Source organism: Arthrobacter sp. BE255 (genome assembly GCF_031457335.1).
Lineage (GTDB): Bacteria > Actinomycetota > Actinomycetes > Actinomycetales > Micrococcaceae > Arthrobacter.
Genome location: NZ_JAVDWK010000010.1, coordinates 1 through 56182, shown reverse-complemented (window position 1 = coordinate 56182; position 56182 = coordinate 1). Strand labels below are relative to the sequence as shown.

Sequence of the window (56182 nt, the reverse complement as noted above, 5' to 3'; positions counted from 1 at the left end):
CGGCATCGGCCGGATGGAGGCCCGCGGACGGCTCGTCCAGCACGTAGATCACGCCGAACAGCCCGGAGCGGAGCTGGGTGGCGATCCTCAGCCGCTGCATTTCGCCAGGGGAGAGGGTGGGCGTGGCGCGGCCCAGCGCCAGGTATCCCAGCCCCAGGTCCAGGAGCACGGTGATGCGGTGCAGGAGGTCCGCGGTGATGGCCACGGCCACCTCGTTGTCCTCGCCGGAGGACTGCCGGCGTGATGCGGTGCCGGCCTCCTTCAGGCCCGCGGTGGGGCGGATGATCTCGGCCAGCTCCACCATCGGCGCGGCGTTGAGGTCGGCGATGGTCCGGCCGGCAAAGGACACGGCGAGGGCTTCGGGCCGCAGTCCCGTGCCGCCGCAGCGCGGACACGGACCGGACTCCATGAACGCCAGGACGCGCTCGCGCATGGCCGCGCTCTGGGAGTCCGCCAGGGTGTGCAGGACATAGCTTTTGGCGCTCCAGAACCGGCCCTTGTACGGCTTGGCCACACGGTCGCGTTCGGGCGTGACTTCGACGACGGGCTGCTCGTCGGTGAACAGGATCCAGTCGCGCTGCTTCCGGGGCAGCTTCCGCCACGGCACGTCCACGTCGTAGCCCAGGTGGCTGAGGATGTCGCGGAGGTTCTTGCCCTGCCAGGCGCCCGGCCACGCCGCGACGGCACCTTCCCGGATGGTGAGGGCCGGGTCGGGGACCAGGGATTCCTCGCTCACGGTGTGCGCGACTCCCAGGCCGTGGCATTCGGGGCAGGCGCCGGCCGCGGTGTTCGGCGAAAACGCGTCGGAGTCCAGCTGTTTGGCACCGGCCGGGTAGGTCCCCGCACGGGAAAACAGCATCCGGAGCGAGTTGGAGAGCGTAGTCACCGTGCCCACGGTGGAACGGCTGCTGGGTGCGCCGCGGCGTTGTTGAAGGGCGACGGCGGGTGGCAGCCCGGAGATCATCTCCACCTTGGGGTTGTGGCCCTGCTGGATGAGGCGGCGCGCGTAGGGGGCTACGGATTCAAAGTAGCGGCGCTGGGCTTCGGCGTAGATAGTGCCGAAGGCGAGTGAGGACTTCCCCGAGCCGGACACGCCCGTGAACGCCACGATCGAGTCGCGCGGCACATCCACATCCACATTCCGCAGGTTGTTCTCCCGCGCGCCCCGGACCCGGACATAACCGTCCGCCAGATGGCCGGGAGTGGGAAGTGAAAGATCGTCAGCCTGCTTAGGGTTCCGCATTGATCCGACTCTAGCCGCGAACAGGCCGACGGGCGATATCCTGACCCGATGGACAATTACCGGGACACTGCCGCCGATCCGCTTCCAGAGACGGAACTTCCTGCGACGGAACTTCCGGGGGCGGAACTTCCGGGGGCGGAAGTTCGCGGGACGGAACCTTCAGAAGCACAAGCTCCCGAGACTGAAGCGGCGGTGAGGATCCTCCCCGTCGCCGAGCTGCACCTGCACATCGAGGGCACCCTGCAGCCGGAGCTGATCTTCGAACTGGCGGAGCGCAACGGCATCACCCTCCCGTACTCGGGCCTTGACGAACTTCGTGGACTGTACGAGTTCACTGACCTGCAGTCCTTCCTGGACCTCTACTACGCCAACATGGCCGTGCTCCAGACCGAACAGGACTTCGCGGATATGACCCGGGCGTACCTTGCCCGGGCCGCCGCCGCCGGTGTCCGGCACGCGGAGATCATGATGGACCCGCAGGCGCACCTGTCCCGCGGCGTCAGCTTGGAGACCTGCGTCAACGGAGTGGCATCTGCCCTGGCGACGTCGGTGAAGGACTTCGGCATCTCCACCATGCTTATTGCCGCGTTCCTGCGGGATCTGTCGGAGGAGTCTGCACTGGAGGTCCTGGACGGACTGCTGGCCATGAACGCCCCGATCGGTGCGATCGGCCTGGACTCGGCCGAGGTGGGCAATCCGCCGTCGAAGTTTGAACGCCTGTTCGCCAAGGCCCGGGAAGCGGGCCTGCGGCTGACCGCCCACGCGGGCGAGGAGGGACCGGCGTCGTACATCATTGAAGCGCTGGACGTCCTGGGAGTGGAGCGGATCGACCACGGCATCCGCTGCATGGAGGACCCCGACCTGGTGGAGCGGCTCGTGGCAGACCGTATTCCGCTGACCGTCTGCCCGCTGTCCAACGTCCGGCTCCGCGCCGTGGACACCCTGGCAGACCACCCGCTTCCGGCCATGCTCGCCGCCGGGCTCAACGTCTCCGTAAACTCCGATGATCCGGCGTACTTCGGCGGCTACGTCGACGACAACTTCACGCAGCTGGAGGCCGCCTTCGGGCTTTCCGAGTTTGACCGGGCCCGGCTCGCGGCCAACTCCATCCACTCATCGTTCGCGTCCGAAGAACGGAAAGCCGAGTTGGTGGACGAGCTGAACCGCGCTTAGCCCCAACGCCGGCGACGCGGCCGGTGCCGCCTGCCGCTACACTGGTGCCGCAAGCGTGTCCGGGCAGGGACCGGCGGAGCCCGTTTCAGCGCCCCGGGGTTGAGTAAACAGCCCCAGACCCGAGACTCCCGCCTCACTTCCGGTGTAACTCGCGTCATAGTCGGTCACGACACGCAGAGTTAACCAATTCAAGTCGTGCGATTTAACAGGCTGTTGGCAAGATGCCTAGAGACCGATCGCTTTACAAAGGGGAATCATGGCCAAGTCCGCCACAGAAAACACCAACCTTCGACTCAAATCCGTGCTGGATGTCCTGACGGAAGGCACGTGGACCGGCGATGCGCTGAACGCAGGAGGCGTGCTCGCCGAGGCCACTGTCCGCGTGCCATTCAGCCCGCACGAGGCCGAACTGCTCAGCGGCGGGATTCCCCGCGGCCACAAGACCCTCACCTCCGCCACGGCCAAGCTGGTCAAGGCCGGCTGGCTGGTCAAGGGCCGTTCCGGGTGGACCATCACCGAGGACGGGATGCGGGCCACGGTTGCCTTCGCCGATGCCGACGCTTTTGCCGCAGCGCTCGACGCCGGAACCCCCGTTCCGGCCAACACCCCGGTTCCGGTGGCGCCCATTGCCGCTCCCGCCAAGGTTGCCGCGGCCCGGACCACGCGCAAGTCCGCCGTGGTCAAGAACGCCGAGGCCGCTGACGAAACCGTGACGAAGGCCCCCGCCAAGAAGGCTCCAGCGAAGAAGGCGCCCGCCAAGAAGGCCGCCGAGGCCGTTGGCAAGGCCGCCAAGATCATCGAAGAGGCCGTGGAGCCGGTGGTCAAGGCTGTCCGTTCGCGCAAAGCAGCCCCCAAGACGAAGTCTGAAGCCGTTGTCGCCGCGTCGCTTGAAGGCCCGGACGTGGAGACCTTCCCCCAGCCTGAGGCGGTGGCAGTTGCCGGCGACTTCAACACGCTCCTGGGCGCCCCCGAGAACTGGGCTCCGCAGTATGACGAAGCCCAGATGGCGTTCGACTTCGTCGCACAGCAGTGGAAGATCGACGCGGAACTGCCCGCCGGCTACTACACGTTCAAGATCGCGCTGAACCGTTCCTGGGAAGAGAACTACGGCGCGTTCGGCACGTTCGATGGCCCCAACCACGAACTGCACCACAACGGTGGCGCTGTCACCATCCGCTACGACCACCGCACGCGGGACATCACCATCAACTGAGTCCGCCAGGGGAGTTTTTGTCCAGATAGGGGCCGCACCGGGACAGGTCGACCGCCCCTATCTGGACAAAAACTGCGGAGTGACGCACTGTGGGTTTTGGTCGCTGTGACCGGTTTCCACCCACTTAGGAGATGCGGAAAATGACTCTTCCCTCAGGAATCACGCCGGGCGTCTGGACGCTGGACATGTCCCACAGCGAGATCGGCTTCACGGTCCGCCACGCGGGCATCAGCAAGGTCCGCGGCCGCTTCACGGATGCCAGTGCCGAGGCCCGGATCGGCGGATCGCTGGCCGAGGCCTCGCTGCACGCCACAGTGAAGACCGCCAGTTTCGATTCCGGCGACGCCAACCGGGACGGCCACGTCAAGGGCCCGGATTTCTTCGACGTGGAGACCTTCCCCGAGATGACCTTCCGCGCCACCTCAGTTGAGGGCGACGGCGAGGACTACACCCTCACCGGCGACCTCACCATCCGCGGCATCACCAAACCCATCGAACTCGAAGTCGAATTCACCGGGGTGGCCGTTGACCCGTTCGGAGCCACCCGTGCAGGCTTCTCCGCGGAGGCTGAGATCAGCCGCAAGGAGTTCGGCCTGACCTGGAACGCGGCGCTGGAAGCCGGCGGCCTGCTGGTCAGCGACAAGGTGAAGATCAACGTCGAAGCGGCGCTGGTCAAGCAGTCCTGACGCCATGGCACCTCCGGCAGGACGGCACTCCGCAGGACAGGACGACGTACGGCCGGGCCCCGCAGGACAGGGCTCGGCAGGACGGGACTCTACACCACAGGACGACGGCGACATCCGGCTTTCTGCCCGCGTCTTCGGCGTGGTGCAGGGTGTCGGATTCCGTTTCTGGACGATGGGCAAGGCCGAGGAACTGGGCCTGACGGGGCTGGTGAAAAACCTCGACGACGGTTCCGTGTCGGTGATTGCCGAAGGGCCGCAACACCGGATCCAGGAGCTGCTGGACTGGCTGAATTCGGACAACACCCCCGGCCGGGTGGAACGGGTTGAAGATACCCTGTCCGCGGCCGAGGGTGCCTTCCGCGGCTTCAGGGCCCGCTGACCGGGGCCTTCGGAATGCCCTCGGGGCATATCCTCAGCCGGTCCGCGGGCTCAGGCCGATGAACGCCCCGAGCTGCTCCAGCACCTCGGGTTTCCGCGGCATGTAGCTGGTGAGTTCTGGGGAGCGGACAATCACCGCCCGCCATTGGCCCCGGGACACTGCGACGTTGATCCGGTTCCGGTTCAGCAGGAATTCCGCGCCGCGGGGAGCCTCGGCAACAGCCGAACACGCCATGGACACCAGAACCACGGGTGCCTCCTGGCCCTGGAACTTGTCCACGGTTCCCACCCTCACGCCGTCAAGCCCGGCCTGGACGAGGGCGTGGCGGATCAGCTGGACCTGGGCGTTGTAGGCCGCCACCACCAGGACGTCCTCAGCTGTCAGGGGCCGGGCAGGCTGGTCGCCGCCGGCAGTCCACTTCAGCCCGATGTGACGCCGGGCCTGCCTGACCACTTCGGCGGCCTCCTCGGTGGAGGACGTGGTGTTGCTGGCGTGTTCAACGAACACCGTTTCCACCCCGGGTGGCAGTTCGGCCAGGCTGCGGAGTGAAGCCGCCGGCGCCGATTCGAGTTTGCCGTCATAACTCAGGACGGACACGGCGCGGCACAGTTCGGGGTGCATCCGCCAACTGTCCGCCAGGAAATAGCCCAGTTCCGCGGGCAGCGTGGCGTGCCCGGCGGCGAGCCATCCCAGCGCTGACTCGTCCACCGGTTCGGGGTGGGCGCCCTGCGTGACCTGCGGCAGTTGCTGCGGGTCGCCCAGGAGCAGGAGGCGTTTGGCTGAACGTGCCACGGCCAGGGTGTTGGCCAGCGAGAACTGCCCGGCTTCGTCGATGACCAGCAGGTCCAGGGACCCGGCAAGGACCGACTTGCCGGTCATGGTCCACGCCGTGCCGCCCACCAGGCAGCCGCCGCGGGACTCCAGCAGCGCAGCGACGTCGTCGTCGGACGTGCGCCGCCACAGGACCTGGTGCGGTGTGGACAGCTTCTTGGCCACGCGTTCCGGATCCACTCCAGCGGTTTTAATGGCGGTGCACAGCATGTTCTCCACCACGGCGTGGGACTGGCCCACGACGCCGATCTTCCAGCCCTCCCCGATCAGCCGGGCAATCACATGGGAGCCGACGTAGGTCTTGCCGGTGCCCGGAGGTCCCTGGACGGCGAGGTAGGAACGGTCAACGTCCAGCAGGGACGTCGTGATGGCCGTGACGTAGTCCGCCGCGCCGGAGCCGTCCTTGCCGACGGCGGCAGGACCGGACAGCGAACGGAACCGCGGCGCAGCCTTGCGGAGGATGTCCACACCCGGGTGTTCCGGGAGCCGCGGAACCGATGCGCCCACGGACTGGGCAAGTTCGGTGAGAGCGGCCTCGATGCTGGCCGTGCGGACCGGCTGGTCCTCTGTCAGGGCGATGGGGATGTGCGGGTACGCCGGGACCTTTCCGGTTTCCTTTTCTTCAATGGTGATGATGGTCTTGCCCGGCGTGTCCGGGTGGTCCTCGACGGCGGTGACCAGGGTGCCGAACGTGAAGCCGCGCGCGAGCAGGTTTCCCTGCGCGTCCTCCAGCCCGTCCGGCACGGGTGAATCGTAGAGCCGGCACCAGGTGCTTCCCGGCTTGAAGTCCGAGCCTTCGCTCATGGTTCCGCTGAGCCGCAGGACCCGGGTGCGCATCCGGACCGTGGGCTTGGCCAGCACCCAGTCCGTGACCACCTCAGCGGAGTCCACCACAAACACGTTGCGGTGGTCCGACCAGTGGTCGATCTCGGACTCGGTGCGGTCGAAGTGCTCCCACCAGAACTGCTTCCGCTCGCGGCGGTGGTAGCCGGTGGCGGCGGCCACCATGGCGATGGCACGCTCGTCGGGGGTCCACGGCCGCGTGTCCGGGAGGCCGGCCAGATACTCGCGGAGGCTCAGTTCCTCCGGCGTCGGTTCCGCTTCCGGTGTGTCCGGCGGGACGTCAGGCACCAGCGGCGCCTGGGTGCCGGCGACGTGCCCTCCTTCGTCAGGGCCGCCGGCAGGTGCCGTGGAGCCGGACGCCGAGCCGCGGAGCCCCAGCAGCCAGTCGCGGAGGCGGAGGGTGGAAAGGCAGTCGTACTCGTTGTAGTCGGAGATTGAGGCCAGGATCTCCGCGGCTGTAGCGTCATCGCCGTCGTCGCGGGCTGCGCAATAGGCGGCGTAGGCCACCACCGAGGCCCCGGCGTCCTTGACGTCGCCGGAGCGGAGGTTGTCACCCATGTAGAGCGGCTCGAGCTTCTTGATGGAGTAGGACGGTTCGGAGATCCGGAGGGAGTGGCGGGCTGTGGCGTAGAGGTCCACGAGCACGCCTTCGCGGAGCCAGTTGTCCACGATGTCCTCGCCCGCGAGGTGAGTGACGGACAGGTTCCGGAGCGCCGATTTTTCGTACGCGGCGTAGTGGTAGACGTGCATGTCGGGGTACCGCGAGCGGCGTTCTTCGACATAGGCGAGGAAGTCCAGGAAGGCCTGCCGTTCCCCGGAGCGGGAATGCGCCCAGAACGGACGGAACACCGGCTTGCCGGCCGCCAGGGCGGCAGCATCCGGCGCCTCGATCACGCCGAACAGGTACTCCAGCCCCCACTGGCTGGTGGCCGGGTCCTGCCAGAGCGGGTCGCCTTCGAAGTCGAAGAAGATATCGCCGGGACTGGGCGCAGGGATACTGCTGAGGGCGTTCCGGGGCAGCACCTTGAACGTGACAGTGTGGTCTTCGCCGTCCTTGGTGAAGGTCCGTGATCCGTCCGGAGTATCGCGGCCCAGCTGCATCCGGGCCTGGTCGCGGAGCCTGGCCAGCGAACCGGTGGCCCTGTCCGGCGGAAGGTCGGCCAGGGCATCGATGGTGGTGACGCCGTCGGCAATGAGCTTCTTCCGGCGGAGGGTGGACATCCCGCCGACCATCAGGAGGTCACGGTGGGCCTGGACCTGTTCCGCGCAATAATTGCAGCGCCCGCAACAGGTGATTCCAGGCTGCAGCCACTGCACCGAGGAACCGCGCTCCCGGTGGGCAGCGGTCAGGGCGCGGAAGTGGTCGCGGCGCTCGCGGAAAACCGGCAACAGGTCCGGCAGGGAGTGGTGGCTGCGGACGTAGTCGCCGTCGACCACGGCGCCCAGCACCAGCGTGACCCGGGGCGATGGTTCCAGGCCCATGCCGATGAGCTGGTCGCCGTAGGCGGCCAGCTGCAGGAGTGCACCCACCTTCGCGTGCCGGGCCAGCTTGGTGTCCCAGACTTCGTACCGTCCCGGGGTGCCGGTGCCTGCGGCCTCGTTGACGATGAAGTCGGCGTAGCCCAGGAACTCGCCGTCGAAGAAGGTTGCCTGGAACACCACGTCCGCCCCGGCCCGGAGCGCCAGTTCCGTTTCGGCCTGCTTGGCCACCAGGTCTGCCCGGACGTTCTGGCCCCGCTCGATCGTGAACACACCGGCGCCACGGCTGGCGTCCCAGGCGCCGTACTGCGCGGTCAGGCCAGCCAGGACCTTGGCCTCGTGCTTGTCGCCCAAGGCGCCGGCGCGGCGCTGCATCTCGTCGTCGGGGAACTCGGCCTTGGGCGAGCGGCCCAGCTTCTCGTCCAGGATCCGGAGCGTGCGGTACTCACACTCGCTGGCGGCCACGAGGTCGCTGGCGGAAAACACCAGGTCCGGGGCCGCACCGCGGCCGGGACCATCGCTGGCAGGATCGAGCAGGAACACGGGGGCCTCCCCATTGACTGGCCTTGGCCGGAGGACGGTTCCCCTGGCCTTGGTTTGAATCTAGCAACAGGCACTGACAACGCGGGGCCACTTAAGGCCCTTCCGCGACGTCCAGAGGGGCCTTATGTGACCCCGCGTTGCACTATTCCTGCGCCGCCCGCACTTGGGCTTTATCGTGCTCGGCATGGGCACTGCGGAGCAGCTGCAGGAATTCGGTCTCGTTGCGGATGAGCCGCTTGTACTTCTCGGGAAGCTTCCGGATCTGGTCCTCCTCGCGGACCATCCGGGCGAAGATCTTGTCCCGCTCCGCCATGTCCGTCTCGTAGTTGAGGTCCAGGTAGTCGGTGGCGTGGCGCTTGGCGCCGGACACAGCGTTCTTCGCCTTGCCCTTGGGGCTGAAGATGGACGCCAGGACGGTGACCACCAGGACGCCGAGGATCACGGTGAGGGACACGCCGGTGCTGACTTCCACCACGTTGACGTGCTGGCCGTCGTTGACGAACGGCAGGTTGTTTTCATGCAGCGCGTGCAGGATGAGCTTCACGCCGATGAAGCCCAGGATCGCTGCGAGCCCGTAGGAGAGGAAGATCAGGCGGTCCAGCAGTCCGTCGATGAGGAAGAACAGCTGGCGCAGGCCCATCAGCGAGAACGCCGTGGCCGTGAACACGATGTACACGTTCTGCGTCAGGCCAAAGATCGCGGGGATGGAGTCCAGGGCGAAGAGGATGTCAGTGCCGCCGATGGCCACCATCACCAGGAGCATCGGGGTGAGGACGCGTTTGCCGTTCTCCATGGTGAAGAGTTTGTCGCCGTCGTAGTGTTCTGACGCCGGCAGGAACTTCTTGGCGAGCCGGACCACCAGGCCTTCGGATTCTTCGTCGTGGTTGTCTGGTTTGAGCAGGTTGCCCGCGGTGATCAGCAGGATCAGGCCGAAGATATAGAACACCCAGGCGAAGCTGTTGATCAGGGCCGCGCCGAGGAAGATGAACGCGGTGCGGGCAATGAGCGAGAAGACGATGCCGAACAGCAGGACCTTCTGCTGGTCCGCCCGGGGCACCCGGAAGCTGGCCATGATGATGAGGAAAACAAAAAGGTTGTCCACGGACAGTGCCTTCTCGGTGACATAGCCCGCGAAGTATTCGGTGCCCATGGTGCTGCCGCCGAGCATCAGCACGCCAAGTCCGAAGAGGAGCGCGATCCCCACGTAGATGGAGGACCAGATGGCCGACTCCTTTAGCGACGGCGTGTGGGCTTTCCGCACATGGAAGAAGAAATCGAAGGCCAGCAAGCCAACAATTCCCGCGATGGTCAGGGTCCAGACAATGGAGGAAACTTCCACGTTGGGGGCCTTTCGTCGGAGTCCCCTCCAGCCTACCTAAGCGTGCGGCCCCACTCCTTGACTTACACCCTCCCCTGAACAACTGTGGAAAGTGACCGATCCGCCGGTGAAGCCGGCGCGTTGTCGGTATCCGCAGGAACAAGGAGAATGCAGCGTGACGCGCAAGAACCCGAAAGTGGAAGAGGCCGACGAGTCCGGCATCGAAGTCAGCGGCCATCCCAAGACGTGGGCGGCGGGCGTCCCGGGTGTGTACCACTCCATGCAGCCGGCCCTGAAGCACATGGGCGTGGGCCGGGCGGGGAAAACGTTGCTTGCGCTGAACCAGAAGGACGGCTTCGACTGCATGAGCTGCGCCTGGCCGGACCCCGGCCACCGCAAGACCTTCGAGTTCTGCGAAAACGGCGCCAAGGCGGTCACGTGGGAAGCGACTCCGGTGGTGATCGGGTCCGGCTTCTGGGCCGAGCACCCGGTCAGTGAGTTGCGTGAGAGGTCCGAATACTGGCTTGGGATGCAGGGGCGCCTCACCGAGCCCGTGTACAAGCCGGCGGGGGAGGACCACTACCGCCCCGTCAGCTGGGAGCAGGCCTTCACCCTTGCCGCGGACAGGCTCAAGGGCCTCGCCAGTCCGGACCAGGCCACGTTCTACACCAGCGGCCGTACCTCCAACGAGGCCGCGTTCCTCTACCAGCTGTTCGTCCGCGCGTATGGGACCAACAACCTGCCGGACTGTTCCAACATGTGCCACGAATCCTCGGGCTGGGCGATGGGGCAGACCATCGGGATCGGCAAGGCCACCATTTCCTACGATGACTTCGCCAAGGCGGACCTGATCATCATCATGGGCCAGAACCCGGGCACCAACCACCCCAGGATGCTGACCGCGCTGGAGGAAGCCAAGGAGGCCGGCGCCAGCATTGTGGCGGTGAACCCGCTGCCGGAGGCCGGGCTGATGCGTTACAAGAACCCGCAGAAGGTCAAGGGGATCATCGGGCACGGAACGGACCTGGCGGACCAGTTCATCCAGGTACGGATCGGCGGCGACATGGCGCTCCTGCAGGCTGTTTCCAAACGCGTCCTGGACGCGGAGGCTGCGGCCCCGGGAACTGTCCTCGACCACGCCTTCCTCGAGGAGCACTGCGAAGGGCTGGAGGAACTGAAGGCGCACCTTGCCGGCCTGGATGATGCCGCCGTCCTCGCGGCCACCGGACTGCGGGCCGAGGAGATCGACGAGCTCGCCGACCGGTACCTGCGGGCCGACAAGGTGATCATCACCTGGGCCATGGGCATCACGCAGCACAAAAAAGGTGTGGCCACCATCAAGGAGATCATCAACCTGCTGCTGCTCCGCGGCAACATCGGCAAGCCCGGCGCCGGCGCCTCGCCCATCCGCGGCCACAGCAACGTCCAGGGCGACCGGACAATGGGCATCTGGGAACAGATGCCGCCGGCCTTCCTGGACTCGCTGGGCAAGGAGTTCAGCTTCGATCCGCCGCGCGAACACGGCGTGGACGCCGTGGAAACCGTCCGGCAAATGCGCGACGGCGGCATCCGGGTTTTTGTGGGACTCGGCGGCAACTTCGCGGGAGCCATTTCGGACACCCACGCCGCCTTCGCGGCCATGGAGAATACGGCGCTTTCGGTGCAGATTTCCACCAAGCTCAACCGCTCGCACACGGTCACCGGCGCCGAAGCGCTGATCCTGCCCACCCTGGGCCGCACCGAAATCGACCTGCAGGAGACTGGGCCGCAGTTCGTTTCGGTGGAGGACACCGTCTGCGCCGTGCACGCCTCACACGGGACCGTGGACCCTGTAGCGCCGGGACTGCTGTCCGAAGTTGCCATCGTCAGCAGGCTGGCCCGGCACGTACTGGGGGACTCCGTCAACGCCGACTGGGCGGGTTTCGAAAAGGACTACGACCTCGTCCGTGAGCACATCTCCCATGTGGTGGCGGGCTGCGAGGACTACAACCGGAAGATCCGACAGGACGGCGGCTTTGTGCTGCCGAACGGCCCGCGGGATTCGCGGACCTTCAACACCCCCACCGGCAAAGCGATGCTGACGGTCAATGACCTGGAGCACGTGGAGCGGCCCGCGGGGACCCTGATCCTGCAGAGCATGCGCTCGCACGACCAGTTCAACACCACCATCTACGGCCACAACGACCGCTACCGGGGCATCAGGAAGGGCCGGGACGTCGTATTCGTCAGCCCCGAGGACCTGGCGGAACTGGGCCTGACCGACGGGCAGCACGTGGATGTCCACGGCGTGTACGCGGACAACGTGGAACGGGTGCTGCCCAACTTCCGCCTGGTGTCCTACCCGACGGCCCGCGGCTGTGCGGCGGCTTATTATCCCGAAGCCAACGTCCTGGTGCCCCTGGACAGTGTGGCCGAGGGCAGCCAGACGCCCGTGTCCAAGGCCGTGATCGTTCGGCTGGAGCCGGTTTTGGCGTTCGTGGACGAGCCGACCGCCGCAGGCTAGCTCAGGCTCCTGCCGGCATGAGCGGCTCTGGCCCGCTTGAGCGGTGCGGCCCAGCACCGTCCAAGCGGGGCCGGACCGCTGATGGTGACCCGGAGTCGCTACTGCGCGGTGTCCGCCCACCCAGTGGCTGCAGGGCCGCCGTCGTGCCCGTCCTGGCACAGCCGGAACGCGACGTCGGCCGCCTGCGAAATTGCCGCCGAAGACGCCTCCTTCGACCCGGCACTGCCGTTGCCGGCGGCGAGCCCGGCCGCGTAGCCCACCAGGAACGTGGTCACCGGAGCCGCCGCGTGGATCACCGAGCCGGCGGACTTCCGTGCCAGGTCAAGGAGCAACTCCTGGTCCACTTCCAGGTCCAGGATCTGCAGCGCCTGTGTCAGCCGCTGGGTCCACTGGTCCAGGATCTGTGCTTCGTCGTCGTTGACGGCCATCTTCTCTCCTTGGTTGCTGGTTCGCTGGTGTCAGGCGGCAGGGACGCGTTGCCCCGTGCCCACGACACTACAAGGGCCGGCGGCCGAAGTCACCGGGCTGCCGCTGGTCCTTGACACCCCTTGCGGCCTTGAGGAATATCGGAGGTGCCGGTGCTGCTGGCGGGTCTCTCGGGAGTCCAGTTGCTGACCGGCCCCTTGAAGGGACATGGGATGCACGCAGCCGTTAGTGGTTTCAGCTCCTTCCGCCTCGCGGCCGCTCTCGCCGCGGCTGTGCTGGTGGTTTCGGTCGCTGGCTGCACCAGCGCCCCGGACCCGCCTGACCAGCAGACTCCCACCGTCCAGTCGCCCACGGCCACCACGTCGGAACGGGCGGTGCCGGCCTTCGCCGCAGTGCTGGAAAAGTACAGCGCGGAAATTCGCGCCGGCGGAGCGACCGCCGTCATCATCCAGGTCAAGTCCCGGGTGGGCGAATGGGCCTCGGCAGAGGGGGTCCGGAACCTTGATACCAAAGAAACGGTGCAACTGACCGACCAGACCCAGGTTGGCGACATCACGATGTCCATGGTGGCGGTGTCCGTCATGAAGCTTGTGGAGGAAGGGAAAATCCAGCTGGACGACCCCATCCAGGAGTACATGCCGGACTTCGAGAGCATCATCAAGCCGCCCGGACCCATCACCATCCGCAGCCTGCTCAGCCACCGCTCCGGGATGCCCCATTATTGGGACGCACTGTATGCGATGGGCAACGCAGGGGACCAGCACATGAGCCATAAAGAGCGGCTGGCCGCAGCCGCCACTGTCCGATGGACCGGCGGCTCTGGAAGCCTTTACAACTATTCCAACACCAATTATTCGGCGCTGGCGCTCCTTGTGGAGAAGCTGCGGGGCAAGGACATCGGGGCGGTCATTCACGATGACACGGTGCTGCCCCTGGCCCTGAAGGACACCCTGATGACGGGGGATGAACCGGGCCCGCAGCGGATGGTCCACGGCTACACAAAGTCTGAAACCGGGGTTCTGGAGGACAACACCCTGGTTCCCTTCCACAAGGGTTCCCCCGACACAGGGATGGTTTCCACTGTCCCCGAACTCAACGCCTTTTTCGCTGCCCTGCAGAAGGGCAGCCTGCTTTCCCGCCAAAGCGTGGAGGAGATGCACCACCCGAAGTTCGAACAGTACGGCCTCGGTGTTGTCAGGCAGTATGACTCGTGCTCAAACAACGACTACTTCGGCAATGTCGGCGTAGTGCGTGGCTACGCTGCGCTTGCGTTGATCAGCGCCGACGGATCCCGGCAGATCGCCATGGCTGTGGCCCGTGCGCCCAGGCCGGACCTGATCGGTTTCGGGGATCCGCAATCGCTCGAAATGACCCAGGCGGCCGTGGATGCGCTGAACCTGGCCTGCTAGCCGTCGACGAAATAAGCCCGGGGGTTCCGAGGTTAGGCTGTACCAGAAGCCGAACTGAGGAGACCTTCGATGAATGACGTCACCATCCGCCACAACCCCGACCGCGAGCGTTTTGAAGTGCTGGTGGCCGGCAATGTGATCGGCAAGGCGGTGTACAAGGATTACGACGGCGGCACGTCGCCGCAGCGGATTTTCTACCACACGGTGATCAATGAGGAATACGGCGGGCAGGGCCTTGCGGGCAGGCTCGCCGCCGTGGCGCTGGACGAGACCGTCGACGCAGGCTTCCGGATTGTGCCGGTGTGCCCGTTCATCAAGAAGTACATCACCAAGAACCCTGACTACGCCGGTGACACCGCTCCCATTGCTCCCGCGCACTTGGAATTCCTGAACGACGCACTGGCGCCGCGCGCCCGCGCTTAGTCCGGTAGCAGGGTCAGTGTGTCCCGGCCTATGTAGCTGGCGATTCCAGCAGCCAGGACATGGCATCGTCCCTGTCGGTGAAGAAACGGGTAGGGCAGGGCGGGACGTGCAGGCTGAGGAAGAAGTTGGCGAGCACCCGGTCAACCGGGCTGGAGCCCAGCAGGGCAATCCGCGAGGCCGCGCAGGGGATGGAGAAAACAGCCCGGGCCTGGCGGCTCACGGACTCGGTGGTGGCCATGTCAACGAGCATCGGATACTCGCCGCCATCGGCAACAACGTTGACTGCTGCCATGGCCTCCTGGGCATCCACTTCCTCGATCCGGACACTGCGGTTCCACACCAGATGGATGTACCTGCCGTTGTCCAGGTCAACCGTGCCTTTGCCGCCTTTAACCGTGATCGGTTCCACTGCTGCCCCCAGGAGTCTCAGTTGAGCACATACTAGCCCTCAGCGCGGCAACGGTCACAAAAATCGCAGATTGAAAGGCCGGTGCGCCAGACTGTTTCCGTGAGCAACAAAACCCGGACCGGTCTGGCCGTGGCAGGCCTGAGCCTCGGCACCGCGCTGAACCCGCTGAATTCCTCGATGATCGCCGTTGCACTGGTGGTCCTGCGCGCGGACTTCGGGCTCGACGTCGCCACCGTCACCTGGGTGATCACATCCTTCTACCTCGCGTCCGCGGCCGGCCAGCCCCTGATGGGCAGGCTGGCGGACCGCTTCGGGCCCCGGCGGATGTTCATGCTGGGCATGGGCACCGTGGCCGTCACGTGCGCGCTCGCTCCGTTCTCGCCCAATTTCGCGCTGCTTTGCGTTGCCCGTGCCGTGATGGCACTGGGTACCGCCACGGCCTACCCCAGCGCGGTGGTGATGATCGGGGCGATCACCCAGCGGGCCGGCACGGAATCCTCGCGGCCGCTCGGCCGGATCCAGATGGCAAACACCTCCGCCGCTGCGGTGGGGCCCGTAGCCGGCGGCCTGCTGGTGGGCCAGGTGGGCTGGGAGGCACTGTTCCTGGTCAACGTCCCGCTGGCGCTCGCAGCACTCTTCATCGTGCGGAAGGTGGCGCCGGCGGACGGCGTCAGGGAACGGGGAAGCCTGGCCCAGCTGGTCAAGGATTCGGACATTCCCGGGATTGCGGGCTTCGTGAGTTCGCTCCTGCTGGTCATGATGGCGCTTCTGGACGTAGCCCCGGGCTACCGCTGGTGGATGCTCGGCGCCGGGACTGCCATCGCGGCGCTGTTTGTGTGGCGTGAACTTCGCTTCAGCCCGCCGTTCCTGGACCTGCGGCTGCTCGGCCGGAACCGGGCCCTGATGCTGATCTACCTGGGGTTCGCAGTGTTCAGCAGCGTGTACTACTTTGTGTTTTTCGGCCTGCCGCAGCTGCTGCAGGAAGCCGGCGGCTATGACCCGGCGCTGGTGGGGCTGCTGATGCTGCCCCTGGCCGCGACGTCCGTGCTGGCCACTCCGTGGGCTGTCCGGGCCATGGGCAAATTCGGCGTCCGGCGCGTGCTGATTGCCGGCGTCGTGCTTCTCACCTTGGTGGCCGCACTGATGTGGATGCTCACCGGATCGCTGGCCATTCCGCTGGTCCTGGCGCTCACCACCCTGATGGGCATCCCGTACGGGACGGTGGGGATCGCGTCCAACCAGGGCATGTTCCTCTCCGTCAGGCCGCAGGAGCGCGGGGTGGCGGCCGGGATCTACCAGACCTGCCGCTACGTGGGCGCCATTACCGCAACCGTGCTCATCGGCGTATTCGCCGGCGGCGGGGTGGACCAGGCCAGCTGGGGACTCATGGTGATTGCCATGCTGGTGCTCAGCGCCGTCGCCTTTGGCGTGACCCTGCTGTGGCGGCAGCGGGCCGCCTAGGCCGTCAACGCTGGCCGCCTGGCAACCCAAAGCGTCATCAGCGCAACGGTGATCCGGCCACCATGAAACGGTTCCCACCCATCACCCCTGTGAGCAGGGGCATCGCTTCCTGGATGGCGGCGCGGACACTGGCCAGCTGAAGGGATCCGCGATGGGCGTCCTGCGACTCCCAGAGTTCGCACACGTAGACCGTGTCCGGCGACTCGTCGTTGATACCGACCTCATACAACAGGCAGCCTGCGTCCCGGAGTTCCGGGTTGGCTTTTACCAGGACCGCAACCACGTCATCCCGACGCCCAGGCTTCACTTCAAGGGTTCCCACATTCGCGAAAGTCATGCGCACAGTCTGGCACGGCGTCCTTGATGGCGAGTCGGGTCCGGCGCTCCGCACGGCCAGGCTTGAGCGCCGTGCTGGCGCTGAGAGCGGCCGGGCCGACCAACCCCTAAGGCGTGCTCCCGGATCGGTATGACCTGGGATAGGGTCGTGCGTTATGGCGCTGCGACTCGTTCAGGTGAATTTCAAGGCTCGGGATGACTCGGCCCTCGGCCGGTTTTGGGCGGAGGCGCTCGGCTGGGGTGTTTCCAGCGAGGGTCCCGGTGTGACCAATGTTGAGCCCTTGGGCTTCACCTGGCCGGACCCTTCCGCCGTCTGCGTCGATGTGGTCGCCGTCCCGGACCCCGAGACGGTGAAGTACCGTTCGCACCTCGATCTCGCCACCACATCTGCGGCCCATCATGCGGAGCTGGTCGCGCGCCTGCTGGAGCTGGGCGCCACGCCCGCAGACGTGGGCCAGGGCGATGTGCCGTGGACGGTCCTGGCCGACCCCGAGGGCAACGTGTTCTGTGTGCTGGAGCCCCGGGAGATCTACCGGGACACCGGGCCGATTGCCACGGTGGTGGTCAACTGCTCGGATCCGCGGGCCATGGCCCGGTTCTGGAGTGAGGCAACGGACTGGACCCTGCACGAGGTGAATGACGATCACGCGAGGCTGCGTTCGGCCAAAGGGGTGGGGCCTTATCTGGAGTTGCTTCGTACCTCCGGCCCGGAGACCGTGCGGAACCGTGTCCATCTCGACCTGATGCCATATCCCGGTGACGACCAAGCAGCCGAGGTGGCCCGGTTGCGGTCTTTGGGCGCCACTGACGCCGACGTCGGCCAGGGCGACGTGCCATGGGTGTGCCTCGCCGACCCGGAGGGCAACGAGTTCTGCGTCCTCAGCCCGGGCTGACACAGGACCCGGATCCTGTCACTTCGGCAGTCCGGCGAGGTGCGCGCACGCGTCCCAGAGCCTCTGCCGGGCTTCCGGGTCCGAGCCCATGCCCGGCGTCGGCAGTTCCTTGCGCTTTGTCCAGAGCTTTCCGGAGACCTCCGCTGTTTCGCTCGCGGTCGCGAGCCAGAGCGCGGTGTCCACGGCCTTTTCAGCGGGGGCGCCGAACGTGTTTGTGACCCAGCGGAACGGGCCACCCACGTCCGTCAACAGCGCCGTGTCCTTCACCAGGCCGGGGTGGACGGCATTCGCCACCACGCCCGAGCCGCGCAGCCGCTCAGCGAACTCCTGGGTGAGCAGGACCCGGGCCAGCATCGTGGGCGGCGTGGAGCGAAGGTAACTGTACTTGCCGTTCGCCGTCTGGAGGTCGTCGAAGTTGAGCCTGGTGTTGCCGTATCTGGACGCGATGTTCACGATACGGGAGGTCCTCGGACCCGCTGCCGGCCGGTCCGCAGTCCCCGCGCTGACCCGCCCAGCCGCGGCGCCGTGCCTGAGCGCATCCAGGAGCAGGTTGGTCAGCAGGAAGTAGGCCATCACGTTCGTGGCGAAGGTCAGCTCGAGCCCGTCCGGAGTTACGTGGCGCTCCTTCCGGAACACGCCCGCCGTGTTGACGAGGACGTCGAGCCGGTCATGGCGGGACAGGAAGTCAGTGGCCGCGGAACGGATCGATGCCTGGACTGAGAGGTCACACACCAGCGGCTCCAGCTGGGCGGCCGGTACGCGTGAGCGGATACCCTTCATCGCCTGTTCGGCCCGGGCTTCGGACCGCCCCACCACCACAACCACGGCGCCCTCGCGGGCGAGGCCGGCCGCGACGGCGTTTCCCAGACCTCCTGCCGCGCCCGTCACCAGCGCCACGGTTCCCTCCATGGATGCCATCGCCTCCGCCTCCTGACGCTGGTGGGTCCTGCCGATGCGGTCGCGCTCATGCGTGCGCGCTTTCAGGCTAAGCCCCTGGTGGGCAAAATCCCAGCACCCGCCGACATGCTCAGGGCTGGGCGTCAGGTATACATCAGCGAACCCGGTGTGGTGAGTTTCTCCCCGGTCTCGAGCCAGGTCTTGAGGCCGGAGAGGATCATCGGCCAGCCGCCGTACAGCTGGTCGTTGGCGCCTTCGCGGAGGTCGCTGTGGGTGACTGTGAGGTGGCAGGAATCGCCTACCGGTTCGATTTCCCAGGTGATGGTGGACCAGCCCTCGGCCTTGACGTCCTCGCCCCAGAGAGCACGCATGGTCTGGACCAGCTTCCGGGGCGGGTCCACTTCCTTGTTCTCGCCTTCGCCCAGCGGCTCATCGGCCTTGACGTTGCGCATTTCGAAGCGCCCGCCGGGCGTCCAGTCCGACTCGATGGTGTTCCCGAACTGGTATCTGCTCCTGATCTCGCTGTTGGTGATGGCTTCCCAGAGCCGTTCCGGGGTGGTCTTGATGTAGATTTCGAAGATTTTTTCCATGGGACTTTCCAATCTGGATTTGAGGTCGCTGAGCGCAGCGGCCCATGGTTCGGCATATTTGCTCACCCAGCGGTCGTGGATGAGCCGGATGGGCACCGGATTCAGGAAGTGCAGTTTCTGGCGGCCCCGACGGCGGGTGACCACCAGTCCGGCGTCCTCCAGCAGCCTGAGGTGCTTGGCGATCCCGAAACGGGACATCTCGAAGCGGGACTCAAGCGCACCCAGCGATTGCCCGTCCTCGCGGAAGAGCTCATCGAGCAGGTCCCTGCGGGTGGGGTCGGAGAGTGCCTTGAAGACGGCGTCCATACAACCCAGAATAGGTGACCATATGGTCACCTATCAAGGGTTGCAGGGTGTTAAATTAGCGGCTTTGAGCCGGGCCCAGGAATTCAGCGGACCCCAGGTTCCCCTGTGCTATCCAGCCGCAGTAAGCCGTGCGTCCAGCAGTCCGGCCGCGACTGCCGGAGCAAGCCCGGGTGCCAGTGGAAGGCGCGGAACCACCAGGCAGTGCCAGAGGTGGTAGATGTCTGCCTTGCCGGACCACACGGTCGAGGTGACATTGCCGTTCTCGTCGAGTTCCTGCTTCCAGGACCCGTGCTCGTAGTCGATGAACCAGTCGCGGGCGTGGTCCCAGATTCGCTCGTACCAGTCCGCATACTTCTGCTCGCCGGTGGCGATGTAGAGGGCGGCAGCGCCCCCGATTGCCTCGGCGGGAACCCAGCGGATGCGCGTGGTGACAACCGGCTTGCCTTCCCAGTCGACGGTGTAGACAAATCCCGGATGACCGTCCGGTTCCCAGGCGTCGCGGATTGCGGCGTCGAACAGGCCGCGTGAGTCCTCCAGCAGCCAGGCTGGGACGTCCATGCCGCGGGCTTCGAGCCCGGCCCGGACGTGCAGGAGCAGGCGTGCCCACTCAACCCAGTGGCCGGGGGTTCCGCCGTACGCGCGGAACTGGCTGGCCCGGTCATCGGTGTTGTACTCCGGCATGGGGTTCCACTCCGGATCGAAGTGTTCGAACACCCGGTAGTTGTTGTTGCGCGCAAAGTCGTGGATGAGCACCTCGGCGATATGGAGGGCCCGTTCGAGCCAGCGGTTCTCCCCGGTCACATCGGCGACGATGAGGTACGCCTCGACGGAGTGCATGCTCGCATTCCCGCCACGGTAGGCTTCGGTTTCCGTGAAGTCCCGGTTCCACGAGTCGAAGCACATGCCGGCGTCGTGGTCCCAGAACCTCGTGTCAGCGATGCGCAGGGCCTCGTCGAGCAATTCCCGGGCGCCCGGGCGTTTGGCCGCAACGGCGCTGGCGGCCGCGAGGAGCACGAAGGAGTGCTGATAGCCGGACTTGGTGTCGTTTACCGGGCCGTTTTCGTCCACCTCGGCGTACCAGCCGCCGAACTCATCATCGTGGAAGACCCCATTAAGCGCAGCGATGCCGTGGTCGACAAGCGTCGCAGCACCCGGCCGTCCCATCAGGGCGGCGACGGCGAAACTGTGGACCATCCGCGCGGTAATCCAGAGGTGGGTCGGCTTGTCGGTGAATACCACGCCGTTGTTGTCGAGCCAGCCGAATCCGGTGGGCACCTTCGAACCCGCGGCGAAATTGATCAGCCGGTCGGTTTCGGCCTCGAGCCATCGCGCGTGAGCGGCACTGTTCAGCCACGTCATGTTATTTCCTTTCCATGGTGCGGGTGCAAATTGAGAATGATGCCTGATTAGTGGGTGCCGAAGTCCGTATTTGTGTATGCGCCGGCAACACGGGCCGTGCCCCCGCAGCTGCACGGCCCTCCAACCTCAAGCTGGATGGTCACAGGAGCGCCTGCATCAATCGTCAGGGTGACGGTCTCGCCCTTGCTGGTGGACACGCGCAGTACGTTTTCTTGTGGGGGGACGACAGGCATCGCAGCCCTTTCGTTGATGGTTGAGTTGATGGGTTGGTGAAGCCGCCGCGGCTAGCCGACGGCGTCGAGCACTCCGCGGATGATGGTGGCGGCCGCTCCCAGGTAGGCCAGGACGATCAGCAGGAACTGGGCGGCCCGGGCCGGGACGAACCGGGCAGCGACGTCGCCCAGTACCAGCCCTGCGAGGCAGGCGACGGCGACGGCCACCCACATCCCCCATGGCAGCGCGGGGAACGTTGCCGGGGCAGTGAGGGCCTTGGAGATCAGGGAGAACACGCCGATGGTGAAAAAGTACGGTTGCATGGTGGCAGCGAAGGATTTGTGCTGCCACCGGGTGGCGATGGAGTACATGCTGACCGCAGGCCCGCCCACCCCGGCCGCCGTGTTCATGAACCCGCTCAGGCCGCCGGCCGCGAACAGGTAGCGGCGGCGCGGAGGCAGCGTAGCGGACTTGAGGCCAAGCAAAACGGTGAGCCCGACTGCGAGGAGCACCCCGATGGAGATCTCCAGCACCGCCGGCGGGATAAGCCGGATCAGGAAGGCTGCCGGGATGATCCCCAGCAGCGCCGACGCCGCCAATGCCGCGTACCGCTTCCAGTCGATGTCCCGCACCACCCGGAAGATGATGGCCCCCGCCGTCACGGCGCCACAGACGTTCACCAGCACCACCCCCTCTACCGGGCCAAGGAGCAGGACCAGGAAGGGGGCAGCCACCAGCGCGAAGCCCATGCCGGTGATGCGCTGCATCCCTGCTCCCACGACGACGGCGCCCAGCACCAGCCCGGTGGTCAGCATTTACGGCCTCCAGGCCACGTACTGGACCTCCTCGAACTCCTCAAGGCCAAGGCTTGATCCTTCGCGGCCCAGGCCTGACTGCTTGGCACCGCCCATGGGGGCGAAGGCCACGGAGGGGAGGGGATCGTTGACCCCCACGATGCCGGCTTCCAGTCGTTCGGGGATGTCCCAGGCGCGCCTGGGATCGCGGCTCCAGACGTACGCGGCGAGGCCCATCTCGGTGGCGTTCGCCTTGCGGATGGCGTCCTCCTCGGACGAGAAGGTCACGACGCCGGCCGCCGGGCCGAACACTTCTTCGCTCACCAGGGGTGCGTCGTCGGGGACGTCCGTGAGCAGTGTGGGGGCCATGAAGGCGCCCTGCGCCGGAACATCGGTCCGCTGCGTGACGCGGCGGGCGCCGCGGGCGAGCGCGTCATCCACGAGGGCCTGCACGGCGGAGACCCGCTCGGCGTCGATCATGGGGCCAAGGTCCGGAACCGCTGCGCCGCCATCGGGGACGCCGTGCCCGATGCTCATCGCATCGAAGCGCGCGCCAAGCTTCCGCGTGAACTCGTCGGCGATGCTGTCCTGGACGAGGAAGCGGTTCGCTGCCACACACGACTGGCCGGTGTTGCGGAGCCGGCCCAGGACGGCGCCGTCGACGGCGGCGTCCAGGTCCGCGTCCTCGAAGACAATGAACGGTGCGTTGCCGCCCAGTTCGAGCAGCGGCCGGACCACGCGTTCTGAAGCGCTGGCCATGATCTGGCGGCCCACGCCGGTGGAACCGGTGAAGCTGACGGCCCGCACGGCGGGGTGTTGGAGCAGGGCGGCAGTGATTTCGCGCGAGGGTCCGTGGACCAGGTTGACGACGCCGGTGGGGAACCCGGCGTCGTGCAGGACCTCGAACAGGCCGGTGGCGGCGAGCGGCGCCTTTTCGGAGACCCGGCCCACTACGGTGCAGCCTGCGGCCAGCATGGCGGCGAGTTTGCGGGCCTGGATGGACACGGGAAAGTTCCACGGGGTGAGGCTGAGCGCCACGCCGATGGGTTTGCGGAGGCTGAGGTGGCGGCGGCCGTGGAGTTCGGGCGGGCTGACGGTGCCGGTGGAGCGCCGGACTTCCTCGGCGAACCAGCGGAAGTATTCCACAGAGAAGTCCACTTCCCCCTGGGCTTCCGGGAGCCGTTTGCCGGCTTCCAACGCGAGGGTGTGGGCCAGTTCGTCGCGGCGTTCGGCCAGGAGGTCCGCTGCGTTGCGGAGCAGGTCCGCCCGGCTGCGGGCCGTGGTGCGGGACCAGGAACCGAAGGCGTCGGCCGCGGCGTCGGCGGCTTTGGTGGCGTCGTCCGCCGTACCCCAGGCCACTTCGCCGACGATGCCGCCGGTTCCGGGGTCGGTCACGTCTTTGGTGGTGCCGGCCGTGTGCCAGGTTCCATTCACCAGGTGTCGGGCTGATTTCAGGTTCACGTGTGGTGCCTTTCGTTGGGCTGGTGGTGGGTCCTCATCCCTTGCTTGCTCCGGCGGTGATACCGGCAACGAAGTACCGCTGCAGGAAGACGTAGGCCACCACCACGGGCAGCGACGCCAGGATGACGCCGGCGAACAGGAGTGGGTAGTTGGTCTGGAATTCGCCCTGGAAGCTGAGCAGTGCCAGGGGCAGGGTCCGGTTGCCGGGGGACTGGATGAACAGCAGCGGATAGAGCAGCTCGTTCCAATGGATCACGAACAGGAAGATCGCTGCTGCGGCCACCGATGGTGCCGATAACGGCAGGGCGATGGACACGTAGGTCCGCCAGGGGCCGGTGCCGTCAATCGAGGATGCCTCGTAGAGCTCCTTGGGCAGGGTCCGCATGAAGCCGCCCAGGATAAAGACTGCGATCGGCAGGGTGGACACCACATTGGCCAGCACCAGGCCCGCGAGGCTGTCCAGCAGCCCGAGCCGGCCGAACAGGACGTACAGCGGCACCATGTTGGCCTGCGCCGGGATGGCCATGCCCAGGACGAGGAAGCCGAAGATGGCCCAGGCCATAAAGCCCTTGAGCCGGGAGATGGCGTAGCCGGCCAGGCTGGCCAGGAACAGGGTGAGCGGCACGGAGATCGCGGTGACAATGACGCTGTTCATGAACGACGAGCCCAGGTCCTGGCCGCCGATCACCTCCGCGTAGTTGGCGGGTGAGAGGGACTGCGGCAGGCTGAACGGCCCGGCGAAGAGTTCCTGCGTGGACTTGAAGCTGCCGAACCCCACCACGGTCAGCGGAACGATGATGATGACCGCGTAGATCCCAAGGATTCCGCGGCGGGTTATTGACGCGAGCATGCTGTCATTCCCCCTTCGGGGTGAGGCGGAGCAGCCGGCGCTGCAGCCAGGTGACCAGGGCGATCATCGCCATGAAGATGATCGACTGGGCGGCGGCGTAGCCGAACTCCGAGTTGGCAAAGGTGCTGTAGATGCGTGTGGAGAGGATGTCCAGGGACTGCTTGGGCGGATTGCCGGCGATGCCGAGGATCAGGTCGAAAGCCTTGAACGACTGGACGGTGGTGTAGGCAACGACGATGGACGTCGCCGGGGCCACGAACGGCCAGGTGATGGATTTGAACTGCTGCCATTTGCCGGCGCCGTCCATCTCTGCGGCCTCATACAGTTCCCGCGGGATGGCCTGCAGGCCAGCGATGTAGACCACCATCATCTGCCCGGCGTGGAACCAGACCTGCGTGACGGCCACCCAGTACAGGGCCTGGGCGTTGTTCCCAAGGTAGGAACCCTGCAGGGCTTCCAGGCCCACACCGCCCAGGACCGCGTTGGCCAGGCCGAAGTTGGGGTCGTAGATGAACTTCCAGATGAAGGCCACGGAGACTGAGGACAGGATGGTGGGGAAGAAGAACAGTGCCCGGAGCAGGATGCTGCCGCGCGAGTTCTTGGTCAGGAGCAGGGCGAGCAGCAATGAGAACACTGTTTGCGCGATCACCACGAGCAGCACAAATTTAAGGTTGTTCGTCAGCGCGTTGGTGAAGAGCGAGTCCTTGGTGAAGGCACGGACGAAGTTGTCCACCCCCACGTAGTTGAACGTTGCGGAGAAGCCGTTCCAGTCCGTGATGGCGTACTGGAACGCCTGCAGCGTGGGCATCACCAGGAAGAACGCAATGATGGCGACGGCGGGAAGCGGGAAGAGATACAGTGCCGGATTCACCCGCGTGGGGGAGCGGCGGCGCCCCTTCGCGGCGTCGGTTTCCGATCGGCTGTCCGGGGCCTTCCGCTTGGCAGCCATTTTGGTGTGGGTGCTCATAGCCGTTCGTCAACAATCTTTTGGGCGGCTTCGGCGGCCTGCTCGGGGCTGGTGCCCGAGATGACAGCCGTGGCGCTGGCCTCCACCGCATTGCGGACATCAAGGTTCTGGAACTGGAAGCGGGCGGCCAGCGCCGTCTTCTTTTCCAGCCAGGGGCTCAGGCGCTTCAGGTCGGCATTGGTGTACTCCACGCCGTTTACGGCCACGTGCTGGGCTGTCTTGTTGGCGTAGTAGCCGGCGTTCTCGGGCTCGGAGAGGAAGTCGATCCACGCGGCGGAGGCGGCCTGGTTCTTGCTGGCGGAGTTGACGCCCAGGATGAACGTGGCGTTGTAGGCGCCCTCGAACTTGCCGCTGCCGTCGGAAGTATTGGGGAAGACCAGTTCGATCGGGAACTGGGCGCCCAGTCCGCGGACGGCGGCAAGGTGGTACGAACCGGTGGCCAGCATGGCGGCCTTGCCCTGCGAGAACAGGTTCTGCGCCGGCTCTACGGCGGTGCCGGTGGCGTTGGGCTGCAGGTACGGGACCAGTTCCTTGTACTGGCCCAGCATCTTCAGGAACCAGTCGTCGGTGCACTTGAGCTTGCCCTGCTCGATCTGGGCGCACATGTCATCCACCGGGGCGTTGTTGGCGATCATGCAGTTGAAGAGCTGGCCGCCGTTTCCGACGTCGCCGCCCGGCCAGGAGATGGGCGTGACCCCGGACGCTGCCAGCTTTTCGCACATCGCCAGGAAGCCGTCCCAGTTCTTCGGGGCGATTTCCGCGCCGGCCTTATCGAACAGGTCGGCGTTGGCCATCGGCATGGGGAACACCACCTGGTAGGGCAGCCCCAGCTGGTTCTGGCCTGACTGGCCGGCAGTGAGGAGGCCCGGCTGGTAGTTGGCTGCCGCCTTGCTGCCCTTGAGCTCTGTGTAGATTCCCGCCTCGGTGAAGTTCTTGAACTGGGCGCCGCGGAAGGTGGCGAACGCGTCGCCGATGGCTGCACCGCGGACCTTCTGCAGGCCCTGGGCGTTGTAGTCGTTGGAGGTGGAGATGTCCTGGACCACCTCCACGCCGTCGTGCAGTGCCGCGAACTTCTTGATGAGCTCGTCGAACACCGCCTTGTCCTCACCGCGCCAGTGGGCGAACGAAACCTTGCCCGTGACGTTGCCGGTGGCGGGTGCTGCCGGGCCGGTGGCACCGCCGGGCGCCGTGGAGCCGCCCGGTCCGGCGCATGCTGCCGCAGTTGCTCCGAAGCCCAGGGCCCCGAGAATCGCGATGGCCTGCCTGCGTGAAATCTGACTCACAATATTCTCCTCGTTGAGTGTTTTGCTGTGCCTTGCTTGTTGCCTACGGAAGGGCTGTCACCAGGAAGCGCTTGGCGCGTCGGGACTGCTCATGCACTGGTCTTTTGCGACGAGACGACGTCGTCCACCACGGCGCAGAGGCGCTGCAGCCGCCGGACGGCGTCGGTGGAAAGGGATTCGACGACGTCGGGGGCGCCGATGCAGGACGCCCAGACTGCGCGTCCGGAGAGGAAGCCGCTGGCACCTTCGAGGCAGGCCCACCGGACGGCGTCGGGGAAGACGTCCTCCGGGACGCCCGAGGACAGCACCACCCACGGGCCGTCGATGGCGTTGGTCAGCTCTGCACAGGCGGCGCGGACGTCGGCTTCGGGTGCCTGGCCCTTGAAGGGGACCTCGGCCTTGTAGAGGTCAGCGCCCAGGCTGCCCAGTTCCTTGGCCGCGGCCAGGATCCCGGCGTTCCAGTCGAAGTCGTCCCCGGAGAGGGGTTTACGGGAGACCGGTTCGATGATGCTGATCAGCCCGGCGGACTTACAGATCTCAACGAATTCGCGGACCATGGCCACGCGTCCATCGGCGGGCTCATCCGGGCGGTACAGCACCAGCAGCTTGAGGGCCTTGACGCCCAGGGCGGCGTATTTGTGCGCGTCCACGAGGCGGTCGATGGTCACTTCGCCCACCAGCTCGCCGTGCGCGGATTCAAAGTGGTCGGCGGAGGCGATGAGTCCGCAGCCGGGGTCAACCACGCCGTCCTCGATGGCCTGGTCGAGCGCGAACTGCCGGTCGATGAGGACGCCGGAGGCATAGGGGGTGAGGATTTTGGCGGCCTGGAGCTTGAAGTCCTGCAGGTCCTGGTCCGTGACGGGGGCGTCCTGGTGCTCGGCGATCATATTGCGCATCGCCTCGCGCTGGTCCACGGCGAGCATCGCGAATGCGCCGGACGGGCGCTGGAGGGGTGAGAGGTCTGTGTGGGTCATGTGCTGCTTCTTTCAGCTAGGCGGTGTGGTTGGTGGCTAGGACTGGAGTAATGGTCTGGTGCGGGATTTTGGAGCGGCCATCCAGTCCTTCGCAGGAGGCGGAGGCGGTGCGGCCGGCGAAAGCTGCGGCGTCCACCAGCGGCAGGCCGGCGGCAACTGCGGCGAGGAGGGCGCCGTGGTAGACGTCGCCGGCACCGAGGGTGGACAGGATGGTGGCCGGCGTGGCCGGAACGTGGATCGCAGGACCGTTTCCGGATTTCACCCAGGCGCCCTCGGCGCCGGCCGTCGCGACCACTGCGGAGGCGCCGTCGTCGATGGCTTTCTGGAGCAGCTCCTCAAGGGCCAGCTGCCCGCCGTACTCGGCGCTGAGCCGCTCGACGGTTGGGACGTAAAGTGAAACGCCGCGCGGGCTGAACGACGGGATGGGGTTGCCGGCGTCCACGCTGATGTTGAGGCCGCCGGGGTTCAGCCCGGGGATGTTGGCGACGGCGTTCCAGCCCAGGTGGTCCACGTGGACCCAGGCGGCGGAGTCCAGCAGTTCGCGGAAGCGGCCTTCCGCGGGAAAGCTGACCGGCGGCACCGGGCGGGTGACGATGGCCCGGCTTTCGGAGGCCGTGCTCACCACAATCACGCTGGCGCCTGTTTTGACGGCGGGGTCGCGGATCACCGCTGAGGTGTCCACGCCTTCGGCCTGCAGGCCGCTGATGATGCGGTCGCCTTCCTCGTCCGTTCCCAGGACTCCGGCGAATGCCGTGTTTGCGCCGGCCCGGGCAGCGGCAACGGCCGCGGTTGCCGCGGGCCCGCCGCCTGCGGTGGCGAAATCTGTGGCGACGGTGCGGCTGTCTGCGGCAGGGTAATCCTGGACGAGTGCAATGGAGTCAAGAGTTGCGCAGCCTATGAAGAGCAGGGTTCCTGATGACGGTTGGTACACGTTCCACCTCGTTGTAGTCACGGCTTGTACTGAAGAAATATACACACGCTATGTTGGAATAACAACACTTTCTGTATAGTTCTGTTTGGGATGCAACGCCGCGGTCCCATACTCAACGTAGAGAAACGGAGCAGCTCATGTCATTGCCTTCTGCGGAATCGGTCCGGACCATTCGTTACGGCCTCATCGGTGCCGGCCACATGGCCCGCGAACACGTCCGGAACCTTGCCCTGATCCCGGGAAGCCACATCACCGCCGTATCCGATCCCCAGCCGTCGTCGCTGGCGGAAACCGTCGCGGAAATCGGCTACGAGGTACAGACCTTCTCCCGCCACCAGGACCTGCTCGCATCCGGCCTCGTGGATGCGCTGGTCATCGCCAGCCCCAACGACACGCACCTGGCCATCCTCAAGGACATCTTCGCCAGCGGCACCAACCTGCCCGTGCTGGTGGAGAAGCCGGTGTGCACCTCGGCGGAGCAGGCCGACGAACTCGAGTCCCTCGCCGCGGGCTACCCAGCCCCGGTCTGGGTCGCCATGGAATACCGGTACATGCCGCCGGTCCAGGAGATCATCCAGGCAGCCCACGGCGGCAAACTGGGCAACATCTACATGCTGTCCATCGTGGAGCACCGGTTCCCCTTCCTGCACAAAGTGGACGCCTGGAACCGCTTTGCCGAGCGGACCGGCGGAACCCTGGTGGAGAAGTGCTGCCACTTCTTCGACCTGATGCGGCTGATCCTGCAGGACGAGCCGGTCCGCGTCTACGCAAGCGGCGGCCACGACGTCAACCACATGGACGAGGTCTACGACGGCAGGGTCTCGGACATGATCGACAACGCCTACGTGATTGTGGACTTCAAGGGCGGCCGCCGGGCCATGCTGGAACTGTCCATGTTCGCCGAAGGCTCCAAATTCCAGGAACGCATCTCCATCGTGGGCGATGCCGCCAAGATCGAAACCCTCATTCCGGTAGCGGCCAACCACTGGATCGAGGGCGACGAAGCCGAGGCCACGGTGGAATTCAGCCCGCGCTCGCCGCTGGGCCCGGAACTGCACGAAGTTCCGGTTGATGAAGCCGTCCTCGCGGCCGGGGCCCACCACGGGTCCACCTACTACGAGCACCTTGGCTACCGGAAGGCCATCCTGGGCGAGGGACCGGTGGAAGTCACCGTGGCCGACGGCCTGCAGTCTGTCCGCATGGGCCTCGCGGCCGAGCGCTCCATCATCGAAGGACGCCCCGTGGAACTGCTGAATGCGGGCGCAGGGGCCAGGCATTAAGTAGATTTGTGTTGGAATTGCAACACGCTGCCAACGCGTCCGGCTAGGGAAGCAGGAGAAGGGGATATGAGCAGCTCACATGAAGAGGCGCCGCTGACGCCCCGCCAGCGCACCATCCTGGACCAGCTCGAGCGGCGGGGGTTCATCTCCACGATGGACCTCGCCGAAACGTTCGCGGTCTCGGACATGACGGTCCGTCGCGACACCCGTGTGCTGTCCCAGAAGGGGCTGGTGCGGGTGGTGCACGGCGGAGTCAGCGCGGTCAACGCCAGCGGGCAGAATGCGGACTTCGCGGCCAGGGTCCGGGAGGACGCCGACGCGAAGCAGCGGGTGGCGCAGGCCTGTGTGTCGATGATCAGCGAGCGGGACGCCATCATCCTGGACGCCGGGACCACCACCTACCAGATCGCCCAGGAGCTGCCGGCGTCGTTTGCGGGCACCATCATCACGCACTCGGCACCCGCCATCCAGCGCTGCCTGCAGCTGACTTCGGCCCGGACCATTTGCCTCGGCGGTGAGCTGCTCCTGGACAGCCAGGCCTTCAACGGGCCAATGACGGTCACCGCCGCGGCGGGCCTCCGCGCGAAGACGGCGTTCATCGGGGTCAGCGGAATCCATGACGAGGCGTTCTACATCGAACGGGATGTGGAACGCGCCACCAAGATTGCGCTGATGAACGCCGCTGAACAGGTGGTGGTGGTGGCCACGCACCAGAAAATGCTGCGGTACGCACTGGCCCGGCTCGCGGCGTTTGACTCGGCCGACGTCCTCGTCACGGATGCTCCGCCGCCGCGGGAGATCGAGGCCGCGCTGCGGGCCGCCAACGTCAAACTGGTGGTGGCTCAGTGACGGCCCGCCTCCGCGTGAGCCTGCCGGACCAGAAGCTGCTGGATGCCGTGGGGCCGTCCGCCGGCGTCGACTTTGTCCTGTGGGACCTGGCCGGACCGCCGCCGTCGGAACAGTTCGACCTGCTGGTGCCGCCCTACATGGGCAAGCCGGGTGCGCTGGCGGCGCTGGACGGGGTTGAGGTGGGGCTCGTGCAGAGCCAGTCGATCGGGTACGACGGCGTAGCGGCCGTTTTGCCCGCGGGTTGCCTTTTCGCCAACGCGGCAGGGGTCCACGAGACGTCCACGGCCGAGCTCGCCCTGGGAATGATGATTGCCAGCCAGCGCGGGATTCCGGACTTTGTGCGGAACCAGGCGACGGGGACTTGGGACAACAGCCAGCGTCCCAGCCTGGCGGACCGGCGTGTGCTGCTGGTGGGTTACGGGGGAGTGGGCAAGGCCATCGAGGCCAGGCTCCTGCCGTTCGAAACCCACGTGACGCGGATGGCCAGCCGTGAACGCGATGATGAGCGGGGCCGCATCCACGGGATCGACTCCCTGTACCAGCAGCTGCCGCTGCACGACATTGTGGTGGTCAGCGTGCCCCTGTCCGAGGCCACCAAGCAGTTGGTGGACGGGCGCTTTCTTGCGGCCATGCCCGAGGGAGCGCTCCTGGTGAACGTGGCGCGCGGCCCGGTGGCCGACACCGAGGCGCTGCTTCGAGAGACGTCGTCGGGGAGGCTGCGGGCCGCGCTGGACGTGACCGACCCCGAGCCGTTGCCGGCGGACCATCCGCTGTGGACAGCTCCGGGCGTGCTGATCACGCCGCACGTGGGCGGGGCGAGCTCGGCCATGCTGCCGCGGATGGCCAGGCTGGTCCGGCGGCAGATCTCCCTGCTGCTTGCGGGCGAGGAGCCTGCGAACGTGGTGCTGGGCCGTTAGCGCCGCTCTTAGCGCCTGATCTGTTCCAGGACGGCGTCCCGGACCTGCTGCATGGTGGCCGGGTCCGAGGCTTCGACGTTGAGCCGCAGCAGCTCCTCTGTGTTGGACGGCCGCAGGTTGAACCACCAGTTTCCGGCCTCATTGATCACGCTGAGCCCGTCGAGTTCGTCAATGGTGCCCGCGGTTTCGTAGCTGGCCTTGACCTGCGCAACCGCTGCCGCCACGCCCTCCACGGAGGAGTTGATCTCCCCGCTGGCGGTGTACGGCTCGAATTCGCGGGCCAGCTCCGACAACGGACCGTGTTGTTCGCCGAGGGCCGCCAGGACGTGCATGGCTGCCAGCATGCCCGTATCCGCGTTGTAGAAGTCGCGGAAGTAGTAGTGCGCGGAGTGCTCGCCCCCGAACACGGCCCCTTCCTCGGCCATCCTTGCCTTGATGAAGGAGTGCCCCACTCGGGTCCGTACTGGCCGCCCGCCGGCTTCGGCAACAATTTCCGGCACCGCGCGTGACGTAATCAGGTTATGGATGATGACCGGCTCCGCTTCCCCGGCGGCCTGCGCGCGCCGGATCTCACGGACCGCGATCAGCGCGGTGATGGCCGACGGCGTCAATGGCTGTCCGGTCTCGTCCACCACAAAGCAGCGGTCGGCGTCGCCGTCGAACGCCAGCCCCAGATCCGCCTTGTGGGCAACGACGGCGGCCTGCAGGTCACGGAGGTTCTCAGGTTCCAGCGGGTTGGCGGGGTGGTTCGGGAACGTTCCGTCGAGTTCGAAGTAGAGCGGAACCACCGTGAGGGGCAGGGCAGGGTGGAACTGGTCGCCCAGGACTGCCGGTACTGTCAGGCCTGCCATGCCGTTGCCCGCATCCACCACCACTTTGAGCGGCCGGATTCCGTCCAGGGGTACCAGCGAGCGGAGTTTTTCGGCGTAGCCGGCCAGGATGTCCTGCTGTGAGATGTTGCCCTCGATCCGGTCCGTGGGGATCCCGTTGTCAAGGTATTGCTGGGCCAGGTCCCTGATGGCGTCGAGACCGGTTTCGGAGGAAACCGGCACGGCGCCGGCTTTGGCCATCTTGATGCCGTTGTATTCGGCGGGGTTGTGGCTGGCGGTGAAAATGGCCCCCGCCATGTCCAGGGAGCCGCACGCGTAATAGAGCTCGTCCGTGGAGATCAGGCCGAGTTCCAGGACCGACGCCCCGCGCCGCGCCGCGCCGGCTGCGAAGGCGTGGCTGAATTCGGGCGAGGACGGGCGCATGTCGCCGCCGCAGGCGATGGTCTGTCCGGACAGGTCCAGGACGTCGACGAACGCGGCGCCCACGGCTTCGGCGCTTTGTGCCGTGATGGAGATGCCAACGAGGCCCCTCACGTCGTAGGCCTTGAAAGACGGTGACAGGTCCATGGTGCTCCCCGGGGCTGTAGTGGCAATGCAAACAAGTTGTGTTGGAATTTCAACACAACTTTAGCAGGTGGGCGGGGCTGGTGACCGGGTGTGGGTCCGATAGTTTCTAAGATTCATCGGAAACAACAAGTGCATCGGAGGTTCCAAGTCCGTTATGACGCTGCCACTCGGGGCCTTAAGTGTACGTTCGCGCCGCTCTGGGCGGTGTGGTGCCAAGCAATAGTGGGAGTGGAGTTCCTTTTCGGGAGGTGTTGTTATTGCGTAAAGTTTACGATAGTTTCTACGTGTGATGCAGGTCGCAGGGTTGGGAACCGTGCGGCCGACGTGCCAACCAAAGGACAACGATGACCAGCGAGCCGTACACCAGCACTGCCGAAGACCGCCTGCAAGGCCTGCACCAACGCCTGGGCGGCATTGCCTACGGCGGCGACTACAACCCGGAACAGTGGCCGCGCGAGGTCTGGCAGGAGGACGTCCGCCTCATGAAGGAGGCCGGCGTCAACCTGGTCACGCTGGCTGTCTTCTCCTGGAGCCGCCTCGAAACCGCCGACGGCGTGTACGACTTTGGCTGGCTCGATGACGTGATGGACCTGATGCACGCCAACGGCATTGGCGTGGATCTGGCCACCCCGGACGCCGTGCCGCCCGCCTGGCTGATCGCGCAGCACCCGGACATCCTCCCGGTCCTGGCGGACGGCACCATCTTCGGCTTCGGCTCACGCCAGCACTTCGATGTCTCCCACCCGGCCTACCGCCAAAAGTCCCTTGCCATGGCGGAGAAGATGGGGGAGCGCTACGCCAATCACCCCGCGCTGTGCATGTGGCATGTGAACAACGAATACGGCCCCGTCTCCTACGGCCCGCACGCGGACCGGGCGTTCAGGGAATGGCTCCAGTCGAAATACAGCAGCCTGGACGAACTCAACCAGGCCTGGAGCACCGACGTCTGGGGACAGGTCTACTCGGACTGGGCCCAGGTCAACGCCCCCGCCCAGCCCCGCACATGGTCCAACCCGTCCCGCCGCCTGGACTACCACCGCTTCACCTCGGACAGCATGCTGGAGCACTACAAGGCCGAGCGGGACATCCTGCGCCGGCACACCCCGGACCTGCCGGTGGTCACCAACTTCATGCGGTTCTACAAAAACAACGACTACTGGGCCTGGGCCGCGGAGGAGGACGCCGCCGCGCTGGACATCTACCCGGATCCGCGCGAAGCCGACGCCCACGTGGCCGCCGCCCTTAACTTCGACCTCATGCGCTCGCTGAAGAAGGGCCAGCCGTGGCTGGTCATGGAGCAGGCCACCGCCGCGGTCAGCCAATGGTCCGTGAACGTCTCCAAGCTCCCCGGCAAGATGCGGCTCGGCTCCTACCAGGCCATTGCCCAGGGTGCGGACTCCATCCTGTTCTTCCAGTGGCGCCAGGCCAAGGGCGGCACCGAGCGCTACCACTCCGGCATGGTCAACCACGCCGGCCCCAACACCCGCGTCTTCCGCGAAGTCTGCCAGCTTGGCCAGGAACTCAAAGGCCTCGGCGGGGTCACCGGCACCCGCTCCGCCGCCAAAGTGGCCATCGTCTTCGACTGGGACTGCTGGTGGGCCCTGGAGCTGGGCAACTCGCCCCGCTCGGACCTGAGCTACACCCAGGAAGTCCTCCGCCTCTACCGCCCGTTCTTCGACGCCAACATCCCGGTGGACTTCGTGGACACCAAGTCCGACCTCAGCCAGTACAGCCTGGTGGTCCTGCCGGCGTCGTACCTGCTCACGGATGAAGCCGCGCAGCGCTTCGAGGACTACGTCTCCGACGGCGGCCGGCTGGTGGCCAGCTACCTCTCCGGCATCGTGGACCCGGACAACACCATCCGGCTGGGCGGCTACCCCGGGGCGCTCCGGAACGTGCTGGGCGCCTGGAGCGAGGAACTGCACCCCCTCGCCGGAGAAGGCGAGGAAGTCAAACTTTCAACGGCCGACGGCGGCACGGCCTCAGCCAGTTACTGGACCGAGCACCTGCACACCGAAACAGCAGACGTCCTCGCCAGCTACGCGTCGGGCCGGCTCGCCGGCTCACCCGCCGTCACCCGCAACAGGTTCGGCCAGGGCACCGCCGTCTACCTGTCCGCCCGGGTGGACAGCACCTTCCTGGAGGAGCTGCTCGCCGCCGAACGCGGGGCTGCCGGGATCCGTCCGGAACTGGACGCGCCGCCGGGAGTGCAGGTCCGCCGTCGTGCCGGCAGCGGACGCAGCTACCTGCTGGTCCTGAACCACAACGACGCCCCCGTCCGCGTGGACGTGCAGTCCGGCGGCACCGACCGGCTCACCGGCACGCAGCTCCAGGGCACCGTGGAGCTCGCGGCCAACGGCGTCCTCGTTGTGGAGGAAGACCTCGAAGAAGACAACATCCCCGCAGAAACCGCCCGATAGGAGGAAACACCATGGCCATGCGACTGGAAGTACCTCCCGAGGCGGTCACCGCGGACCCGCCCGGCACCAAGGACAAACCGCGGAACAAGCCCAACGGCTGGAAGCTCGCGCTGAAGCGCGACTGGCGTCTCTACTCCCTCGTGGCGCTGCCGCTGCTGTACTTCGCGGTGTTCCGCTACCTGCCGATGGCCGGGAACGTGATCGCGTTCCGGCAGTTCCAGCCCGGCGGCAGCATCTTCGGCGAGAAGTGGGTGGGGCTGAAGTACGTCACCCTGTTCATCAACGACCCCAGCTTCTGGCAGGCGTTCCAGAACACCATCGTCCTGGGCGTGCTGACGCTGCTGTTCTGCTTCCCGATGCCCATCATCTTCGCGCTCATGCTGAACGAACTGCGTTCACAGAAGTTCAAGAAATTCGTCCAGACCGTGGCGTACCTGCCGCACTTTATGTCCGTGGTGATCATCGCCGGCATGATCCTGCAGAACTTCTCCATGACCGGCACGGTGAATCAGATCGCCAATACGGTGTTCGGCACCACGGTGAACTTCACCCAGGACGCGTCCTGGTTCCGGCCCATGTACATCAGCTCCGAGGTGTGGCAGACCATGGGCTGGGGCGCCATCCTCTACCTGGCCGCCCTCACCCGGGTGGACGAGTCGCTGTATGAGGCGGCACGGATCGACGGCGCCAACCGCTGGCAGCAGACCTGGCACGTGACGCTGCCGGCCATCCGGCCCACTATCATCACGCTCCTGATCCTGAACATCGGCACGTTCATGGCCGTGGGCTTCGAAAAGATCCTGCTGATCTACAACCCGCTCAACTACGAAACCTCCGATGTCATCTCCACCTACCTCTACCGGGTGGGCTTGGAGTCGTCCAACTTCAGCTACGCAGCCGCGATCGGAATGTTTGAATCCGTCATCGGCCTGACGCTGATCCTCTCCGCGAACGCCATCTCCAAGCGCCTCGCCGGAACGAGCCTGTGGTGAAAGGGACTGCAATGACTGGAACACTCCAGAAACGGCCTGCTTCGAAAGCGGCCAGGAAAGAAACCGGCGTCCTCATCAAAGACATGAAAGTCTCCCGCGGCATGCGGGTGTTTCGGGTGTTCAACCTGGCGTTCCTGCTGGTGGTGGTGTTCCTGACGGTGTACCCGTTCCTGAACATCGTGGCGCAGTCCTTCTCCAGCGAAGGGTTCATCAACGCCGGGCAGGTGAACCTGTTCCCGCTGGGCTTCAACGTGGAGACCTACAAGCTGATCCTGGCCGACTCCACGTTCTGGAACAACTACGGCAACACGGTCCTCTACACAGTGGTGGCCACGGCCATCTCCATGGTCCTGACCACGTCCTTCGCCTACGCCATCGCCAAGAAGGACCTCAAAGGCCGCGGCGTGTTCATCGGCATCGCGGTGTTCACCATGTTCTTCAACGGCGGGCTGATCCCCAACTATGTGCTCATCAGCTCGCTGGGCATGCGGGACTCCATCTGGGCCGTGGTCCTGCCCAACGCCATCAGCGTCTTCAACCTGCTGATCATGAAGTCCTTCTTCGAGAACATGCCGCGCGAACTGGAGGAAGCGGCCGCCATTGACGGCCTCACCCAGTACGGCGTGCTGTTCAAAGTGGTGCTGCCGCTGAGCAAGGCGATCGTGGCCACCATGGTGCTGTTCTACGCCGTGGCCAACTGGAACTCCTGGTTCCAGGCCTTCCTCTACCTGGACCGGCCCGAGCTGTTCCCCGTGACCATCTACCTGCGCAACATGATCGCCGGCGTCACCACGGCCGGCTCCGCCGGCGGCACCGCGGAAAACGTGGGCCAGATCGCCGCCAACATCCAGTCGGTCACCATCGTCCTGACCGTCATCCCCATCCTCTGCATCTACCCGTTCGTCCAGAAGTACTTCTTTTCGGGCGTCATGCTCGGCTCCGTCAAGGAGTAACCCTTATGAAAGGAAAGCCCATGATCCGCAGACGAGACTTCCTCGGCCTGTCAGCGCTCGCAGCCTTCGGCCTGGTGGTTGCCGGCTGTGATTCAGATTCCGGCAGCAAAATTGACACCTCCAAGGCCCGCACCGGCGCCATGGACAGCTTCGGGGTGGGGGACACGTTCAAGGCGACGGCGCCGCTGACGTTCAGCTTCCTCTTCAGCGACCAGCCCACCTACCCGTACAAGAAGGACTGGCTGCTGTTCACCAAGATGGCGGCCGCGAACAACGTCACCCTCGAAACCACGGTGGTTCCGGGCAGCGACTATGAGCAGAAGCGCAGCCTCCTCATCAGCTCCGGCAACGCCCCGGAGATCATCGCCAAGACCTACCCGGGCCAGGAATCGGCCTTCGTCTCCTCCGGGGCCGTGCTGCCGGTCAGCGACTACGTGGACCTGATGCCGCACTTCCAGGACAAGGTCAAGAAGTGGAAGCTGGAGCCGGAGATCGCCGGACTCACCCAGGAGGACGGCAAGTACTACGTCCTGCCGGGCCTGCACGAGGAGCTGTGGCCGGACTACTCGCTGGCATTCCGCAAGGACGTCCTGCAGAAGGAAGGCATTAAGGAACCCAAGACCTGGGACGAGTTCCGCGACGTGTTGCGCTCGCTCAAGAAGGCCCATCCCGACGTCGTGCCTTTCTCCGACCGCTTCAAGGGCGACAGCGTGCTGAACATCGCGGGCAACGCGTTCGGCACCGTAGCCGGCTGGGGCCTGGTGGACGGGCTGAACTTCGACGAGGCAAAGAAGGAGTTCGAATTCGGCGCCGGCACCGGGAAGTTCAAGGAGCTCCTGGAGTACTTCAACTCGCTCGTTTCCGAAGGCCTGATGGACCCGGAAAGCTTCACCCAGACGGACGATTCGGCCATCCAGAAGTTCGTTTCCGGCAAGTCGTTTGTGATCAGCGCCAACTCGCAGAACATCATCACCTACCGCACCTCCATGGAGCAGTCCCTGGGCAAGGGGAACTTCGCGGTGGGCAAGATTACGGTGCCCGGCGGCCCGGCCGGCGAGATCATCGGCGGTTCGCGGCTGGAGAACGGCATCATGCTGAACTCGTCCGTGAAGGACAAGGACAGCTTCGTGGCGCTGATCCAGTTCATTGACTGGCTGTTCTACAGCGACGCCGGGCAGGAGTTCTCCAAGTGGGGCGTGGAGGGGACCACTTTCACCAAGGAGGGCGGCAAGCGGGTCCTGGCCAAGGACATCAACTTCCAGGGCCTGAACCCGGCCGGAACCAAGGACCTGCGGATGGAGTACGGCTTCTCCGGCGGCAACTTCGCCTACGGCGGCACCACCGACCTGCTGAACTCCACCTTCAACGAGGAGGAGCTGGCGTTCCAGAAAGCCATGAAGTCCAAGACGCCCAAAGCCGTGGCACCGCCCGTGCCGTTCAGCGACGTGGACCGCGAGCAGGCCACCCTGGTGCTCACCCCGCTGAAGGACCACGTCAAGCAGAACACCCTGAAGTTCATCACCGGCCAGCGGAACCTCAGCGAGTTCGACGCCTACGTGAAGGAACTCGACGCGAAGGGCCAGTCCAAATACGTAGAGTTGGCCAACAAGGCCTACAAGGCGTACGCAGACAAAAAGTAAGGCAGTTAGTGGCACAGAAGAAGGCGGAGTACGGCTCCGGTCCGCTGTTCAGGGCGGCCGGAGCGGTTTACGGGGTCATGCTGGGCGACGTGCTGCTGGTGCTCGCCAACATCCTGCTGGTGCTGGCGCCCCTGCTCGTGGCGTTGACCGCCGGCTCCGCCCTGCTGGCCGCGGTATTCGTGCTGGTGGCCTTCATTCCGGTGGGACCGTCCCTGGTGGCCGCGGCCTACGCGTTCAACCGGTTGCTGGCGGGGGAGGCCACCGGGGTGTTCCGCGACTTTGTCGGCGGCTACCGGACCAATGTCCGCCAGGCGCTCGCGGCATGGCTGCCGTACGTCGCGGTGCTGGCCGCCGTCGTCGTCAATCTCCTGCTCCTGCCCGGAACGTTCGACGCCGGGAACCCCGCTCCGTCAGCCGCACGGGTGGGGCTGCTGGGGCTGGGGCTCCTGGTGGCGACCGCCGGAGTGACGGCCATGCTGCTGCTGTCGCGGTTCACGTTCCGGACCCGGGACCTCTACCGTCTCTCGCTGTACTGCCTGGGTGCGCAGAAACGGGTGTCCCTGGGTAACGCCGGGATCCTGTTCGTCGCGGCGTTCCTGCTCACGGCCACCACCGCGGGGCTGCTGGTGGTGATTGCCGGGCTGGTGGTGTTCCTGATCTGCCTGAACTCGCGGCCGCTGCTGAAGTTCATCGAGCAGAAGTTCACCGTGGCGGATTCAGCGGCGTCGGAGCCTTCCTGAACCCTAGAGTCCGTTGCGGACCACGGCTCCCTGGGCCACCACGACGCTGACCTTTTCCAGGGCAGAGGCATCGGCCAGCGGATCGGCGTCCACCACGATCGCGTCGGCGAACCCGCCGCGCACCAGCCGCCCGCCGTCGTCGCCCAGGCCCAGGAGCCGCGCGGCGTGGACGGTGGCTGACCGCAGGGCCTCCAGCGGGGACAGGCCAGCCTCGGCCAGCAGCCGCGCTTCCGTGCCGATCGGGGTGACGTCGGTCCCGAAGGAGTCGGTGCCGGCCACGATCGTCACGCCTGCTTCGTGCGCGGCGCGGACGGCGGCCTTCAGGATGGGCGTGTACTCCTGCCCGCGTGCGGCGAGGATCGGGTTGGCGGACGCCGCCATGGAGGTGATCGCGTCCATGGTGGGCGTGAAGTACGTTCCGCGGCGGGCCATCTCGTTGATGGTGCCCTCGGTGACGAAGACGCCGTGTTCGATGCTGCGCACCCCGGCCCGGACGGCTCCGTCGACGCCTTCCGCGCTGTAGGCATGGCAGAGCACACCTGCACCGTTCGCCGCCTTGACCACGGCGGAGAGCTGCTCCTGGTTGTAGACCAGTTCGCGCGGATCCTGCTCCGGCAGGCCGGCCCGCGGGTTCGCCCGGGTCTTGATGACCTGCGCTCCACGCTTGAGGTTGACGCGGGTCAGGTAGGCCAGGTCGGCGGGGTCCTTGACGCCGCCGGCGAGGGTGGCGAGCGGTGCGAGGTCGGGGTCGGCCAGCAGCGAATCGCCGAGATCGGGGGAGATGAACAGGCCTGCGGGGGTCATGCGCGGGGAGACGCCCGGCGCCCAGCCCGGAAGCGCGGCGAGGGCCACGTCCTGGTAGAAGCTGCTGGAGCCGCTGCGGACACTGGTGGCGCCGCCCTGAAGGATGGCCCGGGCATCGGCGAACGCGTTGGCGTGGACGTGCACGTCGATCAGGCCCGGGAGCACCCAGCGGCCCGTCGCGTTCAGGACCTGGGCGCGGCCGGCGACTGCGGCGACAGCCTTGCGCGTGGCGTCGCGGGTTCCGACGGCGGCCACCTTGCCGCCGTCGAGCACCAGGACGCCGTCCTCCACGGCCTCACCTGACTTCGGGTCCACGATGGTGCCGCCCTCGATGATCAGGGCCGGATGCGCGAGGGGGCTGCCGTGGTAGTTCGGGCCGGAGGGGCGTTCGGCGGCGCGGGCGGCGGGGGCGCCGCCGATCTGGGCGGCGATGGTGGCCACGGAGATTCCGGCGAGGGCGGCAGCGCTTGCCAGGATGCCACGGCGGGGAAGGTTGGCTGGCAGTGCGGGGGCAAAAGTGTGGTCATGAAGGCACATCGTTGGCTCCTTGGGGAAGGCCGCCTGGGGGAGTGAGCGGCTGACAAATATGGTACTTGGTATTCCAAAGTACGGCCAGCCTTTCGCTCAAGGAAAGATAGTAGGGACTTCCTAGGTCTCGCATCCCAGATCCAAAGGCGGTCTGGTATTCCAAATCTGATTAGTGTTCCAGGATCTGTTCGCGAAGGATGTCGGCATGGCCGCAGTGTTGGGCCAGTTCCCGCAGCATGTGCAGGTAAACCCAGCGCAGCGGCAGCGGGCCCCGGCGGTTGCCGTGGACCAGATCGTCGAGCCCCAAGGAGGCGGCAGCGAGCGGGGACGCCTCGCAGGCTTCTCGGTGTGCCTGCTGGACGGAGGCGATGGTGTCGCCGTGGTCGAGGATGAACGACCCGTCCGGCGTCGCCGGAATACCAATCTCGGCGCGTGCCCGGCAGGTGATGGCTTCGTCGAACCAGACCTTTTCGACGAACGTCGCGTGCTTTACCAGGCCCAGCAGCGTGGTGCGGGAGGGCACCAGTCGCCTGCGGGCCTGCTCCTCGGTCAGCCCGTTGAGGCAGTCATTGAGCGCGGCGCGGTGCTCGTCCAGGAAAGCATCGAACTGGGCGCGCGCCGGCTGGTGGATGACATCGTCGGCGGAAGTCTGTGGCAGGGAAGTCATGGTCGGAGCCTAGCAAGGCGTATGTCCGGGGCGACGGGAGATGGGCGACGCGCAGCGGGAGGAACCCCCATCCCGGTACTAGGGTCAATTTATGCGTTCTTATGACCAGCCACTTCAGCGCCTGCCGAAACGCGTTCTGGTGGCCGGGGTGTCAGGTGCCGGCAAGACGACACTGGCTGGTCGGATCGCCGAGATCACAGGCGGCCCGCACCTGGAGATTGACGCGATCTTCCACGGCCCGGACTGGACGCCGCGTCCGGAGTTCCTCGCTGATCTGCGTTCGTTCATCAGCGCCGACGTCTGGACCACCGAGTGGCAGTACGATGCGGCGCGGCCTCTGCTGGCCGAGCGTGCTGACCTCCTCGTTTGGCTCGACTTTCCCTTCGTGCGCGTGACCCTGCCGCGCGTCCTGACGCGGACCGTCCGCCGTCGCCTGCGCCGCATGGAACTATGGAACGGCAACTTCGAGGCGCCGCTGCGGACGTTCTTCACCGACCATGACCACATAGTCCGTTGGGCGATCCGGACGCGGCGGAAGTACACCGAGCTGATGCCGCACTTCGTTAACGAATACCCGAACGTCGCCGTCGTCAGGCTGCGCTCGCAACGGGAGGTGGAGGAATGGCTCCGCCGGTCCTTGGTTCCCGCGGTGACCGGCTGACTGGTGCTGCGGCAGAATGGGTGCGTGACCTCGCCTAACGCCGCTGTGAACCGCAAGCCCAAGATATCGTGGGGAATGCGGGCCAACCTCGCGTTCTCCGCGCTGGTGATCTGCCTCGGCCCGATCCTGATAGTTGTTGGCACGCTCCAGATCAATGCCGACGCTGAGCTGGTGCGGACCGGAGAGCAGGTCCCCGGTACTGTCACTGAGTTCCACGACCGGGCGCAGGCCTCCGACCGCAAGATGAAAGTGGAGTTCCAGTCGGCCGCCGGATCAGCCCACTACGAGTGGATCATGGTGGACTATCATCAGCACCCCGTGGTCGGCGAAGAGGTCAAGGTGCGGTACCGGTTGTCCGATCCCGACGAGGCAACGGTGGTCGGATTTGAAAGCGACGGCGTATTTCTTAGGGGCGTGGGCGTTGTCCTGACGTTCATTTTTGGCGGTATCGGCATCTTGCTGGCTATCTCATCCTGGATGGGATCGAGAAAACGCCGAAACAAGCCCATCGGCTAAAGTCCTCTGAAAGGTGCGGGATCAACATGGCTGAAACTTCCGAGGCTGTCCTTCACGACGGATCGGTCATCCCCGTCACTATCCACGGCGAAGGGCCCGCGCTGCTGCTGCCGGCCCGCCTGGAGCCGTATGCGCTGGCCGACGCCGAGACCATGCGCAAATGGGGTGGTGACCCTGACCTTGGGCCCGCCCTGGTCCGCGGACTGTCAGGGTCCAACCGGCTGATCGTGGCTGACTACGAAGGCCACCGGATGGCGCAGCCGGCGGCGGAAACCCTCACTCCGGACAACCTCGCCGCTGACCTGCTCGCCATCGCGGACGCTGCCGCAGCCGACGTCTTCGGGTACTACGGCTACTCGTGGCTCGCGTTGAGCGGACTTCAGCTTGCCCTTCGCACCGACCGGCTCCGTGCACTGGCCATGGGCGGCTTTCCGCCCCGAGACGGGCCGTACCGGAGCATGCTGGCCGTCACCCGCGCCGCGCACGCGATGTCCGCCCTGGAGCCGGACCCGGCCTGGGTTCCCGTCGACGACGTCGAGCCGGGCGACTGGGACTCCGCCGCCGTCGAAACGACCGAGGCACAGACACGCCAGTTCGTCACCCTCTACGAAGCGCTCCAGGACTTCGACGACTCGGCCGCCGCCGTGCCCCGTGACCTGGCGCGGCTCGCCTTCGCCGGCGCGGACGACCAGATCGACTACAGCCCGCAATGGGGCGGCGTCCAGGTGCGGATCGGCGGGCCGCTTGCCGCGCATCGGGAGGAACTCATCGCGGCCGGATGGGATGTCCAGGTCCTTCCCGGGCTCGACCATCTCGGCGCCATGAACAGTTCTGTGGTCCTGCCCATCCTGACCGGCTGGCTCCGCAAGGCCGGCTGGGCCGGACAGCCGGCTGGTTAGGCTGGGAGCATGGACTTTCAGCTTCGCCAGGCCGGCCCGGAGGACGCCGAAGCGGTGGTGCGGATGCACACCCTGGCTCACGAGGAGTGTTACCCGCACCTGCTGACCCCGGAGTTCTTCCGCGCCCGGCGGGCCAGTATCCCCGAACGCGTGGAACGGCGTCGGTCCAACCTGGGCGTGCCTGACCCGCGGATCATCGCCGTGGACGCCGACGGCGAGGTGGTGGGATTGGCCGACGCCGGTCCGGGCCGTGACGAGGACGGTCCCGAAGAGCTTGAGCTGTATTCGATTTACACGCTGAGGCGGACGTACGGCTCCGGCCTCGGGGCGGCCCTGATGCGGGCCGCGATCGGGGATTCACCTGCCTATCTCTGGGTGGTTGAGGACAATCCGCGGGCGCTCGCTTTCTACCTCAAACACGGCTTCCGGCCGGACGGCAAACGCGGGGAGCTTCCGCCTGAGTGGGAAAGCCTGCCGGAGTTCCGGATGGTCCGGTCATCCTCCCCACAGAACCCATGAACCGTGCGGCAGTACGGGGTGGAAGCACAGGACGGGCACTCCCAGCCTGATCTCCACGCAACCGTACTGCCGCCGGGCCGCCGACTCCGCGAACCCCGTGAAGCCTGCGTTTCTGATGGCGGCGACGGTTTCGGGAAGCTCCTGGGTCTTTACCTCGAAGCAGTCGAACGGGCCCGCCCAGGGGTCGAACTGCCGGCTAAGGATATTGACATCGGGGTAGGTCCGTTCCCGTCCGCGCTGCAGCTCGCGAAGATCAGCCATGGCCGGTCCCATCCCTTCCTGGGACAGGCCGGGCGGGTCGAAACAGGCCGCGTACGCAGAGGGCGTGTACTCCGCGGCCTCGGGGTCAATCCAGGTGCCGTCCGGTAGTTCTGAAGGGGGCTTCACCATGAGGGACCCCGGATGAATTGCCCCGGAGCGGACGAGTTCAAGGCCTTTGTCGGACAGCCGCCGCTGCATCGGTTCGACTTCCCTGGCTTCGATCACCCTGCCATCGTCGTAGACGAGGATCCAGCCAAAGTGGTAGATGCCATGGTGGGCGATGATGCTCGCGGGCCTGTCCTGGCCGGCGGCAACGGCCGGCGCGCCCGCGGCGGTGTCCTCCTGCTGAGTCAGATCCGGAGGGGGACCCGGCCGTCCGAAGAAGGCGAGCGAGGCCCCCACGAGGGCCAGCAGAACAGCAAACGCGTAGAAGCTACGTCGGCGCCGTGCATGCTGCCTCGCCTCCGGGATCAGCACGACTGGGGTTTCTGTTTTATCGAACGGCTCCTGGGGACGCAGCGTCCGGGGGCCATCGGTGACAGTCATGACTGCCTCCTGTTTTCCCAAGATGATGCTAATCTTACTAGCACCATGTTGACAGTCAAGGTGCGCAAGGATGACCCCACCGACCTCTTCGAGCAGGTCGCCATGGAACTCCGTCGGGCCATCGCGGAGGGTGAGGCCAAGCCCGGGGAACGCCTTCCGCCCGCCAAGGACCTGGCTGCGGTGTTGGGCGTCAACACCAACACTGTCCTCCGTGCACTCAGGCTTCTGCGCGACGAGGGAATCCTGGAATTCCGCCGCGGCCGCGGCATCTCAGTGGTGGGGATCCCCGAACGCGGACAGGTCATCAAGCAGGCCCGCGACCTGGTGCATTACGCCCGCAAGCACGGCGTCGCAGTTGGTGAACTCATCGAGATCATCCGGAACGTCGACTGACCGTCACGGCGGTTCAGGGGAGAAGCGGGCCTGTGTCCGGCTGAGCGCCGAGGCGGGCTACTGAAGCGAGCGCCGGTTACGGGCCTGGCGGACCAGCCTCAGGAAGGCAAAGATGAAGGCGGCCTCGATCACGGCCATCAGTCCAAGCATCAGCCACTGGCTTTCGCTGATGAAGTAGATGACTCCCAGGGAAACCAGCACAGTTCCGAGGACCAGCGCGTACACGGCGAAACCAAGGGCCACCCTGGCGCTGCGCACACCTGTGCGGAACCCGAAGCCCACTGGCTCGCCGCCCGGGTACCCCTCCACGCGGTCGCGGCCGGCGGGCTTGAGCCGGTCGAACTCATCCCACAGTTCACGGTCCTGGTCCGTCATGCCTCCATTATCCCGCGCGGCACGCCGCCTAGCTGAACTCGGAAACCGGCCGCCCGCCGTCGTCCGCGCCCAGGGAGGCGGGAAGCTCCGGCTCCCAGCGCAGCAGGTCGCCGGGCTGGCATTCCAGCACCTCGCAGAGGGCCTCAAGCGTGGTGAAGCGCACCGCCTTGGCCCGGCCGTTCTTGAGCACCGCGAGATTGGCGGGCGTGATCCCCACCCGTTCAGCGAGCGTCCCGACGGGCATCTTCCGCCTGGCCAGCATCACATCGATATCGACGACGATGGGCATCAGATCACCTCGTCGAGTTCGGACTGCAGGTCCTTCGCTTCGGCGTCGCGGGCAACGGCCTGGGCCAGCAGCGTGCGCATCACCAGGACCACCAGGGCAACTCCGGCGATCATGAGGGACGCCCCGCAGATCAGGAGCACAACGCCGGGCGCCGTTTCGCCGGGCGCGAGGATCACCGCGATCCCGAACATCAGCAGGGAAGCAGCGGCGATCGCGCCGACGATGATGTCCACATACCGAAAGGCCGCGTGCGAGAAGACCGTTCCGCGGCGCACCATCGTGAGCAGGCGCCACACGCAGGCCGCCGTGACCTGTACGCACACGATTCCCAGGACGATGATGGCCAGCAGGGCCATGCGCGGGCCTTCGGGCGCGCCCGCCTCGACGAGGTCGGCTGAAACCAGCGGCACCATCCGCACCTGGACGAACAACGAACCCGCAAGGACCATGGCAATCACGATGCGCAGGACGAGGATGGTGAGCTTACCCATGAGGTCTCCTTGGTGTCGATTAACAGTTGGATAGTATCGATAATCGACAGATGCGGCAAGATGAAAAAGTCTGGCAGTCCAAGGCGCTCCGCCCTACGGTGGAGGCATGACTGAAACTTTCTCCAATCTCGTGGACACGTTCAAGAACGTCGGCGTCGCCAGGGCGTACGGCGATCCCGTCCAGTTGGGCGGCCAGGAGGTCATCCCGGTGGCGCTCGTCTCCTTCGGCTTCGGCGGTGGCAACGAGGGCGACGACGGCGCTTCCGGCGGAGGGGGCGGCGGCATGGTGCTGCCGCTCGGCGTTTACCGGAACGACGGCGGCAACGTCACCTTCCGCCCCAACACCGTGGTCACCCTGGTGTGCCTGGTCCCGCTGGTCTCGGTCCTTGGTGCCTCCGTCCGAAGGGCCATCCGGGCCGCGAAATCCTGACGCTGACCCCTTTACGCGCGAACGTACACTTGGCGCCCACTTTTCCAAGGGCCCCAACTGTACGTTCGCGCTGATGCTGTGCGTGGGGCGGGAGATTCAGCTGGGCTGGTCGTTGCGGTGCGGGATGTCGGCGGCGGCGGCGGCGCGTGCCGTGGGTGCCGGTTGGCTGGCACTCCAGCTGGCCAGGAAGTCGAGCTGTTCGCGGGCGTGACTTTCGGGTTCGGCCGTGTAGACGATGACCGTAAGGCCGTCGCCGGTCAGTTCCAGTGAATCGCCAGTGAGTTCGATCTCGCCCACCAGCGGGTTGCGCAGTGTCTTGCGGGCCGTGCGGTGGAAGCGGACGTTGTGGCGCGCCCAGCGGGTGGCGAATTCGGTGCTTCCGGTGGCGAGGTCGCCGATCAGGGCGTTCAGTGCCCGGTCCCGGGGGTTGCGTCCCGCTTCCGAGCGGAGTGCGGCGGCAAGGTCGTCGGCGAGGGTCTCCCATTCGACGAAGAAGTCCTTCGACCGCGCGTCGAGGAACATAAACCGGGCAAGGTTCAGCGGCAGGCCGTCCGGGCTGAGGATCCCCGCATAGAGGGCGAAGCAGAGACTGTTGGCGGCGAGGATGTCCATCCGCGAGTTGCGGACGTAGGCCGGGGTGCCGGTCATGCCGGCCAGGATCAGCTCCACGCTGGGACGGACCTGGGCCTGGGGCCTGCGCGTCCCTGCTGCCTTGGACGGGGCGGCTGCCCTGGCGAGATCAAACAGGTGGGAGCGTTCGGCCTCGTCGAGCTGCAGCGTGCCGGCGAGGGCGTCGAGCACGGATTCAGACACCCCTCGCAGGTTTCCGCGCTCGAGGCGGGCGTAGTACTCCGTACTGACGCCGGCGAGCATGGCCACTTCCTCGCGTTTGAGGCCGGTGACCCGCCGGACACCGCCGTAGGAGGGTATCCCTGCCTGGTCGGGCGTGATCCGCGACCGCCGGCTCATCAGGAACTCGCGGATGTCCTTGCTGTTGTCCATGCGTCCAACGGTACGAGGCACGGGCGGGTCCTAACAGGAACTGCCAGTACACCTCACAACAGGCACTCCCACGCACGCGCACGGACTGGTTGTGTTGATACCAGCAACCATACGAGGAGGAACCCGCCATGAAGAATGTCACCCTTAACAACGGCGTCGAAATGCCGATCCTTGGCTTCGGCGTTTACCAGATCCCGGCGGACCAGACCGAGCAGGCTGTCAGCGAAGCCCTCGCCGCCGGCTACCGCTCACTCGACACCGCGGCCGCGTACCAGAATGAGGAAGCGGTGGGCCGTGCGATCAGGAACAGCGGCATCGCCCGCGACGAGCTGTTCATCACCACCAAGCTCTGGGTCCAGGACGCGGGCGAGGACGCCACCAAACGTGCCTTCGACAGCTCCCTGAAGCGCCTCGGCCTGGACCACGTGGACCTCTACCTGATGCACCAGCCTTACGGGGACGTCTACAGCCAGTGGCGCGCCATGCAGGATCTGAACGCCGCGGGCCTGGTCCGGGCGATCGGCGTGTCCAATTTCCACTCGGACCGGCTCGTGGACCTGATCACGCACAACGACATCACTCCCGCTGTGAACCAGATTGAAACGCATCCGTTCCACCAGCGGGCGGAGGAGAACGAGTACATGCGCGGGCATGGCGTCCAGCACGAGTCGTGGGGGCCTTTCGCGGAGGGAAAGAACAACCTCTTCTCGGACCCCACCCTCACCGCCGTCGCAGGCGTGCACGGTAAGTCCGAGGCGCAGGTGGTGCTGCGCTGGCTGATCCAGCGCGACGTCGTCGTGATCCCCAAGTCAGTCCGGCCTGACCGGATGGCCGAAAACCTCGACGTGTTCAACTTCGAACTCACCGATGAGCAAATGAAGCTCATCGCTGCCCTGGACACGGAAACGTCGCTGTTCTTCGACCACCGTGACCCCAAGATGGTCAGCTTCCTCGGCCAGCGGCGCGTCGACTAGGAAGCTGCCCATGCCGGGAAACCTGAGGCCCATCGGCCGCCGTTCCGTCCTGCGTACCGCCGTCGCCGGCTTTACCGGCGCGGTGGTCGCCGCCGGAACGTCGGCCTGCACCATCGGAAGGGAGACCTCGATGCCCCAGGACACTGCCGGGGCCGGCGGGCGGGTCCTGCTCGCCTACTTCTCCCGGGCAGGGGAAAACTACCACTACGGCGGGCGCACCAACCTCGAAATCGGGAACACTGAGGTGCTGGCCGGCGTGATCAGCGGACTCATCGGCTGCGATGTGCACCGCATCGAAGCAGCGGAAACGTACCCTGACGCGTACGATGCCGCCGTCGCACGCAATGTCCGCGAGCAGGAGGCGGACGCGCGGCCGGCCATCGCGAACCCGCTGCCGTCGATCGAGCTGTACAGCACCGTGCTGCTGGCCAGCGGCGTTTGGAACGTCCGGGCGCCGATGATCATGGCCACGTTCGCCGAAACCTACGACTTCAGCGGCAAAACCATCCATCCCGTCACCACCCACGCCATGAGCGGGCTCGGCACCACCGAGAGGGACTACGCGCGGTCCTGCCCGGCGGCGGTCATCGCTGAAGGCCTCGCGGTGCGCGGCGAAGAAGTCCGCGACGCCGGACCGGACGTCGAGTCCTGGCTCCGCCGCGCCGGGCTGCTCCAGCTCTGACGAATTTCGCGCGAACGTACAGTTGGCGCCCTGCTCAGTGGGCCACAAGTGTACGTTCGCGCCTAAAGGAGGGCTTAAGTGTACGTTCGCGCCAAAAGGAGGGGCTTAAATGTTCGTTCGCGCGGGGGTGACCGTGACCGGGGTGAGCATCTCGCGTTCGAACCCCACCACCCGCCGCGGACCGTGCAGGATCACCTCATGCGTGTGGACGTCGGATGTGCTTGAGGTTGAGACATGCAGCTTCACCAGCCCCGGTGCCACCACGCGCTTCAGGTCCACCCCCGTGAAGGACGTCCGGTCCCCGTGCACCGCGAACTCCACCGAGGCGGAGGCCCCGGCGGCCAATTCCACCCGCGCGTAGCCGATCAGTTCCCGGACCGGCCGCACCACCTCGCCCACCGGATCCTCCAAGTACAGCTGCACCACCTCGGCGCCGTCCACCGCGCCGGTGTTGGTCACCGTGCAGCCCACGGTGACCGAGCCCGACGTCGACACAGCAGGCGCGCTGGCCAGATGGCCTGAGAACGAAAACGAGGTGTAGGACAGCCCGTGCCCGAACCCGTACAGCGGCGACGGGTCCAGGGCGCTGACGCCGGTGGGCCCGGCCAGCCGGCTGTGCAGGTAGGTGCCGGGCTGCCCGCCGGAGGTCCGCGGCACGGACACCGGCAGCTTCCCGGAAAAATTCACGACGCCGGTGAGGACGTCCCAGAGCGCCCCGGCACCCTCCTCACCGGGAAAGAACCCCTGCACGACGGCGTCAGCCCGGTCCGCGAAACCGCCCAGCGCGTACGGGCGGCCGCTGAGGACCACCACGATGGTGCGTGTGCCGGCGGCCGCGGCGGCAGCGAGGACGGCGTCCAGCATTTCGTGCTGGTCTCCAGGAAGGCGGAGGTCCGCGGCGTCGTTGCCCTCGCCGGAAGTGCCGCGGCCGAACAGCCCGGCGTTGTCGCCCACCACCACCACGCACGTGTCCACCCATGCGGCGATTGAGCACGCCTCGGCGACCTCCTCCGGCGTGATGGCCTCGCAGGTCCCGGTCGCGGCGGACACAACTCCGGCGAAGCGTTCGGAGGCTGCCCCGGCCACGGTGGGCACGGAGATGCCCATCGGCACGTCCGGGTGGGAGGCGCCAACGTGCGCGTCGAACGAATAGCAGCCCAGCATCGCGAACGGGTCCCGGGCAAGCGGCCCCACGACGCCGAGCGACCGCACGGCCGAAGCGGGCAGCGGCAGTGCCGGACCGCCGTCGTGCGTTCCGTTTTTCAGCAGCACCAGCGACTGCGCCGCCATGGTCCGGGCCAGAGTGCGGTGCCCCGCGGGATCGAGCTCGATGCCGGACGCCAGGGCAGGCGGCGCGGGATCGAAATCGGGGGAGAGGAGCCCTGCCTGCTGCTTCTGGGCCAGGACGCGGCGCAGCGCGGTATCCACGAGCGCCTCGTTCACCGCGCCGTCGCGGACGCGCTGCAGCAGCGGGTTGCCGTAGCAGTTCACGGTGGGAAGTTCGACGTCGACTCCCGCCGTCAGTGCCAGCGCTGCGGCCTCGCCCAGGTCGGCGGCCACGCCGTGGGTGACGTTGAGGAAGGCGACGCCGAAGTAGTCGGCCACCACCGTTCCGGTGAAGCCCCATTCGTCCCGGAGCAGACCCGTGAGCAGGGCCTGGTTGGCGGCGGCCGGGACGCCGTCGACGTCCGTGTAGGCGTGCATCACCGAACGCGAACCGCCATGCTTGAGGGCCATCTCGAACGGCGGCAGCATCACGTCGGCCAGTTCGCGCGGACCCATGGATACGGGGGCATGGTTGCGGCCGGCCACGGAAGCGGAATAGCCCACGAAGTGCTTGAGCGTGGCCACGATGCCCGCCTCCTCGAGCCCCTGCACATAAGCGGACGCCACGGTCCCCACCAGGTACGGGTCCTCGCCAATGGTCTCCTCGACGCGGCCCCAGCGGAGGTCGCGCACCACGTCCAGCACCGGTGCCAGGCCCTGGTGCACGCCGAGTGCCCGCATGTCCGTGCCGATCAGGCCGGCCATCTCACGGACGAGTTCCGGGTTGAAGCTGGCGCCCCAGGCCAGCGGGACGGGGAAGGCGGTGGCTTTCCAGGCGGCGAGTCCGGCCAGGCACTCCTCGTGCACCTGGGCGGGAATCCCGAAACGGGATGCTGCCATGATCTGCTCCTGCGCGGCAGCCAGCCGGCGGGCGCCGTCGAGCGGTTCCAGCGGCGTGGTGCCGTACATCCGGGTGATCTGGCCCAGGCCGTTGGCGATCACGTCATCCCAGGAGCGGGCGTCGCCGGCCATCTGGTTCTGCAGCGGCGCCACGGAGTCGCCGTCCGTGGACGCGTTCACCCATACACCCGCCAGCTGCGCGAGCTTCTCCTCCAGCGTCATCTCGGCGATGAGGTGCTCGACGGCGTCCGGCCCGGCGGCGCGGGGGAGTGCTTGTTTCTCGGCGGCACCGCTCACGGGCGTCTCCTCACATAGGAATCAGTTTTTTAGAAACTATCAGAAATTTGTATTTAGTTTCTAGGGTTGAAAACCATTGACTTCACTGCATCATGCTTCTTACGGTTGAAGGGCGGCCGGAAATGCTGCTCGAGAATGTTTCGGAAACTAATGATCCGATCATGAAAGTTTCGGTAGCTCCGGGCGGCCCCAAGAGCGAGCAAGCAAACGACCAGCACCATCCAGTGAAGAACTGCAAAGGCGGAGAATTTTCAGATGCGGACGTACAAAGTGGCCATCGTTGGCACCGGCGGGATCGCCGCGGTCCACGCGGACAACCTGGCCCGGACCAGCGGCCGGGCGGAGCTCGTGGCGGCCTGCGATGTGGACCAGGCCCGGCTGGACGCGTTCGCGGACCAGCATGGCATCGCGGGCCGGTACCTGGGCCTCACCGAGCTGTTGGCGGAGGCCAGGCCGGACATCGTCCACCTGTGCACCCCGCCCCTGATGCACATCGACCAGGCCATCGAGTGCCTGGCGGCCGGCGTCCATGTCCTGTCCGAGAAACCGCCGGCCCTGTCCCTGGCGGACTTCGACCGGCTGGAAACCGCCCAGGCCCAGGGCGGCGCGCAGTTCTCCTGCGTGTTCCAGCACCGCTTCGGCGATGCGTCCGCCGCTGCCCGGGAGCTGATCGGCGGCGGCGGGTTCGGCCGGCCGCTGGTGGCCCGGTGCGACACGCTCTGGTACCGGCCCGACAGCTACTGGGACCTGCCGTGGCGCGGCACCTGGAACGCCGAAGGCGGCGGCCCCACCATGGGCCACGGCATCCACCAGTTCGACCTGCTGCTCCACCTGCTGGGCCCGTGGCAGGAGGTCACCGCCATCGCCTCCCGGCAGGCCCGCGCCACCTCCACCGAGGACCTGTCCGCCGCGCTGGTGCGGTTCGAGAACGGCGCCGTGGCCACCATTATCAACTCGCTGCTCTCCCCGCGGGAGACCTCGGACATCCGGATCGACTGCGAATTCGCCACCGTGGAACTGAGCCACCTGTACGGCTACGCCACGGACAACTGGACCGTCACCCCGGCGCCGGGCCACGAGGATGAGGTCACCGGCGCGTGGGAGGCACAGCCGCTGGAGCGCGGGAGCGGACACTCGGCCCAGTTCCTGGCCATGTATGACGCGCTGGACGCCGGCAGTCCGCTCCCGGCCGGCGCGGACTCCGCGCGGCAGACACTCGAGCTCGCTGCCGCGATCTATGCCTCCGCCTTCACCGGCACATCCGTGCGGCGCGGCGGGATTGAGCCCGGCCACCCCTTCTACGGCGGCATGGACGGCGAGGGCCTGGGAACCCGGGTCCTGGACGCAACGGCAGCCGTCCCCGCAACGGTCTAAGCACCAACCCTTTTACCGACCCACGATTTTTGGAGACACCCATGACCAGTCCCGCAGCAACCACCACAACCGCCACAGTTGAACAGACACAGCTCAGCTATTCCGACGACGGCGCCGCCCTCACCTTTACGGCCGGCGGCCAGCCGATCGCCACCTACACCTACAAGCCCACGGACAGCCAGTACGAAAGCCCGCGGCCCTATTTCCACCCGCTCACCACTCTGGGCGGCGACGAGGTGACCATCTTCCGGCCCTGGGACCACATCTGGCACAAGGGCCTGTCGCTGGCACTGCCGAACGTGGGCAAGGACAACTTCTGGGGCGGTGCCACGTACACACGCGCCACCGGCTACGCCAACCTGGACAACAACGGCGCCATGACCCACGAGGCCTTCACCGCCATTAATGACTCAGGGGCCGGGATCACCGCGGCCGAGGAGCTCGTGTGGAGCTCGCAGGACGGGACGCCTGTGATCGCCGAGAAGCGGCGCTTCAATGTCCAGGTCCTCGATGTCCCGGCAACCCCGGCCTGGGTGCTGCTCTTCGAAACGGAAATCACCAACATCTCGCCGGACGTCATCGAGATCGGCAGCCCCACCACCGAGGGCCGGGACAACGCCGGCTACGGCGGGCTGTTCTGGCGCGGGCCACGGTCGTTCACCGGCGGGCAGTTCCGCTCCGAGGCCGGCACCGGGCAGGACGAGTTCATGGGCACCCGCTCGGAGTGGATCTCCTTCACCGGCCGGCACGACGACAGCTGCCGGTTCTCAACAATCACGTTCGTGGAGGACGGCACCAACCCGGGCGCCCCTAACCAGTGGTTCGCCCGGTCGTCCATGTTCGCGTGCCTGGGCGCCGCACCGTTCTTCAGCGAAGCAGTCCCGCTGCAGGCGGGCCGGCCGCTCACCTACCGCTACGCCGTCGTCATTTCCGACGGTGAGGTGGACGGGCAGTCCGCAGCAGAGCTCGCCGGGGCGGCCAAAACCGCGCTGGAGGCATGGGCCTGAACATGGCAGCCACCACCTTCCCGGGCGCCACCGCCGTGTCCGAGGTCAGCATCTACGACTGGCCCGCCTCGGACGGCGCGGCCGGCGGAACCCCGCACCTGCACACGGCGTCCGCGGAAGCGTACGTGGTGCAGCAGGGGAGGGGACGGCTGGAGACTCTGGATTCGCGCGGCTTCACTTCGACTGCGCTGGAACCGGGGGCGGTGCTGTGGTTCACGCCCGGCACCATCCACCGGGCTGTCAACGATTCGGGTGACCTGCGCGTCCTGGTGGTGATGCAGAACGCGGGCCTGCCGGAGAATGGCGACGCCGTGATGACGTTCCCGCCCGCGCACCTGGCGGACGCTGCGGCGTACGGTCGCGCGGCGGCACTGGAGCCCGGTGATGCCGACGGCGGCGACCCGGGCGCGGAGGCGGCCGCGCGCCGTCGTCGTGATCTGGCGTTGGAGGGGTACTTTGCCCTGAAGGCCGCCGTGCTGGAATCCGGGCCCGGCGCCCTGGCCGGGTTCCATGCGGCGGCGGCCCGGCTGGTCAGTTCCCGGACGCGGGACTGGCAGGCCTTGCTTGCCGAAGGTGCCGAGCGGCAGGCCGCGGCGACACGGCAGCAGTTGCAGTCTCTGGAAATTGCCGAAAGTTTCTATCTGCAGGAAGCGCGGACTACCATGGGGAAACGGAAAACCAGCAGGATTTACGGCATGTGCGGCCGGATCCAGGCGTGGGGACTTTCCGAAAACTCGTAGGGCCGGGGGAGTGCTCCGGCGGGAAAGGTGGGTTCCATGGTCAAGCAGGACACCGGGCGCGCGACGATCAGTGAGATTGCCCGGGAGGCCGGCGTCTCGGTCCCCACCGTATCCAAAGTCCTGAACGGCCACGCCCATGTGGCGGCGGAAACGCGTGCCCGGGTGGAGGAGATCATCGCCCGCCGCGACTACGCGCGCCGCCCGGCGAAACGGCGGCAGAAGGCCGGGCTGATCGACCTGGTGTTCCCCGGCCTGGGGTCGGAGTGGGCGCTGGAGATCATCGAGGGCGTGGAGCGCGTGGCGCAGGACGCCGGGTACGGCACGGTGGTCAGCAGCCTGAACATGGACGGCTCGCGGATCCGGCCGTGGCTGGCGAACGTGGCGGAGCGGAAGTCGGACGGGCTGCTGATGGCCGTGTACCAGCTGGACGCCAAGCAGATCCAGCGGATCAAGTCGCTGGGGATCCCGGTGGTGCTGATTGATCCTGTGGGCCAGCCGGGGCCGGACCTGATGACGGTGGGCGCGGCCAACTGGGACGGCGCGCACTCGGCCACCGAGCACCTGCTGCAGCTGGGGCACCGCCGGATCGGGATGATCGGCGGCCGCGAGGACCTGCAGTGCAGCAGTGCCCGCGAGGACGGCTACATCTCCGCGCTGCGGCGTGCGGGCATCCCGGTGGATCCGGCGCTGATGGTCCCGGGCGACTTTTCCATCGAGGCGGGCGAGGCCGGAACCCGGAAGCTGCTGTCTTTGGACGACCGGCCCACGGCGATTTTCACCGGCAACGACGACCAGGCCATGGGCGCCTACCGGGCGGCACGGACGGCCGGGCTGCGGATCCCGGAGGACCTGTCCATCATCGGCTTTGACGACATCCCGGCGGCGGAGTGGATCGAGCCGGGCCTGACCACCATCCGCCAGCCAGTGGTCCAGATGGCCGAGACCGCCATGCGCGCGCTGCTCCGGCACCTTGAAGGGGACGAGGAACTGCCGCAGCGGATCGAGCTCGGGACCGAACTGGTGGTGCGCGGCTCGACGGCGGCCCCGGCCAAGAAGGCGGCCGCGGCGAAGTAGCCCCCGCCGACCAGGACGCTCGTTACCTTCTTCGTAGCCCCTTTCTGGTGCAGGATGTGGGGTGTGCTGGCCTGCCGGTCCCGGCATGATTGCGACGCTCTGTTGT

General features: G+C 66.5%; 55 protein-coding genes (1 of these 55 cut by a window edge). 29 read left to right on the top strand and 26 right to left on the bottom strand.

Annotated elements, in window-relative coordinates:
* On the bottom strand, positions 1-1243 hold the start of the coding sequence (locus J2X42_RS16450; protein ID WP_310166865.1) for an excinuclease ABC subunit UvrA. Its footprint begins 1334 nt before the window's first position; the window shows 1243 of its 2577 coding nt (coding positions 1-1243); the start codon lies at positions 1241-1243; the stop codon falls past the left edge of the window.
* Positions 1244-1291: 48 nt separating this feature from the next.
* On the opposite strand from J2X42_RS16450, the gene J2X42_RS16445 reads away from it, so the two are divergent.
* The 4 genes from J2X42_RS16445 to J2X42_RS16430 all read left to right on the top strand — a co-directional run bounded on the left by J2X42_RS16445 (position 1292) and on the right by J2X42_RS16430 (position 4694).
* A complete protein-coding gene (locus tag J2X42_RS16445; RefSeq protein ID WP_310166862.1) occupies positions 1292-2416 on the top strand; it encodes an adenosine deaminase in 1125 nt (374 codons plus the stop codon).
* 256 nt (positions 2417-2672) lie between these two features.
* The gene (locus J2X42_RS16440; RefSeq protein WP_310166859.1) at positions 2673-3629 is read left to right on the top strand and encodes a glycosidase; all 957 of its coding nucleotides are present in this window, start codon (positions 2673-2675) and stop codon (positions 3627-3629) included.
* 140 nt (positions 3630-3769) lie between these two features.
* Positions 3770-4315 (top strand): YceI family protein, encoded by a 546-nt coding sequence (locus tag J2X42_RS16435; protein WP_310166858.1) that lies wholly within the window; start codon positions 3770-3772, stop codon positions 4313-4315.
* Between the two features lie 4 nt (positions 4316-4319).
* Positions 4320-4694 (top strand): acylphosphatase, encoded by a 375-nt coding sequence (locus tag J2X42_RS16430; protein ID WP_310166857.1) that lies wholly within the window; start codon positions 4320-4322, stop codon positions 4692-4694.
* Between the two features lie 33 nt (positions 4695-4727).
* Here J2X42_RS16430 and J2X42_RS16425 read toward each other — a convergent pair whose 3' ends face one another.
* A complete protein-coding gene (locus J2X42_RS16425; RefSeq protein ID WP_310166855.1) occupies positions 4728-8390 on the bottom strand; it encodes a TM0106 family RecB-like putative nuclease in 3663 nt (1220 codons plus the stop codon).
* A gap of 142 nt (positions 8391-8532) precedes the next feature.
* Positions 8533-9729: a TerC family protein gene (locus J2X42_RS16420; protein ID WP_310166852.1), complete on the bottom strand. Its 1197-nt coding sequence runs from the start codon at positions 9727-9729 to the stop codon at positions 8533-8535.
* A 154-nt stretch (positions 9730-9883) separates the two neighbouring features.
* Between J2X42_RS16420 and J2X42_RS16415 the strand changes: the two genes are divergently transcribed.
* On the top strand, positions 9884-12211 hold the full coding sequence (locus J2X42_RS16415; RefSeq protein WP_310166850.1) for an FdhF/YdeP family oxidoreductase: 2328 nt from the start codon (positions 9884-9886) through the stop codon (positions 12209-12211).
* 98 nt (positions 12212-12309) lie between these two features.
* On the opposite strand, the gene J2X42_RS16410 is transcribed toward J2X42_RS16415, so the two are convergent.
* Complete coding sequence (locus tag J2X42_RS16410; protein ID WP_310166849.1) at positions 12310-12639, bottom strand: DUF6457 domain-containing protein; 330 nt, start codon at positions 12637-12639, stop codon at positions 12310-12312.
* 210 nt (positions 12640-12849) lie between these two features.
* Between J2X42_RS16410 and J2X42_RS16405 the strand changes: the two genes are divergently transcribed.
* On the top strand, positions 12850-14046 hold the full coding sequence (locus J2X42_RS16405; protein ID WP_310166848.1) for a serine hydrolase: 1197 nt from the start codon (positions 12850-12852) through the stop codon (positions 14044-14046).
* Between the two features lie 69 nt (positions 14047-14115).
* Complete coding sequence (locus J2X42_RS16400; RefSeq protein WP_310166846.1) at positions 14116-14469, top strand: GNAT family N-acetyltransferase; 354 nt, start codon at positions 14116-14118, stop codon at positions 14467-14469.
* 28 nt (positions 14470-14497) lie between these two features.
* Here J2X42_RS16400 and J2X42_RS16395 read toward each other — a convergent pair whose 3' ends face one another.
* A complete protein-coding gene (locus J2X42_RS16395; RefSeq protein ID WP_310166845.1) occupies positions 14498-14878 on the bottom strand; it encodes an STAS/SEC14 domain-containing protein in 381 nt (126 codons plus the stop codon).
* Between the two features lie 99 nt (positions 14879-14977).
* On the opposite strand from J2X42_RS16395, the gene J2X42_RS16390 reads away from it, so the two are divergent.
* On the top strand, positions 14978-16339 hold the full coding sequence (locus J2X42_RS16390; protein ID WP_310166844.1) for an MFS transporter: 1362 nt from the start codon (positions 14978-14980) through the stop codon (positions 16337-16339).
* Positions 16340-16376: 37 nt separating this feature from the next.
* Here the strand turns inward: J2X42_RS16390 and J2X42_RS16385 are convergent, their stop codons facing one another.
* A complete protein-coding gene (locus tag J2X42_RS16385) occupies positions 16377-16676 on the bottom strand; it encodes a putative quinol monooxygenase (RefSeq protein WP_310166843.1) in 300 nt (99 codons plus the stop codon).
* A 154-nt stretch (positions 16677-16830) separates the two neighbouring features.
* Here J2X42_RS16385 and J2X42_RS16380 point away from each other — a divergent pair, with 154 nt between their 5' ends.
* Complete coding sequence (locus J2X42_RS16380) at positions 16831-17568, top strand: VOC family protein (protein ID WP_310166841.1); 738 nt, start codon at positions 16831-16833, stop codon at positions 17566-17568.
* Between the two features lie 18 nt (positions 17569-17586).
* On the opposite strand, the gene J2X42_RS16375 is transcribed toward J2X42_RS16380, so the two are convergent.
* From J2X42_RS16375 to J2X42_RS16325, 11 genes are all read right to left on the bottom strand, one after another.
* Positions 17587-18486, bottom strand: a complete 900-nt coding sequence (locus J2X42_RS16375) for an SDR family NAD(P)-dependent oxidoreductase (RefSeq protein WP_310166840.1) — start codon at positions 18484-18486, stop codon at positions 17587-17589.
* Between the two features lie 122 nt (positions 18487-18608).
* Positions 18609-19361 carry a metalloregulator ArsR/SmtB family transcription factor gene (locus J2X42_RS16370; protein WP_310166838.1) on the bottom strand — a complete coding sequence of 251 codons (753 nt, stop codon included), beginning with the start codon at positions 19359-19361 and terminating at the stop codon, positions 18609-18611.
* 108 nt (positions 19362-19469) lie between these two features.
* Complete coding sequence (locus J2X42_RS16365; protein WP_310166837.1) at positions 19470-20720, bottom strand: AGE family epimerase/isomerase; 1251 nt, start codon at positions 20718-20720, stop codon at positions 19470-19472.
* Between the two features lie 47 nt (positions 20721-20767).
* Positions 20768-20917, bottom strand: coding sequence for a hypothetical protein (locus J2X42_RS16360; RefSeq protein ID WP_310166836.1), 150 nt, complete (start codon positions 20915-20917; stop codon positions 20768-20770).
* Positions 20918-21004: 87 nt separating this feature from the next.
* Entirely contained in the window at positions 21005-21748 is a 744-nt protein-coding gene (locus J2X42_RS16355) for a sulfite exporter TauE/SafE family protein (RefSeq protein ID WP_310166835.1), read from the bottom strand.
* Positions 21749-23188: an NAD-dependent succinate-semialdehyde dehydrogenase gene (locus tag J2X42_RS16350; protein WP_310166834.1), complete on the bottom strand. Its 1440-nt coding sequence runs from the start codon at positions 23186-23188 to the stop codon at positions 21749-21751.
* 34 nt (positions 23189-23222) lie between these two features.
* Positions 23223-24038, bottom strand: a complete 816-nt coding sequence (locus J2X42_RS16345; RefSeq protein ID WP_310166833.1) for a carbohydrate ABC transporter permease — start codon at positions 24036-24038, stop codon at positions 23223-23225.
* Between the two features lie 4 nt (positions 24039-24042).
* Positions 24043-25005, bottom strand: coding sequence for a sugar ABC transporter permease (locus J2X42_RS16340; protein WP_310166832.1), 963 nt, complete (start codon positions 25003-25005; stop codon positions 24043-24045).
* A complete protein-coding gene (locus tag J2X42_RS16335) occupies positions 25002-26288 on the bottom strand; it encodes an extracellular solute-binding protein (RefSeq protein ID WP_310166831.1) in 1287 nt (428 codons plus the stop codon). Before J2X42_RS16335 ends, J2X42_RS16340 begins: the two co-directional genes overlap by 4 nt.
* Positions 26289-26377: 89 nt before the next feature.
* Positions 26378-27262 carry an aldolase gene (locus J2X42_RS16330; RefSeq protein WP_310166830.1) on the bottom strand — a complete coding sequence of 295 codons (885 nt, stop codon included), beginning with the start codon at positions 27260-27262 and terminating at the stop codon, positions 26378-26380.
* 16 nt (positions 27263-27278) lie between these two features.
* Complete coding sequence (locus J2X42_RS16325) at positions 27279-28193, bottom strand: PfkB family carbohydrate kinase (RefSeq protein WP_310166829.1); 915 nt, start codon at positions 28191-28193, stop codon at positions 27279-27281.
* A 137-nt stretch (positions 28194-28330) separates the two neighbouring features.
* Here J2X42_RS16325 and J2X42_RS16320 point away from each other — a divergent pair, with 137 nt between their 5' ends.
* From J2X42_RS16320 to J2X42_RS16310, 3 genes are all read left to right on the top strand, one after another.
* A complete protein-coding gene (locus J2X42_RS16320; protein WP_310166828.1) occupies positions 28331-29473 on the top strand; it encodes a Gfo/Idh/MocA family oxidoreductase in 1143 nt (380 codons plus the stop codon).
* Between the two features lie 66 nt (positions 29474-29539).
* Positions 29540-30322, top strand: a complete 783-nt coding sequence (locus J2X42_RS16315; protein WP_310166827.1) for a DeoR/GlpR family DNA-binding transcription regulator — start codon at positions 29540-29542, stop codon at positions 30320-30322.
* On the top strand, positions 30319-31239 hold the full coding sequence (locus J2X42_RS16310; protein WP_310166825.1) for a 2-hydroxyacid dehydrogenase: 921 nt from the start codon (positions 30319-30321) through the stop codon (positions 31237-31239). Before J2X42_RS16315 ends, J2X42_RS16310 begins: the two co-directional genes overlap by 4 nt.
* Before the next feature lie 8 nt (positions 31240-31247).
* On the opposite strand, the gene J2X42_RS16305 is transcribed toward J2X42_RS16310, so the two are convergent.
* On the bottom strand, positions 31248-32636 hold the full coding sequence (locus J2X42_RS16305; protein ID WP_310166824.1) for a phosphomannomutase/phosphoglucomutase: 1389 nt from the start codon (positions 32634-32636) through the stop codon (positions 31248-31250).
* Positions 32637-32980: 344 nt separating this feature from the next.
* Here J2X42_RS16305 and J2X42_RS16300 point away from each other — a divergent pair, with 344 nt between their 5' ends.
* From J2X42_RS16300 to J2X42_RS16280, 5 genes are all read left to right on the top strand, one after another.
* Positions 32981-35056 carry a beta-galactosidase gene (locus J2X42_RS16300; protein ID WP_310166823.1) on the top strand — a complete coding sequence of 692 codons (2076 nt, stop codon included), beginning with the start codon at positions 32981-32983 and terminating at the stop codon, positions 35054-35056.
* Between the two features lie 11 nt (positions 35057-35067).
* Positions 35068-36048, top strand: coding sequence for an ABC transporter permease subunit (locus tag J2X42_RS16295; RefSeq protein WP_310166822.1), 981 nt, complete (start codon positions 35068-35070; stop codon positions 36046-36048).
* A gap of 83 nt (positions 36049-36131) precedes the next feature.
* Positions 36132-37001, top strand: coding sequence for a carbohydrate ABC transporter permease (locus tag J2X42_RS16290; RefSeq protein ID WP_396134102.1), 870 nt, complete (start codon positions 36132-36134; stop codon positions 36999-37001).
* Between the two features lie 5 nt (positions 37002-37006).
* Complete coding sequence (locus J2X42_RS16285; RefSeq protein WP_310166820.1) at positions 37007-38641, top strand: extracellular solute-binding protein; 1635 nt, start codon at positions 37007-37009, stop codon at positions 38639-38641.
* A gap of 8 nt (positions 38642-38649) precedes the next feature.
* Positions 38650-39381, top strand: a complete 732-nt coding sequence (locus J2X42_RS16280; RefSeq protein WP_310166819.1) for a DUF624 domain-containing protein — start codon at positions 38650-38652, stop codon at positions 39379-39381.
* Positions 39382-39384: 3 nt separating this feature from the next.
* Here J2X42_RS16280 and J2X42_RS16275 read toward each other — a convergent pair whose 3' ends face one another.
* Both J2X42_RS16275 and J2X42_RS16270 read right to left on the bottom strand, forming a co-directional pair.
* The gene (locus J2X42_RS16275; protein WP_310166818.1) at positions 39385-40722 is read right to left on the bottom strand and encodes an amidohydrolase family protein; all 1338 of its coding nucleotides are present in this window, start codon (positions 40720-40722) and stop codon (positions 39385-39387) included.
* A 160-nt stretch (positions 40723-40882) separates the two neighbouring features.
* Positions 40883-41380: a DinB family protein gene (locus J2X42_RS16270; protein WP_310166817.1), complete on the bottom strand. Its 498-nt coding sequence runs from the start codon at positions 41378-41380 to the stop codon at positions 40883-40885.
* Positions 41381-41471: 91 nt separating this feature from the next.
* On the opposite strand from J2X42_RS16270, the gene J2X42_RS16265 reads away from it, so the two are divergent.
* The 4 genes from J2X42_RS16265 to J2X42_RS16250 are packed head-to-tail and all read left to right on the top strand — an operon-like array spanning position 41472 to position 43975.
* Positions 41472-42041, top strand: a complete 570-nt coding sequence (locus J2X42_RS16265; protein WP_310166816.1) for an AAA family ATPase — start codon at positions 41472-41474, stop codon at positions 42039-42041.
* A gap of 24 nt (positions 42042-42065) precedes the next feature.
* Complete coding sequence (locus tag J2X42_RS16260; protein ID WP_310166815.1) at positions 42066-42557, top strand: DUF3592 domain-containing protein; 492 nt, start codon at positions 42066-42068, stop codon at positions 42555-42557.
* A 26-nt stretch (positions 42558-42583) separates the two neighbouring features.
* Complete coding sequence (locus J2X42_RS16255; protein WP_310166814.1) at positions 42584-43456, top strand: alpha/beta hydrolase; 873 nt, start codon at positions 42584-42586, stop codon at positions 43454-43456.
* Positions 43457-43465: 9 nt separating this feature from the next.
* Positions 43466-43975, top strand: coding sequence for a GNAT family N-acetyltransferase (locus tag J2X42_RS16250; RefSeq protein ID WP_310166813.1), 510 nt, complete (start codon positions 43466-43468; stop codon positions 43973-43975).
* Here the strand turns inward: J2X42_RS16250 and J2X42_RS16245 are convergent.
* On the bottom strand, positions 43952-44782 hold the full coding sequence (locus J2X42_RS16245; protein ID WP_310166812.1) for a hypothetical protein: 831 nt from the start codon (positions 44780-44782) through the stop codon (positions 43952-43954). The two genes, J2X42_RS16250 and J2X42_RS16245, sit on opposite strands and share 24 nt — an antisense overlap.
* 45 nt (positions 44783-44827) lie before the next feature.
* Between J2X42_RS16245 and J2X42_RS16240 the strand changes: the two genes are divergently transcribed.
* Positions 44828-45175 carry a GntR family transcriptional regulator gene (locus tag J2X42_RS16240; RefSeq protein WP_310166811.1) on the top strand — a complete coding sequence of 116 codons (348 nt, stop codon included), beginning with the start codon at positions 44828-44830 and terminating at the stop codon, positions 45173-45175.
* 57 nt (positions 45176-45232) lie between these two features.
* Here the strand turns inward: J2X42_RS16240 and J2X42_RS16235 are convergent, their stop codons facing one another.
* From J2X42_RS16235 to J2X42_RS16225, 3 genes are read right to left on the bottom strand one after another with little or no spacing between them, the layout of a single operon-like run.
* A complete protein-coding gene (locus J2X42_RS16235) occupies positions 45233-45550 on the bottom strand; it encodes a hypothetical protein (protein WP_310166810.1) in 318 nt (105 codons plus the stop codon).
* 28 nt (positions 45551-45578) lie between these two features.
* Positions 45579-45839, bottom strand: coding sequence for a helix-turn-helix transcriptional regulator (locus J2X42_RS16230; protein ID WP_310166809.1), 261 nt, complete (start codon positions 45837-45839; stop codon positions 45579-45581).
* Positions 45839-46330, bottom strand: a complete 492-nt coding sequence (locus J2X42_RS16225; RefSeq protein ID WP_310166808.1) for a DUF2975 domain-containing protein — start codon at positions 46328-46330, stop codon at positions 45839-45841. Before J2X42_RS16225 ends, J2X42_RS16230 begins: the two co-directional genes overlap by 1 nt.
* 106 nt (positions 46331-46436) lie before the next feature.
* On the opposite strand from J2X42_RS16225, the gene J2X42_RS16220 reads away from it, so the two are divergent.
* The gene (locus J2X42_RS16220; RefSeq protein WP_310166807.1) at positions 46437-46760 is read left to right on the top strand and encodes a hypothetical protein; all 324 of its coding nucleotides are present in this window, start codon (positions 46437-46439) and stop codon (positions 46758-46760) included.
* Between the two features lie 96 nt (positions 46761-46856).
* On the opposite strand, the gene J2X42_RS16215 is transcribed toward J2X42_RS16220, so the two are convergent.
* Entirely contained in the window at positions 46857-47762 is a 906-nt protein-coding gene (locus J2X42_RS16215) for a helix-turn-helix transcriptional regulator (protein WP_310166806.1), read from the bottom strand.
* Positions 47763-47890: 128 nt separating this feature from the next.
* On the opposite strand from J2X42_RS16215, the gene J2X42_RS16210 reads away from it, so the two are divergent.
* A complete protein-coding gene (locus tag J2X42_RS16210; RefSeq protein ID WP_310166805.1) occupies positions 47891-48736 on the top strand; it encodes an aldo/keto reductase in 846 nt (281 codons plus the stop codon).
* A 10-nt stretch (positions 48737-48746) separates the two neighbouring features.
* Positions 48747-49418, top strand: coding sequence for a flavodoxin (locus J2X42_RS16205; RefSeq protein WP_310166804.1), 672 nt, complete (start codon positions 48747-48749; stop codon positions 49416-49418).
* Between the two features lie 105 nt (positions 49419-49523).
* Here the strand turns inward: J2X42_RS16205 and J2X42_RS16200 are convergent, their stop codons facing one another.
* On the bottom strand, positions 49524-51881 hold the full coding sequence (locus tag J2X42_RS16200; protein WP_310166803.1) for a glycoside hydrolase family 3 N-terminal domain-containing protein: 2358 nt from the start codon (positions 51879-51881) through the stop codon (positions 49524-49526).
* Positions 51882-52136: 255 nt separating this feature from the next.
* On the opposite strand from J2X42_RS16200, the gene J2X42_RS16195 reads away from it, so the two are divergent.
* The 4 genes from J2X42_RS16195 to J2X42_RS16180 are packed head-to-tail and all read left to right on the top strand — an operon-like array spanning position 52137 to position 56076.
* Complete coding sequence (locus tag J2X42_RS16195; protein WP_310166802.1) at positions 52137-53255, top strand: Gfo/Idh/MocA family oxidoreductase; 1119 nt, start codon at positions 52137-52139, stop codon at positions 53253-53255.
* A gap of 41 nt (positions 53256-53296) precedes the next feature.
* Entirely contained in the window at positions 53297-54262 is a 966-nt protein-coding gene (locus J2X42_RS16190) for a PmoA family protein (RefSeq protein ID WP_310166801.1), read from the top strand.
* Positions 54263-54264: 2 nt separating this feature from the next.
* Positions 54265-55002 (top strand): cupin domain-containing protein, encoded by a 738-nt coding sequence (locus J2X42_RS16185; RefSeq protein WP_310166800.1) that lies wholly within the window; start codon positions 54265-54267, stop codon positions 55000-55002.
* Positions 55003-55038: 36 nt separating this feature from the next.
* Complete coding sequence (locus J2X42_RS16180; RefSeq protein ID WP_310166799.1) at positions 55039-56076, top strand: LacI family DNA-binding transcriptional regulator; 1038 nt, start codon at positions 55039-55041, stop codon at positions 56074-56076.
* The last annotated feature ends 106 nt before the right edge of the window (positions 56077-56182 follow it).

Excerpts from the sequence above, each read along its gene's own strand:
- J2X42_RS16405 (WP_310166848.1), top strand. The coding sequence starts at position 12,850 with ATGCACGCAGCCGTTAGTGGTTTCAGCTCCTTCCGCCTCGCGGCCGCT.
- J2X42_RS16180 (WP_310166799.1), top strand. The coding sequence starts at position 55,039 with ATGGTCAAGCAGGACACCGGGCGCGCGACGATCAGTGAGATTGCCCGG.
- J2X42_RS16255 (WP_310166814.1), top strand. The coding sequence starts at position 42,584 with ATGGCTGAAACTTCCGAGGCTGTCCTTCACGACGGATCGGTCATCCCC.
- J2X42_RS16385 (WP_310166843.1), bottom strand. The coding sequence starts at position 16,676 with ATGACTTTCGCGAATGTGGGAACCCTTGAAGTGAAGCCTGGGCGTCGG.
- J2X42_RS16365 (WP_310166837.1), bottom strand. The coding sequence starts at position 20,720 with ATGACGTGGCTGAACAGTGCCGCTCACGCGCGATGGCTCGAGGCCGAA.
- J2X42_RS16225 (WP_310166808.1), bottom strand. The coding sequence starts at position 46,330 with ATGGGTAAGCTCACCATCCTCGTCCTGCGCATCGTGATTGCCATGGTC.
- J2X42_RS16430 (WP_310166857.1), top strand. The coding sequence starts at position 4,320 with ATGGCACCTCCGGCAGGACGGCACTCCGCAGGACAGGACGACGTACGG.
- J2X42_RS16440 (WP_310166859.1), top strand. The coding sequence starts at position 2,673 with ATGGCCAAGTCCGCCACAGAAAACACCAACCTTCGACTCAAATCCGTG.
- J2X42_RS16240 (WP_310166811.1), top strand. The coding sequence starts at position 44,828 with ATGTTGACAGTCAAGGTGCGCAAGGATGACCCCACCGACCTCTTCGAG.
- J2X42_RS16270 (WP_310166817.1), bottom strand. The coding sequence starts at position 41,380 with ATGACTTCCCTGCCACAGACTTCCGCCGACGATGTCATCCACCAGCCG.
- J2X42_RS16320 (WP_310166828.1), top strand. The coding sequence starts at position 28,331 with ATGTCATTGCCTTCTGCGGAATCGGTCCGGACCATTCGTTACGGCCTC.
- J2X42_RS16435 (WP_310166858.1), top strand. The coding sequence starts at position 3,770 with ATGACTCTTCCCTCAGGAATCACGCCGGGCGTCTGGACGCTGGACATG.
- J2X42_RS16305 (WP_310166824.1), bottom strand. The coding sequence starts at position 32,636 with ATGGACCTGTCACCGTCTTTCAAGGCCTACGACGTGAGGGGCCTCGTT.
- J2X42_RS16375 (WP_310166840.1), bottom strand. The coding sequence starts at position 18,486 with ATGGCATCCATGGAGGGAACCGTGGCGCTGGTGACGGGCGCGGCAGGA.
- J2X42_RS16185 (WP_310166800.1), top strand. The coding sequence starts at position 54,265 with ATGGCAGCCACCACCTTCCCGGGCGCCACCGCCGTGTCCGAGGTCAGC.
- J2X42_RS16315 (WP_310166827.1), top strand. The coding sequence starts at position 29,540 with ATGAGCAGCTCACATGAAGAGGCGCCGCTGACGCCCCGCCAGCGCACC.
- J2X42_RS16290 (WP_396134102.1), top strand. The coding sequence starts at position 36,132 with ATGAAAGTCTCCCGCGGCATGCGGGTGTTTCGGGTGTTCAACCTGGCG.
- J2X42_RS16245 (WP_310166812.1), bottom strand. The coding sequence starts at position 44,782 with ATGACTGTCACCGATGGCCCCCGGACGCTGCGTCCCCAGGAGCCGTTC.
- J2X42_RS16215 (WP_310166806.1), bottom strand. The coding sequence starts at position 47,762 with ATGGACAACAGCAAGGACATCCGCGAGTTCCTGATGAGCCGGCGGTCG.
- J2X42_RS16265 (WP_310166816.1), top strand. The coding sequence starts at position 41,472 with ATGCGTTCTTATGACCAGCCACTTCAGCGCCTGCCGAAACGCGTTCTG.
- J2X42_RS16205 (WP_310166804.1), top strand. The coding sequence starts at position 48,747 with ATGCCGGGAAACCTGAGGCCCATCGGCCGCCGTTCCGTCCTGCGTACC.
- J2X42_RS16235 (WP_310166810.1), bottom strand. The coding sequence starts at position 45,550 with ATGACGGACCAGGACCGTGAACTGTGGGATGAGTTCGACCGGCTCAAG.
- J2X42_RS16345 (WP_310166833.1), bottom strand. The coding sequence starts at position 24,038 with ATGCTCGCGTCAATAACCCGCCGCGGAATCCTTGGGATCTACGCGGTC.
- J2X42_RS16230 (WP_310166809.1), bottom strand. The coding sequence starts at position 45,839 with ATGCCCATCGTCGTCGATATCGATGTGATGCTGGCCAGGCGGAAGATG.
- J2X42_RS16445 (WP_310166862.1), top strand. The coding sequence starts at position 1,292 with ATGGACAATTACCGGGACACTGCCGCCGATCCGCTTCCAGAGACGGAA.
- J2X42_RS16285 (WP_310166820.1), top strand. The coding sequence starts at position 37,007 with ATGAAAGGAAAGCCCATGATCCGCAGACGAGACTTCCTCGGCCTGTCA.
- J2X42_RS16210 (WP_310166805.1), top strand. The coding sequence starts at position 47,891 with ATGAAGAATGTCACCCTTAACAACGGCGTCGAAATGCCGATCCTTGGC.
- J2X42_RS16380 (WP_310166841.1), top strand. The coding sequence starts at position 16,831 with ATGGCGCTGCGACTCGTTCAGGTGAATTTCAAGGCTCGGGATGACTCG.
- J2X42_RS16400 (WP_310166846.1), top strand. The coding sequence starts at position 14,116 with ATGAATGACGTCACCATCCGCCACAACCCCGACCGCGAGCGTTTTGAA.
- J2X42_RS16295 (WP_310166822.1), top strand. The coding sequence starts at position 35,068 with ATGGCCATGCGACTGGAAGTACCTCCCGAGGCGGTCACCGCGGACCCG.
- J2X42_RS16370 (WP_310166838.1), bottom strand. The coding sequence starts at position 19,361 with ATGGACGCCGTCTTCAAGGCACTCTCCGACCCCACCCGCAGGGACCTG.
- J2X42_RS16355 (WP_310166835.1), bottom strand. The coding sequence starts at position 21,748 with ATGCTGACCACCGGGCTGGTGCTGGGCGCCGTCGTCGTGGGAGCAGGG.
- J2X42_RS16275 (WP_310166818.1), bottom strand. The coding sequence starts at position 40,722 with ATGTGCCTTCATGACCACACTTTTGCCCCCGCACTGCCAGCCAACCTT.
- J2X42_RS16190 (WP_310166801.1), top strand. The coding sequence starts at position 53,297 with ATGACCAGTCCCGCAGCAACCACCACAACCGCCACAGTTGAACAGACA.
- J2X42_RS16250 (WP_310166813.1), top strand. The coding sequence starts at position 43,466 with ATGGACTTTCAGCTTCGCCAGGCCGGCCCGGAGGACGCCGAAGCGGTG.
- J2X42_RS16220 (WP_310166807.1), top strand. The coding sequence starts at position 46,437 with ATGACTGAAACTTTCTCCAATCTCGTGGACACGTTCAAGAACGTCGGC.
- J2X42_RS16195 (WP_310166802.1), top strand. The coding sequence starts at position 52,137 with ATGCGGACGTACAAAGTGGCCATCGTTGGCACCGGCGGGATCGCCGCG.
- J2X42_RS16300 (WP_310166823.1), top strand. The coding sequence starts at position 32,981 with ATGACCAGCGAGCCGTACACCAGCACTGCCGAAGACCGCCTGCAAGGC.
- J2X42_RS16330 (WP_310166830.1), bottom strand. The coding sequence starts at position 27,262 with ATGACCCACACAGACCTCTCACCCCTCCAGCGCCCGTCCGGCGCATTC.
- J2X42_RS16340 (WP_310166832.1), bottom strand. The coding sequence starts at position 25,005 with ATGAGCACCCACACCAAAATGGCTGCCAAGCGGAAGGCCCCGGACAGC.
- J2X42_RS16410 (WP_310166849.1), bottom strand. The coding sequence starts at position 12,639 with ATGGCCGTCAACGACGACGAAGCACAGATCCTGGACCAGTGGACCCAG.